Origin of the sequence: Sphingorhabdus profundilacus, from assembly GCF_009769755.1 — a bacterium.
GTDB classification, from domain to species: Bacteria; Pseudomonadota; Alphaproteobacteria; order Sphingomonadales; family Sphingomonadaceae; genus Sphingorhabdus_B; species Sphingorhabdus_B profundilacus.
On sequence record NZ_SDWJ01000002.1, the window covers coordinates 980,418 to 1,036,763 of the forward strand.

Below are 56,346 nucleotides of genomic sequence, written 5' to 3' on the forward strand. Positions count from 1 at the left end.
ATATCGTCGCGCGGGACGCCGCGCGCCATTAACAATTGCGTGACAAGGTCATCGGGTTGAAAACCGGGGTCGCGGGCATCGACATCACCGCTGCGCCATTGCCAGCGTTGCCCGAGTATCGAATGCGTGATGTTGAGAACAGTTGACATGGACCTTCCCTATGCGGGGTTGCCAATGCTAGCAAGACGACATGAAAAGGCTGCTCATCATCTGGCATAGCCAAACCGGCGGATCGAAAGCTTTGGCGCAGGCGGCTGCTGAAGGTGCGGCTGCTTTTGACGCGATAGAGGCAAAATTGCTGTTTGCTGACGCAGCACAACCTGCACAAATGCTTCAATCAGATGCATATCTATTTGTTTTTCCAGAAAATCTGGCGGCCATCAGCGGTGTGATGAAGGCGTTTTTCGACCGGTGTTATTATCCGTGCCTCGGCAAGATTGAGGGGCGGCCTTATGCTATAATTGTGTGCGCCGGTTCCGACGGTAGCAATGCCGCGAGGCAAGCCGAGCGGATCGCAACCGGATGGCGGCTCAAGAAAGTCGCGGACCCGTTGATAGTTTGCACCAACGCGCAAACCGAAGCCGCGATATTAGGCTCCAAGACGATTTCCCCGGATGAGTTACGCAAAGCCGTTGATACCGGCGCACATATTGCGGCCGGAGTCGCCTTGGGAATTTTCTAACCTGGGATATTCCCCCGGCCATGTTCGCTCTTCACCCGGCGGACCGTACCGCTTGAGGCCCGCATCACGATGGTTTCGGTCGTAACACGACCATCTCTGAGTGTTTTCACGCCGTCAAGCAACGATCCGTCAGTCACGCCGGTCGCTGCAAATATGCAATCGCCTTTGGCCAATTCTTCAAGATCATATATCTTGTCCAGATCTTCGATACCCCATTTGCGGGCACGTTTGCGTTCATCATCATTTCGGAACAGCAAGCGACCCTTGAACTGACCACCGACGCAGCGCAGCGCAGCCGCAGCCAGCACACCTTCCGGGGCGCCGCCGGTACCCATATAAATATCGACCGTGGTATCAGGATTTGCGGTTGCGATAACGCCCGCGACATCGCCATCAGGGATCAACATGACACCGCAACCCAGCGCACGCAGTTCGGCGATCAGTTTTTCATGTCGTGGGCGGTCAAGGACGCAGACGATCAGTTCGCTGGGTTGAACGCCTTTTTCATTCGCAACGGCCGTTACATTTTGCGTGACTGTCCGGTCCAGGTTGACAATATCCTTGGAATAGCCGGGGCCAACCGCAATTTTGTCCATATAGACATCGGGTGCATTCAAAAGATTGCCCTCTTCGGCAACCGCCAGCACGGCAAGCGCATTTGGACCGGCCTTTGCAGTAATCGTCGTCCCCTCAAGCGGGTCCAGCGCAATATCGATGCGCGGGCCTTTGCCAATGGCCGATCCAACCTTTTCGCCGATGAAAAGCATCGGCGCCTCGTCCCGTTCGCCTTCGCCGATGACGACAGTACCGTCCATATATAGCCCGTTCAGGGCAGCGCGCATCGCCTCGACGGCTGCAGCGTCGGCGGCCTTTTCATCGCCCCGTCCGATAAGCTTTGCAGCCGCTATCGCCGCTGCTTCTGTTACGCGGACCATTTCGAGGACGAGCACTCGGTCGAGGATTTGGCTTGCTGCCGTCATTGGGTGTTCCTAGCTATTTTAAGTTCACGGTTCGTGTTGAATGCATGTCCAGCGTCGGGCATTGGCAGGTCGGGATTGCATTTTCGTTAAGCACGGCCCCAACAAATGTCGAGCTTGCTTGTCGGCGCGCTGGTAAATTAACTGCATATTGGTTCATTCTTCCAATATGTGCATGACCATCGGTTCGCCCATCAGGCTGTCCGACGTTGAGAGCGTTTCGAGTGTATCATCTATTGCGAGTTCTGGGCCGGCATGCGTTACCATGGCGATCAGAGCGGATCCATCATCGCTGGTTTCTGTCTGGATCAGGCTTTCAATGGATAAGCCTGCATCCCGCATGGCGGCTGTGATTTCAGCTAGCACGCCGACACGGTCAGCAACAATCATACGAACATAGGTTTTTCCGACACGATGGGCGGAGGCCGCACGCGGCAGTTTTTCCAGTTTGGACGAGGGCATTGAGAAAGCGGGGCCAGTTTCCTTGCGGGCAATGTCCACAAGATCGGCGACCACAGCCGATGCCGTAGGCCGGTCGCCTGCGCCTGCCCCTTGGAACAGCAGGCGGCCGGAAAAATTGCCTTCGGCCACGACGGCATTGGTCGCGCCTATAACATGGGCGAGCGGATGTGTAAGCGGAACAAGGCAGGGCTGGACACGCTGGAAAATTTCCGCAGAGCCATTTTCGCCATCAATTTCGGCAAGCCCGATAAGGCGTATGCGATAGCCCAGCGCTTTGGCCTGTGCGATGTCGGCGGCAAGGATTTTCCGGATACCGCGGGCTTCCACGCCGCCAAAATCAATTTGCGACCCAAAACTCAAAGATGCCAGGATCGACAATTTATGGGCCGCATCAATACCATCAATGTCGAAACCGGGGTCAGCCTCGGCAAATCCTTTGGCTTGGGCATCCGACAGCACGTCGGTAAAATCCAGGCCTTCTTTTTCCATTGTTGATAGGATGAAGTTGCAAGTGCCGTTCAATATTCCGTAGACCCGGTCGATCCGGTTTGCTGCGGCCCCATCGCGCAACCCTTGTATCACGGGAATACCGCCTGCCACCGCTGCTTCGAATTTCAGCGCGGCGCTTTTGCTCTCGGCGAGTGCTGCAAGTTCGGCGCCGTGATGCGCGATCATCGCCTTGTTTGCAGTGACCAATGCCCGCCCGTTAGAGAGAGTTTCGCGCGCCAGGGTAAGTGCCGGGCCGTCCGAGCCGCCAACCAGTTCGACGACGACATCAATGTCGCTTGCGGTCGCCAGCTCCCCCATATCGTCCACCCAGCGATAGGGAGACAGATCTACCCCCCGGTTTTTTGAACGGTCGCGGGCTGTCACCGCGACAATTTCAATCGCCCGCCCCGAACGCCTTGCAATGAGCGCGCTGTTCTCCTCAATCAACTGGATAACGCCGGTGCCTACAGTGCCAAGTCCAGCGAGCGCAATACGAAGAGGGGAGGACATAATGGTAATCAGGCTTTCTGCTAAAATGCGAGCATTGCGCGTGCGCTTAGGCGTTTCGAGCAGGAAATACCAGCCCAAGCTTGCCGCAAAGTTAGCAGCGCCTTATAGGCGGCCCATGAATACTTCCCCTATCTTGCTGGTGCTGGCCGGTAAACGCGATGGTAAGCTTGATCCCATGGCCGCTGATGCCGGGGTCAGTCATAAGTGCCGTGTTCCAATTTGTGGCAAGGCATTGCTGCAATGGGTATTGGAAGCAGCGATACCGGCTTTCCCTGACACCAAAATACTTGTTTCGATCCATGATCCCTCGGTGATCACAGATCTTCCGGCCGTTATCGAACTCGAAAAGACAGGTCGCCTGATAATCTGTCAGGCACAGGCAGGGATTGTGGAAAGCGTCGAATATGCCGCCAAACAGGCCGGGGATAGTGCATGGCCGATGGTGATTACGACTGCGGATAATGTGCTGGTAACCTCAGAATTGATGCGCGACGTCCATTCTGACGCCTTGGCAGGTGACGGGGATGCGGTTGTTGTACTGGCAACACGCGAAGCTATTCAGGCAGCGCATCCTGAGGGGCAACGCAGGTTTTATGAATTTTCTGATGCCGCTATTTCCAACTGCAACCTTTTCTGGCTTCGTAATGCGACGGCACTGAAAGCGGCTGAAGCATTTCGGCAGGGAGGGCAGTTTATTAAAACCAAAGGGCGCATTGCAAAATCGTTCGGAATCATCAACCTGATCCGGTTTCGGCTGGGATGGTGGAATCTGGATACAGCGTTCAAGGCGATATCGAGGGCGCTCGGCGCGCGTGTCGTCCCCTATATGACAACCGATGGCGCTTACGCGGTGGATGTCGATAACCCACGTACTTACGCAATTGCAGAGATTCTTTTGAAAGAGCGCAAACTATAGCGTAAGGACCACTTGAATGTCCTTAACGACAATCCCCTTAATTGACGATCTTCACGTCTGCCCGCCAGACTGGAATCCATGCCCGCGAACCCCGGCATTCGCCCATGACGGAAGCGCTTGTTAAACGGAAACTACTTCCGTCCCAAACCCAGCTTTCCGAAGACCCGCAATCGCCAAGACCACGGCCTTTGGCATAGCTGCTGATGGTTTGCTTGGCGGCATCCCAATCTGCATTTACGAGCAGCGGAATTTTGCTATCTGCACTGAAACCGGTCGCGCCAAAATCAAATTTTGCCGGTTCAAATTTCCAGTTGCCCGTCTGATCGCGCCGGCCCACATAAATGCCGGACGAAAAATTATAGGCACCTGCGCCGCAATTCAGCATGACCATGGCTAATGGTCCCTGCCCGCTTTCCCCTAAGCTATACGCAGTATCCTGCGTTGAACCAAAGCGCTCTTCTGCACAGGGGCTGGCCTCAGACAGGGCGACTAGCGAGGTTGCATCGGGCAAAACATCGGTGGGGACCATTTTTCTGATTTGTAAAACAGGATAGTTGGCCATTTTCGCTGCTACCTTCTTGGAGCCCAGGGCGATAACTGCACTTCGCGAACCCGCACGCCCCTGCTCAGCGTCCAGATAACGTAGCGCCGCTGCGACGCCCGATAATGACGCAACACCTAATTTGTTGCCGCTGCCATCTGCAAGCTGGATCAGGGTACCTTTCGCCATTGCACGCGCAATTTTCAGCCCCTCTGCGCCCACGAATCTGATGGATTCGCCGCCAATCGTTATTGAACCATTGTGGATGACCTTACCGTCGATGAGAATGCGATAGCGATTGGTCTTTGCCGTAAAACCGGCGACCTCAATGGTCAAAGGGGCCTGCGTCCCTGCGGCCCGTGTGACAACCACCGATAGCCCGTCATCCCATGGGCCGTCGGGCATCAAGGCAACGGCCTGACAGGCAAAACCATTATCACAACCCACCGTCCAATCTTTGAAGGTTGCGGTTTTTCCGGGCGTCGGGGAAAGGCCCGTTGCTTGGGCAGCGACGGCTGTGACTAGCAATATTGACGTGATAATTGCCCTGAACATGGGGGCAGGCTAGCTCTTTTGCGATGCCTAGGCTAGGGGCTTTCGGTCTCGGTTGAAATGGAGAAAATCATGCGCGCAGTGGGTGTTGTCGGAGCTGGTCAGATGGGGGCAGGTATTGCCCAGGTTAGCGCAGGCGCAGGTTATCATGTCTATCTGTCCGACGTTGACCTTGCGCGGGCAGAGGCAGGCAAGGCCGGTATTGCGAAGGCATTGGAAAGACTGGTCTCCAAGGGGAAAATGACTCAGGATCTGGCTGATGCCTGCCTTTCCCGGATCGAACCAGTGGCAAGCTATGCCCCGATGGCCGAGGCCCAATTGATAATCGAGGCGGCCACCGAGCGCGAGGAGGTCAAGCGCAAGATTTTCGAATCAATTGGCGCAATTCTTGACGAGAACGCTGTTTTGGCGTCGAACACATCGTCGATCCCGATCACCCGGCTCGCCCAATCGTCGCCGGATCCGGCCCGATTTATCGGCGTTCATTTTTTTAATCCCGTTCCGGTAATGGGTCTGATCGAAATCATTCGCGGCCTTGCGACAAGCGACGAAACCGTCGGCGTCGTGCGTCGATATGGCGAAACTTTGGGCAAGCAGCTTGTGTTTGCCAATGATGCGCCCGGTTTTATCGTCAACCGCATTTTGATGCCGATGATAAATGAAGCCTGCTTCGCACTGGGTGAAGGTGTGGCGACGGTCGCTGATATCGATACCGCCTGCCAGCTCGGCCTGAATCATCCGATGGGTCCTTTGACATTGGCCGATTTCATCGGGCTTGATACGTGCCTCGAAATCACCAACGTCCTTTTCAGGACAACCGGCGATCCAAAATTCCGTCCAGCCCCCTTGTTGCAAAAATATGTGGAAGCCGGATGGTATGGCCGCAAGGCGAAGCGGGGCTTTTACGATTATTCAGAGACCATCCCGGTTCCGACCCGCTAGGGTCAGGTCAATGTTTTAAAGGCGGAATCAAGATCAGCGATCAGGTCGTCGCTGTCTTCCAATCCGATTTGCAATCGAATCAATGCGCGATCCTTATCCCAAGGAACTTCGGTACGACATTGTTCCGGGTGCACCGGTAACGCAAGGCTTTCAAACCCTCCCCAGCTGTAACCGATACCGAACAGTTCCAGAGCGTCGACAAAGGCGGCAGCTTTCTCTTTTGTCCCGTTAAGAACGAATGAGAATAGCCCCGATGAGCCGCTAAAATCTCGTTTCCATATTTCATGACCCGGGCATTCGGGCAAGGCTGGGTGCAGAACAATTTCCACTTCAGGCCGGTCGCGCAGCCAATGTGCGATTTTAACGGCCGATTTTTCATGCGCTTTCATTCGCACCGCCAAAGTCCGAAGCCCGCGGCTCGCCAGGTAGGCGTCGTCCGGGGAAACGATCTGGCCCAATTGCTGGGCCGTTTGACGCAGCCTCGACCAGAGCCGTTCATGCGTCGTCACGCTGCCGATCATGACATCGCTGTGGCCAACAATATATTTGGTAGCTGCGATGATTGTCATATCCACACCCTTGTCGAGCGCGGTATAGAAGAAAGGTGTGGCCCATGTATTGTCGAGCAATGTAATCACGCCACGCTTTTTTGCCTCCGCACAAATCGCTGGTACATCTTGTACTTCAAATGTCAGGCTGCCCGGTGTTTCAAGCAATATGGCCTTCGTCTTTTCGCAGAACAGTCCGGCGATATCAGCGGTTAGCGGATTGAAATAGCGGGTTTGAACGCCCATTTTTTTCAAAAACCCGTCGGCGAATGCGCGGCTGGGGTCATACGCATTGTCGGTCATTAAAAGGACATCGCCTGGCCGCAATATGGTAAGCAGCGCACATGAAATCGCGGCTACGCCCGATGGGTATAGCATTGTTCCGGCTGCGCCCGGCTCCATCTGCGTCAATGCATCGGCCAGCGACCATTGGGTCGGCGAGCCCCGGCGACCATAAAAAAAACGACCATCTTCATTGCCGCTTTTCCCCGCTTCGAGGGCAGCGACATCGTCGTAAAGATGCGTACTGGCACGCCAAACCGGCACGTTGACGACAGGACCGGTAAAGGTCTTTTTACGCCCGCCCGTGATGATCTGGGTCGCTTTTTTGCGTGGCTTTTCCGGATTCAAGCCGCACCCGTTTCCTTCGGCGTGTCCTTGTCCAGGCCCCATTCGGACCAGCTACCATCATATAGGGCAACGTCTTTCTTGCCGGTCAACCGGGCGCCAAACAATATCACCGCTGCGGTCATACCTGATCCGCACGTTGTAATCATCGGCTTCTCCAGATCGACGCCTGCCTTGTCATAGGCGGCAATCAGGTCGTCACCCTTTTTCCAGGTGCCGTCACTGTTGAACAGGTCGCCAAAGGGAAGATTGCGACTGCCCGGAATATGGCCAGATGCCATATCGGAACGGGGTTCCGCTTCTTCGCCGGTAAAGCGGCCTGCGCCGCGCGCGTCCACTATAACCGCATTTTTGCTGTGTAAATTGGCCAGCATATCGGCTTTCGATTTCACCGCTGAATCGTCTTTCCAGACCGTGAAATGCCGGTGACGCAGCGAAGGCTTGCCGGTTTCGAGAGCGCGGCCCTCGGCCTTCCATTTTGCAATGCCACCGTCAAGTATCGCAACGTCATGGGCACCAAAAAGGGTCAGCATCCACCAGGCCCGTGTTGCAGATTTGAATGGGCTGTCATCATAAACCACGATCCGGCTGCCATCGCCTAACCCGAGAGATTGCATACGGCTGGCGAATTTTTCCGGGGGTGGAAGGGTATTTGGCAAGGCGCTATTGGAATCCGCCAGCTCTTCCAAATCCATGAATACAGCGGTTGGAATATGCCCGCCTTCATATTCTGCCTGTGCGTTACGACCGGCATCGGGCATAAACCAGGTGGCATCAACTACACGTAAATCGGAGGCACCGATTTCATTTGCCAACCAATCGGTGCTTACCAATACTTCCATCTTCAATGTCCTAGCCCGCTGTTTTTGATTCTTGTGCGGTGCAAGATAAAGCGAATTTGCAATCTAGCCAAGTGTTTCCAGAAACTTCCTGGCCTGCACATTCATGGCTGCCTTGTCGGCCTGTGGCATTCGATCCCAATTTTTATATGGCATGGCCATTCGGGGATTATCGCGCAACCGGGCATCATTGCGTGCGATGAAATCCCAATAAAGGGCATTAAACGGGCAGGCATCGGGACCGATCCGTTGCTTCACATCAAAGCGGCAGGAACGGCAATAGTCGGACATCCGGTTAATATACGCCCCACTGGATGCATAAGGTTTGGACGCTACCATACCGCCATCGGCATATTGGCTCATTCCCAAGCTATTCGGCAATTCGACCCATTCATAAGCATCGGCATATACCGCCAGATACCATTTATGAACTTCCGCCGGGTCGATGCCGGCCAAAAGCGCAAAATTACCGGTAATCATGAGCCGTTGGATATGGTGGGCATAGGCAAATTCGATTGTCTGGCCGATGGTTTCTGACAGGCAATGCATATCGGTTTGGCCGGTCCAGTAAAAATCGGGTAGCGGTCGTTTCGCCCCCAGTTCGTTGCGTGTGACATAGTCTGGCCCAGCCAGCCAATAAATCCCGCGTATATATTCCCGCCAGCCGATAATCTGTCGGATAAATCCTTCAGCTGCATTCAGGGGCGCCCGTCCTTGCCGGTATCGTTCTTCGACTTCGTGGCAAAGTTCCAAGGGGTCGAGCAGGCCTGAATTGATATAAGGGGATAGAATCGAATGCCACAGAAACGGCTCTCCACTAAGCATTGCGTCTTGATAATCGCCGAAATGTGCAAGGGCATGGTCAAGAAAATGCGCTTGCTGTCGAAGAGCCTCGGCGCGTGTGACGGCAAAACCGAACCGTTCCATTCGTCCTATATGATGACCGAAACATCTTTCGACGATATCGATAACGTCGCGCGTTATTGCATCGGGCGGAAATGATAGCGGTTGTGGCATCGCGGCATCGCGCGTGGCAGGTTTACGGTTTTCAGCATCGAAATTCCATTGACCGCCCACGGGCTTGTCCCCATCCATCAATAGCCCGGATTTGCGCCGCATATCGCGATAGAAATATTCCATCCGCAATTGTTTCCGCCCTGTGGCCCAAGATTCAAATTCGGCATGGGATGCAAGAAATCGCGTGTCAGGTAAAATATGTACCGCCATGTCAAAGCGGTCACCCCAGCTGTCGATCATGGCTTTTACGCGCCATTCCCCTGCTTCTGACACGCGGATTTGGTCGGGGGCATGTCGTTCGATGGCGCGCGCCAGCTCGCCAGTAAAGCTTCCGCTATTATCCGGCTGTTCATATGTGATATAATCGACCTGCCACCCTTGTGCGCGCAAATAGGCTGCATGATGCCGCATGGCGGAAAATATATAGGCGATTTTCGATTTGTGATGCGGGACATAATTGGCTTCCTCATCAACCTCGACCATCAACAAAATGCTGTTGGATTTTGAAATTCCCTGGAGCGAGGACATTTGCAGGCTGAGTTGATCGCCCAAAATAGGGATGAGGATTTTCACCCTCCGCCCTTAACCGCAGCATTTCAAATAAGGCGATACGGGTTTTCCGGCGTAGCGGCCAGCTTTGCGGCTTGCGTCATGCACATGGCCGCGCACCAACTGGCTTGATAGCATAGCGTTGAAAAGTGGATTTTTGTGATATGAGCTGTTTGCATCAGGCCGCGAAGCAGATAAATGCGCTTTGATGAACGACCAACCTAAAACCGCTTTTTTAGGTCAGCAAAGTGATTTGCCGGCCTCACCTGCACAGGCGCGGCTCGACTATGTTCCTAACCCCCGGCCCGGCACGCTTTATCTGACGCGCTTTGCCGTGCCGGAATTTACATCGCTTTGCCCCGTGACAGGGCAACCGGATTTTGCCCATCTTGTGATCGATTATGCCCCCAATGCGACGATTGTGGAGTCAAAATCGCTGAAGCTTTTTCTTGGCTCATTTCGCAATCATGCCGCTTTTCATGAAGATTGCACGGTCGGAATAGGGCAGCGACTGTTCGACGAAATGAAGCCCCACTGGCTCAGAATCGGGGGATATTGGTATCCGCGTGGCGGCATACCAATTGATATATTCTGGCAGTCAGATGCACCTCCAAAGACGCTTTGGTTGCCCGATCAGGGGGTCGCGCCTTATCGCGGGCGCGGTTGATTATTTGAACAAGCTGCCCAAAATACCCCGGATGAGCGATTTGCCGAGCGAACCTGCCAACTGACGGCCGACCGAAGTTGCTGCCGATCGCGCGGCCGATTGCACCATTTTCTCGGCCATTCCGGGCTTGGCCGCCTCTCGCGCGGCGATAGCCTGCTGCCGGGCCAACTCTTTCGCCGCCGCCGCATCTGATTTGGCCTGTTCCTTGGCTGCGGCTGCGGCTTGTTTATCCGCTGCTGCCTGCGCCTTTGCTTCATCCGCCGCCGCGGCTGCTTGGGCGCCCTTGGCGGCGAGAATTTCCTCGGCGGATTCCCGATCAATCAGCATGTCATACTTATCGCCAATCGCATCGGTCTGGATCATGATGCCGCGCTCTTGCGGCGTGAGCGGCCCTACGCGGCTGGCTGGCGCTTTTATCAATGTGCGCTGAACGATTGAGGGAGAACCATCTGGTTGAAGCAATGATACCAGCGCCTCACCAATTTTCAGTTCGGTAATAATTTGGGCGACGTCGATATCAGGATTGGGCCTGAATGTTTCGGCGGCTGATTTCACCGCCTGTTGGTCACGGGGTGTAAAGGCGTTCAGCTTGTGCTGAATGCGATTGTTAAGTTGGGCCGCGACTGTGTCCGGAATGTCGACCGGGTTCTGGGTGATGAAGTAAACACCGATGCCTTTCGACCGGATCAGCCGCACGACCTGCTCGATTTTTTCAAGCAACGCCTTGGGCGCGTCGTTAAACAATAAGTGCGCCTCGTCAAAAAAGAACACTAACTTCGGCTTTTCGGGGTCGCCAACTTCGGGGAAATTTTCGAACAATTCCGATAAAAGCCAAAGGAGGAATGTCGAATATAGCTTTGGACTGGCCATGAGTTTGTCTGCGGCCAGTATGTTTACGATGCCCCGGCCAGCATCATCAATTTTAACAAAATCGATCAGTTCCAGCGAAGGTTCGCCAAAGAAATGTTCTCCACCTTGGCTGCGAAGCTGGAGCAGCGACCTCTGGATGCTTCCGACAGACTGTTTGGAAATATTGCCATATTCCAGTGTCAGCTGGTCGGCGCGTTCGCCGCAATGGACCAGCATTGCCTGCAAATCATCCAGGTCGAGCATCAACAGCCCATCCTTGTCTGCGACATGAAAGGCGATCGTCAGCACGCCTTCCTGCACTTCGTTCAAGTCCATCAGGCGTGACAAAAGCAGGGGTCCCATTTCGGAAACAGTCGTCCGGATGGGATGGCCTTGTTCGCCAAACAAATCCCAAAATTGCGTCGGATTGTCTTTATAGGCCCAGCCTTCCTGACCGATTTCGGCCGCTCTGCCTGCGAAAATTTCGTGCGTTTTGCTTTGGGGTGATCCGGCCATCGCCATGCCCGCCAGGTCGCCTTTTACGTCGGCGACAAAAGTAGGGACACCGGCAATGGAAAAGCCTTCAACCAATCCTTGCAAAGTGACAGTTTTGCCGGTGCCCGTCGCACCTGCGATCAAGCCGTGACGATTGGCTCGTTTGAGGTTGAGCAATTCTGGACCATTTGCACTCTTGCCGATAAAAATACCGTCCATATCACCTTCCCGTCATTTTCAATGTCTATTCAGGACAACTACGGACAGCCTCGAAGGTCAAGTAAATCCTGCGATGCTTTGTAAACTCAGTGCGTGGGTCGAAACCCGAAGTCTTTGGAAGCCTTTCGTCGGGAATAGAGAATCGTTCGTCGCAAAATATTACGAAAGTCATATCGCACAGCAACTTAGCCAATTATCGGGTGAATATGTTCTATCAAAATGCAAAATATCTCAGGTTTTTCCGATCAACAGGGGGCGCGGCCATTGCCTGGTTGGCGATCGTGTCCATGCTGACAGCATGTGTGGCTGCCGATCCACTGCCACTTCCCAAACCGAAGACAAATGCCCCCATTTCCAAACCGGCCGCAAAGCCATCACTTGCGTCAATTCCAAAGCCGCCACCGCCTGTCTCACCAAAGCCAGCAGCAGTCCCGCCCATAGGTCTGGAAAATCTGATTCAGGAACAGTGGAAACAATTTCCCGGAAAGACCGGCGTTGCGATCTTGCGTATCGATGGCGGTGAATGGGTCATCGGTCGGCGTCTGGATGAACTGTTTCCACAGCAAAGCGTTTCCAAAACATGGGTTGCATTGACCATTTTGGACCTTGTCGATCAGGGCAAGCTTCGTCTCGATCAGAAAGTCAGGATCACCGCTGATGATATTGCGGTTTTCCACCAGCCAATTCGCGAACGTGTGTTGGCAAAGGGCCCCATAGATGAAAGTGTCCAGAGCCTTTTGGAGCAATCGATTACCGCGAGTGACAATACTGCCAACGACTCTTTGTTGCGTACCGCCGGTGGTCCGCAAGTGGTGAGGTCCTTTATTGCACGGAAAAAACTAGGCGCGATCCGATTTGGCCCCGGTGAACGCGTGATGCAAAGTGAAATTGCCGGACTTCAATGGAAGCAGGAATATTCGGTTGGGCGGCGCTTCTATTCTGCCCGGGAAGAATTGCCATTGGCGCAACGAAAGGCCGCGCTTGATCGCTATTTGGCGGATCCTGTCGATGGCGCGTCGCCCGTAGCCATCGTGCGTGCTCTCGGCAAATTGGCGCGTGGTGAACTTCTCTCGCCGACATCTACCCGGCTACTTCTTGATATCATGTCTCGGACGAGCAGCGGCCCCAATCGCTTGAAGGCGGGTGTTCCTGTGGGTTGGAAATTTGTACATAAGACAGGAACCGGACAGATTCTGTCGCCCATATCCACGGGCTATAATGATATAGGCATTATGACGGCGCCCGACGGAACGCGCTATGCCATGGCGGTCATGATAGGAAGTACAACCGCATCCATCCCGGAACGAATGGCATTCATGCAATTTGTGTCGCGAACCGTGGCTACATATCACCAGCGATAAGGACTGTTTCCGACTTCAGATTACCGTTCCGAATTTACGGTTTGGTTGGGATCGGTTTCATCATCCAGCTCTGTGGCTGCCTTGTCCAGCATTTGCGAGTCTTCGGACGTTAAGCCGTTCGTTTCGGGCTCGGATGCATCCGGACTGCAGGCAGCCGTAAAGACAAGACACATCAATATCAGAAAGCAGCGTGGGGCCATGCTGGTGCCCTCCAGGGTATTTTGGCAACAAAAAGGCCGCCCTGAAAACAGGACGGCCCTTTTTATCAGCTTGCGCTGAAAGTGCGAAATTACTTCGCAGCTTCCTTAGCAGCGTCAGCCATTTCGCCAGCCTTAGAAGCAGCGTCACCGGCCTTGTCGGCCATTTCGCCGGCCTTATCGGCCATTTCGCCAGTCTTGTCGGCCATTTCACCAGCCTTATCGGCCATTTCGCCGGTTGCAGCAGTGGCGTCAGCGCCTTCTACAGCAGTGTCAGCAGTTTCGGTGGTAGCTTCTGCAGTTGCGTCAGCAGCTTCAGTGGTAGCTTCTTCAGCGCCCGAGCATGCAGCCAGGCCGAGCGAAGCGGCGAGAACGAGAGATACAGCAATTTTCTTCATTTGGGAAAACCCCCTAGCAAAACTTATTGAAAACCTGACAGGCGCAATGCACGAATGCAAATGCGACTGCGGTTTGTTCCTCTAGACGCTTCAATTTTTCATGGCAATCGGGTTTTTGCAGCTAATGCGGCCAGTGTCGCTATATTTGGGTTAAACTCTACCTTAATGGTAGAAAACATGGCCAATTTGAGCCAATTGACAGCATATAAAGATTTCTTTATATGCCCCGGTTATGATTGATTTGCTCGACATAATGCGTGCTTTAGCAGACCCGACGCGATTGCGAATCGTGTTTTTGGCGCTGCGACTGGAGCTTTCTGTCGGTGAATTGGTGCAGATTCTGGGGCAAAGCCAGCCCCGCGTTTCCCGTCATATCAGAATATTGGATGAAGCAGGGATTTTAAAGCGCCGCAAGGAAGGAAGTTGGGTTTTCATGCGGCCAGGGCCAGTGTTGAGTGACGGCAAATTGGCCCCGTTGTTCGCAGATGTCGACATCAGCCACGCAAGGGCTTTTCAGCGCGACCTGCAGAAACTGGATGAAGTCAGGGCGGCGCGCACCCAGATGGCGGCAGAATATTTTGCTGTTCATGCCAAAGAATGGGATTCTCTGCGTTCGCTTCATGTTGCGGAGTCAGAAGTCGAGCAGGCTATAAGCAGGATTTTGCGATCCGCCCCCCTGGGGTCTGTTCTGGATGTAGGAACAGGTACCGGACGGATGATGGAATTGTTTGCCGCCGAAGCCCGCCATTTTGTCGCGCTTGACAACAGCTCTGACATGCTGCGGCTTGCCCGCGCCAAACTGGGCACTATGGACGGCGATATTGCCGCAAAAGTTGATGTTCTATTAGGGGATTTCAACCATTTGGCCTTTGATGATGGTATGTTTGACACCATTTTATTCCATCAGGTTTTGCATTATGCCCAGCATCCCGAAGGCGTCTTGGCCGAGGCGGCGCGGGTACTTGCACCTTCGGGCCGGATCGTGATTGTTGATTTTGCCGCACATGACCGCGAAGAATTGCGGACTGTGCATGCCCATGCGCGACTTGGTTTTGCCGATGAGCTGATCGCAGACGCCTTTCGCGATAACGGTATTCGGCTGACGCAACATCTTGCGCTGGATGGTGGCGCGTTGGCGGTCAAATTATGGCTCGGCCAAAAACAAGACATAGCACCTAGAATCGAACATTCAAATTTAAGGATCGTTGCATGATTTTCCCCTTTGCTCAAATGCAGGAAGCTAGCCGGGCATTGGCGGACCCCTTATTTGCGGGACTGTCCGGTGATTGTGAAATCAGTTTCGAATTTTTCCCGCCCAAAACGGAAAAGATGGAAGAACAATTGTGGGAATCGGTGGTTACATTGGCGCCGCTGGCCCCGCGTTTTGTGTCAGTCACTTATGGTGCTGGCGGAACAACCCGCGAAAGGACACACAATACAGTTGCACGCATTGCGAAGGAAACGCGTATACCGGCTGCAGCGCATCTGACATGTGTGGACGCCTCCAAGGCCGAAATTGCCGACGTCGCCAACGCCTATTGGCAGGCAGGCGTGCGCCATATCGTTGCATTGCGGGGCGATGCACCCAATGCCGATGGCAAGTTCATACCTCATCCCGACGGCTATGCCAGTGCCGCGGAATTGGTCGAAGGTTTGCATAAGCTGCATCCGTTTGAAATTTCAGTGAGCGCGTATCCCGAAACCCACCCAGAGGCGGCATCCCCAGCAACCGACATTGATTTTTTGAAACGCAAGCTGGACGCAGGAGCCAGCCGGGCGATCACCCAATTCTTTTTTGAACCAGAAACCTTTTTCCGTTTCCGTGATGCCGTTGCGGCGGCGGGGATCAATGCCGAGATTGTCCCGGGGATCATGCCTGTTTCTAACTTTTCGGCAATTACCCGCATGTCCAATATGACGGGCACCGCGATTCCTGCGTGGATGGCGCATTTATTTGAAGGGCTGGATGACCATCCCCCGGCGCGGCAACTGGTGGCGGCGACCATTGCTGCTGAAATGTGCCGCCGTCTTTATGCAGGCGGGGTGCGTGATTTCCACTTTTACACACTTAACCGCGCGGAATTGTCTTACGCGATTTGTCATCTCCTGGGCAAACGCCCGGTTCCCGCAGTTCAGGAGAAAGCGGCATGAGCGCACGCGCAGAATTTTCCGCCCGCGCGTCAAGGCAGATCATGGTTTTTGACGGTGGCTATGGTACCGCGATTCAGGCTTATAAACTGTCGGAAGCAGATTATCGTGGCGCGCTGGAACTGACCCACGACCAAAAAGGTAATAATGACCTGCTTTCAATTACCCGGCCCGATGTCGTGGAGGCTATTCACATGGCCTATCTGGACGCCGGCGCCGATATGATCGAAACCAATACGTTCAGCGGCACAAAAATCAGCATGGCAGATTATGGCTGCGAACATCTGGTCCGGGAATTAAATCTTGAATCAGCGAAACTCGCGCGGGCCTGTTGCGTTGCGGCTGAAGCGAAAAATGGAATCAGGCGTTTCGTTGCAGGCTCGATCGGTCCGACAAACAAAACCCTTTCGCTCTCTCCCGATGTCAATGATCCTGGCTATCGCGAGATTGATTTTGACTATCTTAAGGATGTCTATCGTGAACAATGTGACGCGCTGATCGAAGGCGGTGTGGACTTTTTGTTGATCGAAACGATATTCGATACCTTGAACGCCAAATGTGCGGCGATGGCGGCGCAAGAGGCCGCTGCGGCTTCGGGGCGCGACGTGCCTTTGATGATTTCTATGACAATCACCGACATGGCAGGCCGCAATCTTTCAGGGCACACGGTAGAGGCATTCTGGGGCGCTATCCGGCATGTCAAGCCGTTGACCGTGGGGCTGAACTGTTCGTTCGGTGCCGATCTATTGCGGCCGCATCTGGCTGCCTTGTCTAAACAGGCTGACACGCTTGTCATGGCCTATCCGAATGCCGGGTTGCCAAACGACCTGGCGGAATATGACGAATTGCCCGAAACTACCGCCCAACTGATCGGGCAATGGCTCGACGACGGATTGGTCAATATCGTGGGTGGATGCTGCGGCACGACGCCGGCGCATATCGCAGCGATTGCCAAAGCTGTCGAAGATCGCGCACCACGTCGAATTCCCCAAGCCGCTATTGTGACCCGACTGGCCGGTCTTGAACCCTTCATCATGTCCGCCTGAGCAAGAAAAGATATTATGACTTCATCCTCTGCCCGCTTCGTCAATATTGGCGAACGCACCAACGTTACCGGTAGCGCCAAGTTCAAAAAGCTCATCCTTGCCGGTGATTATGAAGCCGCCGTCGAGGTGGCGCGTGATCAGGTCGAAAATGGCGCGCAGATTATCGACATCAACATGGATGAAGGTCTGCTTGACGCGCATGAGGCAATGACGACCTTTATCAAACGGATCGCGGCCGAACCCGATATTGCGCGTGTGCCATTGATGATCGACAGTTCGAAATGGAGTGTTATCGAAGCAGGGCTGAAATGTGTTTCGGGTAAGCCCATCGTCAATTCCATATCTATGAAAGAGGGCGAAGAGCAGTTTTTGTATCATGCCCGGCTGTGCATGGCTTATGGCGCAGCAGTCGTCGTGATGGCCTTTGATGAAACGGGTCAGGCCGACACCAAAGAGCGTAAGGTCGAAATCTGCAAGCGTGCCTATGACCTGTTGACCGGCATCGGCTTTCCGCCCGAAGATATCATTTTTGACCCCAACATCTTTGCTGTCGCCACCGGCATTGAAGAACATAATAATTACGGCGTCGATTTTATCGAGGCGCTGAAGGAACTGCGGATCCTTTGCCCCCACGCCCATTATTCGGGCGGACTGTCCAACCTGTCATTTTCGTTCCGGGGTAATGAACCGGTCCGACGGGCAATGCACTCGATATTTTTATACCACGCTATTCCAGCCGGTTTGGACATGGCTATCGTGAACGCCGGGCAGCTTGATATCTACGACGATATTGACCCGGAACTGCGTGTGGCATGTGAAGATGTCATTCTGAATAGCGATCCTGATGCGACCGAGCGGCTCATCACTTTGGCCGAAAAATATCGCGGAACCGACGTGGCACAGGAAAAGGCAGAGGCTGAATGGCGCGGCTGGGAGGTCAAGAAGCGGCTCGAACATGCGCTGGTCAAAGGTATCGACGCCCATATTGTCGACGACACGGAAGAAGCGCGGCTCGCAATAAAAAGCGCGGGCGGACGACCGATCGAGGTTATCGAAGGGCCGTTGATGGACGGCATGAATGTCGTCGGCGACCTGTTCGGATCAGGCAAGATGTTCCTGCCCCAAGTGGTGAAATCTGCCCGGGTCATGAAAAAGGCCGTTGCCCATCTTTTCCCCTATATCGAAGCGGAAAAGGAAGTGGGTGCCAAGGGTAAGGGCAAGATCATCATGGCGACGGTCAAGGGTGACGTGCATGATATTGGCAAGAATATCGTCGGCGTCGTTTTGCAATGCAACGGGTTTGAAATTGTCGATTTGGGCGTCATGGTTCCTTGGTCCGAAATCCTGAAAGCCGCAAACGAGAATGATGCCGACATGATCGGCCTTTCGGGCCTTATCACCCCGTCATTGGACGAAATGGTCACCGTTGCCGAAGAAATGCAGAAGGCCGGGATGACCATGCCGTTGATGATTGGTGGTGCAACCACATCGAAGACCCATACGGCGCTGCGGATCGAGCCGGTGTATTCCGGGCCAGTCATCCATGTCCTTGATGCATCGCGTGCAGTAGGGGTAGCAGGCACATTGGTCAGCGATACGATGGCGGAAAAATTTGTCGCTGATACACGCGAAGAATATGAACATATCCGGGTTGCCCGCGCCGGTAAAACGGCCAAACCGCTCGCCACATTGGAAGAAGCCCGCGCCAACGCGTTTGAATTGGACGAGACGCTGAAGCCATCTGCGCCGCGTCATCCGGGCGTTCATGCCTATGATGACTGGGATTTGGCCGATCTTCGCAAATATATCGACTGGACCCCCTTTTTCCGCGCGTGGGAATTGCATGGCAATTATCCCGATATCTTGACTGACCCGATCGTCGGAGAAAGTGCGACCAACCTGTTCGCTGACGCGCAGGCAATGCTCGACAAGATTGTAAATGAAAAATGGCTGCGGGCCAAAGGGGTGGCGGGCCTGTGGCCATGCACGAGGAAGGGGGATGATATCATCATCCACCTTGATGACGAAAGCCATGTGAAATTGCCATTTCTGCGGCAGCAGGTGGCCAAGCGCGAAGGCCGGGCCAATATGTGCCTTGCCGATTTCATCAGCCCGAATGGTGACTGGATCGGCGGCTTTGCCGTTACCTCCGGGCACGGCATCGGTACGCATCTGGCTGAGTTCAAGGCGCATATCGACGACTATTCCGACATCATGCTGAAGGCGCTGGCCGACCGGCTGGCCGAAGCCTTTGCCGAACGGATGCATGAGCATGTGCGTAAAGATCTGTGGGGATATGCCCCGGATGAACAGTTCACGATGGAAGCCCTCAACCGTGAGGAATATCGCGGCATTCGTCCGGCGCCGGGCTATCCCGCCTGTCCGGACCACAGTCTGAAGCCGATTTTGTTCGACCTGCTTGATGCCACGCATAAGACTGGCATCACGCTGACCGAGAGTTTTGCGATGTTGCCGACCGCTGCGGTAAGCGGATTTTATTTCGGCCATCCACAATCGGAATATTTCGGTGTGGCGCGGATCGGCGAAGACCAGGTGTCTGAATATGCAGCGCGGCGCGGTGTCGATATGGAAACTGCGACCCGCTGGTTGCGGCCCAACCTTAACCAGTAAACCCGCCGCTGTCTCTCAAAGGGACGGCGGCCCCGAATAGCAGTTAATCGGCTGGTTCAACAGCAGACTGTCGGTTATAGGGCGGAGGTAATGCAAAAAACCGCGCTCCTTTTGACAACACTGCTGTTTGCGACACCGGCGACTGCCGAGAATGCGGCGCCTTTCCAAAATGCCGACACCGGCCGGAATTATCGCAGCCTGCAACAGGCTGTAGATTCGATATCCGACGGGGAAGGCAGCATCATCATCGCGCCGGGAACGTATAGGCAATGCGCGATCCAGACCGCCGGCGTGGTCGCATTTCGCGCATCGGTACCCGGGCAAGTGATATTCGATGCGGTGACATGCGAGGGCAAAGCAGCACTCGTCCTGCGCGGTCAAGCCGCCAGCATCGACGGCATCATTTTCCAGAACATGCGCGTGCCCGATGCCAATGGGGCAGGCATCCGGCTGGAAAAAGGTAATCTGACGGTCACCCGTTCCATTTTCCGGAACAGCGAACAGGGCATATTGACCGCCGACGACCGGTCAGGGTCTATTCGCATAGACCGCTCCACCTTCACTGGCCTTGGCCGCTGTGACCGAGGGTTAAGCTGCGCGCACAGCATCTATATTGGCGGTTATGGGTCGCTGACCATCACCAACAGCCGTTTCGAACGCGGCAATGGCGGGCATTATGTCAAAAGCCGCGCAGCACGGATCGCTGTTACCGACAATGCCTTTGATGACACGCGGGGGCGGGAAACAAATTATATGATCGACCTGCCCAATGGCGCGGTTGGCAACATAGCGCGCAACATATTTGTGCAAGGGGCGAGCAAGGAAAATTACAGCGCCTTTATCACGGTGGCCCCCGAAGGCCGCCAGCAATCAAGCGTTGGCCTCTCGATCAGCGCCAATGAAGCGAGCATAGCCCCCGGCGTCGACCGTCAGACCGTGTTTTTGGCCGACTGGTCAGGCGACCGGATCGCGCTAGGCGGGAACCGGCTCGGGCGCGGGCTGAAGCCATTCGAGCGGCGGTAGTTCCGGCGCAAGTTGACACTAAATTGACACCTGAACGCCGCTGCTCTCCCTGCTTTTTCTTGGAACACTGTGCCGCTGCTCCGGCGTCATGCGGTTTGTTTCACGCGAAGAACGCGACGATTTTGAAGAGCGCAGCTCGTGTCATAATCTCTATCCTCGACAAATGGATAGATGAGTTCAAGGGGCTGCGCCGCACTCCATAATGGAACCTTTGCGAACTAACCGGGCATGCAGGCACGATCGAATTTCGAGCCATCTCGACACTGAGAAAGAGCCGCGCCAGTCCATGCGGACCGGCCAATCTACGCTCTCAAATCAAATCCTACATTGCAAGGGGAGGAGGCCGTCTTTAATGCGCCGCGATCCATTCCTTCAATGCCTTGTCGATGCGCGCTTGCCAGCCGGTTCCAGTGGTGCGGAAATGGTCGATAACATCGCGCGAAAGACGAATCGTTGTGCTCACCTTGGTGGGCGCTTTCTGTTCTCCCCGACCGCGTATTGTTGCCGCAAGGTCCGGAAAGGCTTGATCGAATGGAACGGCCTTTGCAAAATCGTCGGCGGTCCATTCGGGATTGTCGCTGACGGCGGCGAGGTCATCCGCTGAGTATTTCTTTTTGCTCATGCCAGTAAACTCCTTTCCCGGCGGTTGGCGGGGCGGACAGATACAATCGAGATGCCCTCTCTGCCCAGCACCACAAAAATGACTACGATCATACCGTCCATTTCGCCGATAGCGGCATAACGCCCGTCCTTGGCTGGACGCACAATCGCTGAAAGGAAGAAATCTTCGTCGATATCGGCAAAATCGATTCCATGCTTGTCGATATTCGCCAGCCGCTTTGGTTCGTCCCAGACGATGATCATATTATTTTGTAGTAACGATTAAATCGGATGTCAAGGCTGTCAATCAGCATTGTATTCCTGTAATTCCTGAGCTTCTGTAGCGACTTTATCTCTATTGATCACATATCTGATTACGCCGACAGTAAATGAAACGCTCAAGGCAGCTATTACAAAAAACGAAAAAATGAATGCGGCCAGTCCGTTACCTCCCCCTCCATAATCCGGTTGGCTAGCGAAATGTTGCCACGTCAAACCTGTCAGAATTGGTGATGAAATGAGAATCGAGAAAACAAACAGTCCCAGTATTCTCTTAGGTACGATAAGCGCTACTGTTACTGGTAGAATTATCACTGCTACTATAAAAATTCCAAGGTAAAGCAATTCCAATCTCCTTGCAAAAGCTCCCTTAGAGGCTAAACTTCAAACACGAAAACATCGTCCGGCTTCGATCTTCGGAGTGCATCAGCCGTAGTGACATGTAACTCACCGCCCCTGTGCCCGCCACCTTCTTACCACGCGCTCCAATATCTCGCTTTCGCCACCGGTTTCCTGCCAAAGTACGCTGAACAGCGGGTCTTCGGATGCCGGGCGCTTTTCTTCCTCGAGATTGTCGAGCGCCACGCGGATGGGAATGCTGACACCTTCACCGCAGATGATGCATTCGCGGTTACGCAGTGCCGGGATGGAATCGAGAAAGCCGCGGGCACCTTCGGGCATGGCGGCGCGGACAAAGGCCTGGTCGCGGTCATTGTTCAGGCGCATCGAGATGATCGTGCCGCATTGCGACAACACACCTTCGGCCAGATCGGACGGACGCTGCGTGATGAGGCCCAGCGACACGCCATATTTACGGCCTTCCTTGGCGATCCGTTCCAAGATCGAGCGCACGGCGCTGGATTTGGATACGCGGTCGGACGGAATGTATCTGTGGGCTTCTTCGCAAACCAGCAATATCGGGCGTTGCGGTTCGTTGCGCGACCAGATGGCATAGTCAAAGACAAGCCGCGACAAAACGGCAACCACGGTCGAGGTAATGTCGGATGGAACGCCCGACACATCGATAATCGAAATCGGCTTGCCGCCCGATGGCAGGCGGAAAATCTTGCCGACAAAATCGGCCATCGTGTCACCCACCAACATACCGGAGAACATGAAATTATAGCGCGGATCGGCCTTTAGCTCTTCAATCTTGCCCTTTAACCGCATGAACGGTGCGCTGTTGGTGGCCTTGTCCAATTTGCCCATTTCGGTCTGGATGATGTTGGTCAGGTCAGATAACAGATAAGGGATTGGTGCGTCGACGGTCAGCTTGCCGATGCTTTCGGCAATCCGGTTCTTGGACCGGGCCTGCAGCAGGCATCGCGCTAAAATATCGCTGTCGATTTGCTTGTCATCGCCGGTGGATGTTACGAAGACTTCGCAATGTTCGGCAAAATTCATCATCCAATAGGGCATCGCAAGGTTGTTCACATCGAACAAAGCGCCATTGGTCTTGAATGCCGCGGAATATTCGCCGTGCGGATCGATCATGACGATATGGCCTTCGGGCGCGATATCGCAAATCTTGTGCAGAATGAGCGCGGCGCTCGTCGACTTACCGGTACCGGTCGACCCTAATAGGGCAAAGTGCTTGCCCAGCATGGCATCGACATAGAGCGCGCCCCTGATGTCCTTGGTCGGGAAAACAGTGCCGATTTCGACATGGGCGCGGGCATCGGCGGCATAGACCTGCTTCATATCTGGGCTAGAAACCGCATAAACCTCGCTTCCTGGAACCGGATAGCGCGTCACACCGCGACGGAAATTGTAAATTTTTCCTGTCAGTTTTTCTTCATCGCCTTCGCCCAGAAAGTCCACGGCCGCCAATATGACACCCTGTTCGCGTTCATGCAGCTTTTGCGTGCGGATACTCGCGAGCAGCCATGTGCTTCCGACACGGATCTTGATCTGGCTACCGACCTGACCAGCCATCGCTATGCTTGGGTCGTGATGGCCCATCAAGTCGCTTAAAACGCCTGCATCCAAAGTGACCTGTGAGCTTGAACCCGCGATTTCCATAACGAAACCAATATGGTGCAATATGGGACCATTGGCTGACTCCGGCGCGGCGGTGCGTGCGGCCGGGGCCATTGCGACGGGTCCGGCACTGGCAACCGACATGCCACCACCGTCCAGTGGTTGCGCCGAAGAAAATGGGTGAGTGCCGCTAATATCCATTGCCGATTTGCCCTTTATGATGGGCCCGACCCTAATGTCAGAAAGTAAAGATATATTTACTATCGGAAGCGGTGATTTGGCGTCATATCCGCTGGAAGATAAAGCCGGCAAACCAGCCAAGCAGCAGCGAGATAAGAACCGCCATGGTGCCGTAAAATAGCGAATAATCCTTGGCCAAAATTGTCACCAATTGTTCAAACCCGGTTTTTCGCACGCGCACTTCGACCTTGTCATCGGCAACAATGACGCGGCCATCACGGATCAGCAAGGTTTCTGCGACATAGGTGCCAACGGGGACACTGGATGGAATTTTCAGGCGGGCCCGGTACAATACTTGATCGGTAATTTCGACCGAGCCTGCCTCTTGCCGGAACAGGCCGTTTCGTTGTTTCAGATCGACAAGGCCATTGCTGAAGCGCCGCTGTTCCTTGGCATCAACTTCGCCGCTGGGGGAAAGTTGCAATTTATCGAGACCAAGTTCGTAAATCGCAGCAGTCTTGCTGTCGACGATGCTGCTTAAGGGACGCGACGAAGCGATTGCATAATAAGCAGGGACTGACCTGAAATCACTGCTGTCAGCATTTATCCAGATACCGGCAATTTGCCGTTTTTCCCGCAAAGTGATCGGTCGCGCAGGGCCACGGAGCACGACCGCAACGTCGACCTGTCCTTCAGGCGCGACGCCGCGCGGATAAATAATGGCTCCAAAAAGCAACAATTCTGCTCCGGTGAAACCGGATTGGATGTTGATCTGTCGTTGCGATACATCAGGGACCAGTTTGGGCACCGCCTGCCCGGCGGCGGCAATCGGTAACATCGCCAAAATCAGAGCCAGCAACCATCTCATAAGGCCTGTACCGTATAGATTTCGTCAGGCCGCCATCCCAGACCCAGCGCCATACGGATGGCAACCAGCAGAACAATCGCGGCAAGCAACAGCCTTAGATATTCCGGCCGCATCCTTTGCGCCAGCCGCGCGCCAATTTGCGCGCCGGTTACGCTTCCAATGAGAAGAAAGACTGCGAGCACAATGTCGACGGCCTTGGTCGTAAGGCTATGCATCATAGTCGACGCCATCGTTACAAAAAGTATCTGAAATAGCGACGTGCCGACAACGACCTGCGCCCCCATTCCAAGGAGGTAAAGCATGGCGGGAACCATGATAAAGCCGCCGCCGACGCCCAGCAACATCGTCATGATGCCGGTGATAAAACCCAGGATCAGGGGTGCGAGGGGCGAAATATATAATCCCGACCGGTAAAAGCGCCATCGCATAGGAAGGCTGGCAACCAGAGGATGATGCCGTCGTTTGGCCGCAGGCAGTGGCCTGCCCGCCCGCACTGCCAGAACGCTCAACAGGCTTTCTTTCGCCATTAACCCGCCAATACTTCCCAGCATCAGGACGTATAATATGTTGATGACGGTATCTATCTGACCCAAGGCTTCCAGAATCTCGAAAATCGCGGCGCCGGCGGCGGTGCCCATCATGCCGCCGACGACCAGTACCGCACCCATCTGAAAGTCGACGCCCCCGCGCTTCATATGTGCAAAAACGCCTGAAACGCTGGCTCCTGTAACCTGTGTGGACGCAGACGCCGCGGCGACAGTTGGCGGAATGCCGTAAAAAATGAGCAGGGGCGTCGTCAGAAATCCTCCACCGACACCAAACATGCCCGACAACATGCCGACCGCACCACCCAACAGGATGATAACAAGGGCATTGACTGACAAATTGGCGATGGGAAGATAGATATCCATAAGCTGATATTTAGGACCCTAACCCGTTTTCGGGACGGGATAAAGACCGCGCCTTAGAAACTGGTGGACAAGGTGACGGCAGGGCCGCTTGCGGGTGCTGCATCACCAGCGATCCTGATCCGCCAATCGGCACTGATACGAAATTGTGCGTCGGCAATTTTGAAGTCACTTTTGATGGTCGGACCTGCATCGATACGGAACAAACCGGTTTGCCCGCCACCCCAAATCCCGATGCCGGGTACGAAAGGGGTGGCACCCAATTTTCGATCTACACGCGCGCTTAGGTCAAAAAAGGGGCCGCCCTGTTTTCCTGATAAAAGCCCTGCCTGAAAATAGCTTTCAAAATTGGATTGCCGAGGCAGTCCAAAGGATTTCCCACCCGCCAGATAGGCTGCAAAAGCGTCGGTTTGGTGGTTCCTAAAGCGGCGTTCAAAGATCAGTGAAACTGGAATCTTGCGGGCGGGCTTCCAACGCAGCCCAGCCGCCAGTTCCCGTTCATCGGGTGTATCATGTGCAATGGCGCCCCTTATTTGCAGTGCAGTTGTTGGTTCAGACTCGCCTGAGCGCGGTCGATGCATCGACAAAGCTGCAACAAATCCGCTCTGGCTGCCGCCATATTGACCGATGGTCGAAACCCCGTTTTTTGGCGATCGCGTCCGGAAGAAGCTGTAGCCATAAAGGGTAAATGGCGAAGGCGGGGTTTTCGATGGCGGCGGCAGGAAAAATTCACGAAAATGGTCTGCCGGGCCGGGCGGAAACTCGGCAATCGACATATCCACAAATTCTCTGTCAAGTCGGCCTTCGCTTTGCACCAATTGGAATTCGTCTTTCGTTAGAATCGGTGCGCTTGACGGTAAAAATGGTCGATCATTTCGAGCCACATTCGTGCTGTGATGTGTCTCGGTCGGCGGCATCAGGCGATGCTGCTTTTGTATCATTCTTGGCCCATGCATGTGCGGGCGGGGTCCGCTCTGGTCCACTGGCGCGATCTGGGCGACCATCGTGATCCTGGCAGCAAGCCAGGTTGCGGACAAAACAGCCAAAAAACCAAATTGTCGTCCGCGCATTTCAGTCGAGGCCGGCGCGTGCGACCGGTACAATACTATGGTCCGTCTTGTCCCATTGCAAAGGCGCGCCGAAACAGTGACGCAAATAGGTTTTGAATGCCCGCCGTGCCGACAGAATAGCGATGAGATTTGCAATCACAACGCGCGGTATCGATAGCAAAGCTTCGGCTGGCCCGTAGATTGAGGCCACAAAAGCCGCTCGGACCCCCAAACGCCAAAACAGAAACATCGCATTTACGAGCAATATATTGGCCAGCATCGGAGGCATTGGCGCGACGGGCAACATATTTGCCGTCGTGAAGCAGAGTTCGACCAGCAAAGATGCAAGGCCCATATAGGCTGTAAGCATTACAAAAGCTGCGAAAATGGATCTGCGGTCGTGCAGGAGCATCCATTTTTGCGCGATGCCGCGTTGCCAGCCCAATCGGTCCCAACCTGCAAAAGCAATGCCGGTTAACCAGCGTCCTTTTTGGCGTATCGCTGCGGGCAGAGTTTCGGGAAAGCAAGATCGAGTTCCCACAAGCCGACCGTTACGACCGGTCCATCGCGCCATGGTCGTGCGCCCGCCTGCTGCACCAATCCGCAAGCCCAATTCATAGTCTTCGGTCAGGCTGCTCTCGTCGAACGGTTTATTACCGGCCTGGGCAGCAATCCGGCCGAGCACGGATCTTTCGATGGCACAGCCGACACCTGCCAAGGGCAGGGCCGCACCTAAAACCTCTCGCACAATCATGGTCTTCCCATGCGATTCAGCAAATTCGTCACAATAATGCCCGCTGACCCATACGGACCCCGGGGTTCTGACAGGTATCACTGGCAGTTGGACCGCAGCAAATGCGCCGATCAGCTGGTCGAAGATGGCAAGCTCTTCGGGATGGACTGCATCTTCGGCATCATGCAGGACAATCGCTTTAACTTTAAACTCCTCAGCGGTCTCTTCCTCGATCATAGCCTTCCACAGTTCGTTCAGGCAGTCTGCTTTTGTGGTAGGTCCATCATGGTGCAGCAATACCGGACGAATATTCGGGGCGTGTTTCGCCACCTGCATTATTGTCGAAAGCGATGCTGGATCATTGGGATAGCAACCAACATATATGCGGTAACGACAAGGGCTGTCCTTCCAACTGTTCAAACAGTTTTCCAGCATGGTCCCGATCACCGCGCTTTCGGCCCATGCCGGTACAAAAACGGCCATGCGTCCGCTGTGATCGTGGACGGGCAATTCTTGTCGCGCGAGAGCACTTGGCGGCCTGAACCGCCGATATACGCAAGTGCCAGCCCATATCAGGTCGATGCAAACATCATCAATTGCGCCCACAAGAAACCAGAACGCGCCGAACAACATCAACTCGTTTCGGGCGGCTTCGAAAATTGCGATTGCCTGTGGGGTCATGATGCCATTATCTTCTAATGTAGCGATCGGGCAGCGCGCCGCTGCGTGGACACAAGCGACTTTTTCCAAAATAAATGAATATTTTTCATTTGCTAAGCAGCTAACTATGCCCCTAAACATTGTCAAGCTATGTAAAAAGACAAAAGCAGGTTAATTGCGCGAATGCGTGTAGCTCGACTTGCAATGGTTGGGGGCGGGCGGCATAGACAAGCCAGATGGCAAGACCTGAGCAACAGAGGGCCGTAAGTTCGGCATTGCGTAGCTTTCTCGCCAGTGAGGCGGCTGGCGGGATGATTTTGATGGCGGCGTCTGCGCTCGCCATGTTTATTGCCAATTCCGTACTCGCCGATCAGTATTTTCACATCATCCATGCCGTGACCGGCCCGGAGCTGACACCCAAACTCGGCCCGATGACCGTCCATCTGTGGATCAATGACGGACTGATGGCGATTTTCTTCCTGCTGGTCGGTCTGGAAATCAAACGTGAATTTGTCGACGGGCATCTGGCAACCTGGGCGGATCGACGACTTCCCATTATCTCTGCCGCAGCCGGTATGATTGTCCCAGCGGCAATCTATCTCGGCTTTGCGGGAAGCGACCCGCAGCTCGTGCGCGGTTGGGCAATCCCGGCGGCGACCGATATCGCCTTCGCCATTGGCGTGCTTGCCCTTTTGGGCAGCCGGGCACCTGCGTCGCTCAAACTGTTTTTGACGACTGTAGCGATTGTCGATGACATGGGCGCAGTGGCGATCATAGCCCTTTTTTATACTGCCGAGCTGAACATGACGGCGCTTATGGCCGCCCTCATTTTGTGGCTGGCCATGCTGGCGTTCAACCGGTTCAAGGTCAATGCGCTATGGCCTTATCTGATCCTCGCGGCTTTGCTGTGGTACGCAACCTTGCTGTCCGGTGTGCACGCCACCATTGCGGGCGTTCTGGCCGCCTTCGCCATACCGTTCCGCCGCACATTGGCCGCACCCGATGCAGAGGATTCCGCCTTGCACCGGCTGGAACATGCGCTGGCGAAACCCGTGGCTTTTGCGATTGTGCCTATATTCGGCTTCGCCAATGCCGGTGTCTCGCTCAATGATGTAACCCTTGCTTCGCTTATGGCGCCCTTGCCTTTGGGCATCGCCCTTGGCCTATTCGTCGGCAAGCAATTGGGCATATTTGGCAGCGTGTGGGTGGCAGTAAAGCTTGGGATTGCCATACGCCCCAAGGATGCAAACTGGAAGCAGGTCTATGGTGTCGCCTTGCTGTGCGGCATCGGTTTCACGATGAGCCTCTTTATCGGCGGCCTCGCTTTTACTGATCCCGCCCAAGGAGATGCGGTTAAAATCGGGGTGCTAATGGGCTCGCTGTTGTCGGCCATCTGCGGCTACGCCCTGTTGCGCTTCGCAGCGCCCAAATTCAGCAAATCCGGAGAATCCGAATGAACTATCGCCACCTTTTCCTGCCGCTGATGCTGGTCATTCCGGCATGTGCCTCCACAAGCACCCAGCCGATAGCGTCACGCGTAGCGACCAGCACTGCCATTGGCGAAATCGCGGATGCCTATATCAAATTGACGCTGGAAGCCGGCACGCATGAGGCGGAATATGTCGATGCCTATTATGGCCCGGCCGCCCTTCAGGATGCGGCGAAGGCTAACCCGCGGCGTCTCGATGTCTTGCTGGCCGACGCGCGTGCGTTGACCGTGAAGATCGATCAGGCTTTGCCGTCCATCAAGAGCGACGCCGAACGTCGCCGGGCTGTTGCGCTGCGTGGAATGCTGGTCGCGGCTGAAACGCGCCTCCAGATGCTGCAAGGAAAGAAGTTCCGGTTCAATGATGAAGCCAAGGGACAATTTGCGACCATTCCCGATCTCAAGCCTCTTGCGTATTATGACGCGCTTTTGGCCAATCTGGAAAAGCTGATCCCGGGGGAAGGAACTCTGGCGTCGCGTGTCGATGTATTCAATGACCGCTACATCATCCCGAAGGACAAGCTACAGCCCGTGTTCAACGCAGCGATTGCCGAATGCAAGCGCCGTACCGCGCAGCGTATCGCGTTGCCCACGGGCGAAACTTTCACAATGGAGTTTGTGACTGGCAAGACATGGTCGGGCTATAATTATTACAAGGGCAATTATAAGAGCCTGATCCAGATCAACACCGACCTGCCCATCCGGATCAGCCGTGCCGTCGACCTTGGCTGCCATGAAGGATATCCCGGCCATCATGTGCTCAATTTGCTGGTGGAAGAACGTCTGGCCCGTGCCAAGGGCTGGCACGAATATGAGGTAAATCCGCTTTACAGCCCGACCAGCGTTTTGTCCGAAGGCAGCGCCAATTACGGGATCGATCTGGCTTTTCCGGGGCCGGAACGTTTGGCGTTTGAACGCGATGTCCTGTATCCGCTCGCCGGTCTTGACCCCATAACGGCCGAAGCCTTTTGGAAGATGCAACAAATGACCGAAGCCCTGTCCGGCGCGCGGCTAACCATCGCCAAAATGTATCTGGATGGAGAGATTGATCGCACCCAAGCCTTGGGCTTCACCCAGAAATATCTGCTGCTCTCGCCCGCCCGGGCCGAACAGTCCGTGGGCTTCACCGACCATTATCGCAGCTATGTTATCAACTATGGCTGGGGTAAGGATCTGGTGCGTAACTATGTCGAGCGGGGAAATCCGGATTCTGCCACACGCTGGCGGCGGATGGAAAAGATCTTGAGCGAACCGACGCAACCTGTGGACTTGCTGCCTTAGGCAAGGTGAAGGCGAAACCCGTCGGTGAGTTCGTCTTCGGATAACTCACCAGCGGCGAGGGCAATGACCGTCCGTATTGCTTCTGTAGTCTCGAATTTAAGTTTATAGCCATTTAGTGCTAAAAACAGACGGGCCAAAACCCATGCGGTTCTTTTGTTTCCGTCCGCAAATGGATGATTGCGAGCGACGTCGAATGCATAAGCCGAAGCCAGCGCTGCCGGATCGTCAACCCCATAAACCCATTGGTTCACTGGTCGGGAAAGTGCCGAATCCAACAGATTTAGGTCCCGAACGCCACTTATTCCGCCATGTTCTGCTATTTGCCTATCGTGGATCGCCAACGCATCACGTGCGTCCAGCCATAACGGCTCGGCCCTTTGTTTGTCCGTCATGCTATTTTACTGCGCGAGTATTCGCAATATATCCCGGTCTTCGCGCATGATATTTTCAGCTAACGTCATCTTCGCCTCAAAGCCAGGGTCGCTCGGCGTTAAATAATATCCATTTGCAGTTTCAGTAAGAAACAGGCTGTCGCCCAAAGACACGCGCAGCTTGGCCAATATTTCCTTTGGCAGTATCATGCCGGCGCTATTTCCCAATTTTATAATTTTCATCGGTTTGTTCATACCGAAGTTATAACAAAAAGTCAGTCGACTGACAACCCGACTTCTTCGACCAACACTGACTGCGAAATCAGGTTGGCGGTTCCGAAGATGGTCATGAAGCTGATATCGGTGGCATCACGTCCGACAGCAATGCGGACCAGATGCTCTTCCGGCGCGAGGCGCGTCGGGTCAATCAGATGCCAGCGCCCCTCCAGATAGACTTCGACGACGGCGTGAAAATCGGGCGGATCTATGCCTAGACCATAGCAGGAAACCATACGCGCAGGCACATCTGCCGCGCGGGCAAAGGCGATGAGCAGATGGGCAAAATCGCGGCAGACACCGCGATGCGAAATGAACGTGTCGGTCGCGGTCGAACCCGAACCGGAAAAGCCCGGTGCATATTCGATGTTCGTATAAATCCAGTCCGCCATCTGCAGGATCCGGTCGCCTTTGCTTTTGCCGTCGAAACGCGTGGTGACGAAATTTTCGTGCCGGTCCGAAGGGCAATAGCGGCTGGGCATCAGATATTGGATATAGGCTGGCGGCAGTTCGGCATGCGGAACCGTATCCAGTCCTTCAATGGCCGTCGGCGCGCGATCAATGGCGACTGTAGCCGTGTAGACAATGTCGATCCGCCCTTCGGCATGCAGCCATGTCCGCCGCCCCAACCCGTCCATACCTTCGATTGTGGTCAGCGGCGAACAATCGCCTTTGACCTTCAGCAGATCAGTCAACAACCGCTGATCTGCCATGGGGATGGCTTCCACGGCGAGAAGAACGTCAGCGGGTTTGGGCAGATGGTAGTTGAGTGTGGCGGTGATATCGAGGGTGGTCATATGCCGCCCTTCGGGTATTTAATGCTGGTATGCAAGCTCCCCAGGGCTGCAACAACTTTACGGAATTTGGAAATGCACGGTGTTCCGATAAAAGGAGGCCAGAGGTTTGCCCTCACTATCAAGCGCCGGATAAAATCGTGCCCTTCGCATCACTGAATTGCAGACGGCATCATCAAATTCCTTGGGTCGCGTTGTCGCCTGAATATGGCATTGGGTCGCGATACCGTCGGCACCTACGCTTAAACGGAATTCGATGATGGCGGGTTGACCTGCAACCAGCATATTTGAAGGATAGTCCGAGGACTTAATCCATTCGCCTGGCGAGTTGGTCGGAATTGCCGGGCGGGTAAGTTTTTTGTGATTTTCGACATCAATACCCCAATGCCCCATGAGATCATCGACACACGCATCGAGCGCAGCAAGCGGTGCTTTCATTGATCCCGTTTCCAATATCACCGATTGGCGTAGAGGCTTTCCAATCTGCAGATATCTTAAGGCTTTTTGACGCTCTTCGCTTATCGGAAGGAGGTCTATCCAGATGTCATTTTTGTCAAGTTTTGCGATCGCGGCTTTTTCTTCGTCCGAGGGCGGTGCGATTCGGATTCGTCCGACAAAATGAAGTGCTGGTAAATCGCCACTGGTCCCGTTGTTGAATGCGACAGTCTGCTCGCTCTCTGAAGGACCGAATGTGACTTCGGCGACGTCCTTCAACAGCGACGTCTTCATCGGTTTGCCTGCGGTGGTTAGCCGGAAGCCTTCACCCGGGCCATAGCGGTCTAGAAAAATGTAAACCGCCGTTTCGACTTCACCAAATCGACGAGCAAGTCGACAACGATCATCGGCATAATCAATTTGCCATGCAGAAGTCGCTTTTAGAGGCAACGGCTCTTTTGCCGAATGAACCATTGATGGCGATAACATCAACGACATGGCCAGTAACGACTGAAATTTCTTTGTCATGGCAGATAGTTAGCAAACCCAAAACTACTCGGCAATACCATCATTGGAATCCGCTTTGTCCATATCGAACTGATTTATCGGTAATTGGGCGACAAAAAAGGGCGGCCATCACTGACCGCCCTTTTTAACTTATCATTTCACAAAAACCTACAGTTTGCCCACCAACTCCGGCACGGCGGTAAACAGGTCGGCAACCAGTCCGATGTCGGCGACCTGGAAGATGGGGGCATCTTCGTCCTTGTTGATCGCGATAATGATCTTGGAGTCCTTCATACCCGCCAGATGCTGGATCGCGCCGGAGATACCGACCGCGATATAGACTTCGGGGGCGACGATCTTGCCGGTTTGACCGACCTGATAGTCGTTGGGAACATAGCCTGCATCGACCGCGGCGCGGCTGGCGCCGACGCCTGCGCCGAGCTTGTCGGCCAGCGGCAGGATGACTTCGCTGAATGTAGCCGAGTCCTTGAGCGCGCGGCCGCCCGACACGATGATCTTGGCAGATGTCAGTTCAGGACGTTCCTGCTTGGCAATTTCGCTGCCGATAAAGCTAGAAATTCCGGCATCGCCTTTGCCCGTTACGGGTTCGATTGTGGCCGAACCGCCGGTAGTCTCCGCCTTGGCAAAGGCTGTACCGCGCACGGTAATGACCTTCCTGGCATCGGACGACTGCACGGTGGCAATCGCGTTACCGGCATAAATCGGACGGGTAAAGGTATCGGCGCTTTCGACCGAGAGGATGTCGCTGATCTGCATCACGTCTAGCAGGGCCGCCACGCGCGGGGCGATGTTCTTGCCATGTGAAGTTGCGGGAAAGACGAAGGCGTCATGATGATCGGCCAAGCTGGCAATCAGCGGCGCGACATTTTCCGCAAGCTGGTTGGCATAAGCCGCGTCGTCGGCGACATGGACTTTGGTGACGCCTGCAATCTTCGCAGCTTCTTGCGCCACTGCGCCGCATCCGGAACCTGCAACCAGCGCATGGACTTCGCCTAGCTTGCCCGCTGCAGTTACAGCAGCCAGCGTTGCGTCCTTTACCGACGCATTGTCATGCTCTACAAAAACGAGGACGCTCATGCTGCTACTCCCATTTCCTTGAGTTTCGCGACCAGCGCGTCGACATCGGCGACCTTGATACCGGCGCTACGCACAGGCGGTTCGGTCACTTTCAATGTCTTCAGGCGCGGGGTGACGTCGACGCCATAATCGGCAGGGGTCTTCTGCGCGAGCGGCTTGGACTTTGCCTTCATGATATTCGGCAGCGACGCATAACGTGGCTCGTTCAGGCGCAGGTCGGTGGTGACAATAGCTGGAGTCTTCAGGCTGACGGTTTCCAGTCCGCCGTCGACTTCGCGGGTTACGCTGACCGTATCGCCGCTGACTTCGACCTTGCTTGCAAAGGTGCCCTGCGGGCGTCCTGTCAACGCAGCCAGCATCTGGCCGGTCTGGTTGCTGTCGTCGTCAATCGCCTGCTTGCCCAAGATAACAAGGCCGGGCTGCTCTTCGTCCATGATCTTGGCGAGGATCTTCGCAACGCCCAAAGGCTCGACATCTTCAGCAACCACCAGAATTGCACGGTCTGCACCCATAGCGAGTGCGGTACGCAGCGTTTCCTGCGCCTTGTCCGGACCTATCGAAACGGCAACAACCTCGGTCGCTACACCCTTTTCACGCAGGCGCAGTGCTTCTTCGACCGCGATTTCGTCAAACGGGTTCATGCTCATTTTCACGTTCGCCAAGTCGACGCCGCTGCCATCGGGCTTTACCCGCGGCTTCACATTATAATCGATGACCCGCTTTACGGGGACGATGATTTTCATAGCTCATCCTTCCTTACCGACTCACATGACGAGTGAATGCCCGTCAAATCTGTTGCGCCTATGATTGACGTTTACGTGAACGTCAAGTGGTCTATTTTTTCTTCATTCAATGCGCGTACTGGCCCTGATCAAGCTGCCTTGCGAACTTCTGCCACGATCTTCTCGGCCGCGTCGCCCAGATCATTGGCCGAAACGATGGGAAGGCCGCTATTGGCAAGTATGTCTTTGCCTTGCTGCACATTGGTGCCTTCGAGGCGGACGACCAGCGGAACCGAGAGGTTCACTTCTTTTGCCGCCGCGACGATGCCGTCGGCAATGATGTCGCATTTCATGATGCCGCCGAAGATATTGACGAGGATGCCCTTTACAGCAGGATCCTTCAAAATGATCTTGAACGCCGCGGTCACTTTTTCCTTGGAAGCGCCGCCACCAACGTCGAGGAAGTTGGCGGGGAATTCGCCGTTCAGCTTGATGATGTCCATCGTCGCCATGGCAAGGCCAGCGCCATTGACCATGCAGCCGATGTTTCCGTCGAGCTTGATATAGGCGAGGTCATATTCGGAAGCTTCGACCTCGGCGGGGTCTTCTTCGGTCAGATCGCGCAGTTCGGCCAAATCCTTGTGGCGAAACATCGCGTTGCCGTCGAACGCTACCTTCGCGTCGAGGACCAGCAGTTCGTCGCCATTGGTGCCTTTGCACACCGCCAGTGGATTGATTTCGATCTGCTCGGCATCGGTGCCGATAAATGCGGCATACAGCCCGGCAAGAACTGTCTGCGCCTGCTTTGCGAGATCGCCAGCAAGGCCCAATGCGGCGGCAACCGAACGGCCATGATGTGGCATGATGCCGGTTGCAGGGTCGATCGTGATGGTGTGGATCTTTTCTGGTGTGTCATGCGCGACATCCTCGATGTTCATCCCGCCTTCGGTCGAAGCGACCACCGCGATGCGGCTGGTGGCACGGTCGACGAGCAGCGCCAGATAGAATTCCTGTTTAATGTCCGCGCCATCGGTGATGTACAGACGGTTGACCTGTTTGCCTGCTTCGCCGGTCTGGATGGTCACCAGAGTATTGCCGAGCATGTCCTTGGCATGGGCCTCCACCTCATCCAGGTTGAACGCCAGACGGACACCGCCCTTGGCATCCGGACCCAGTTCCTTGAACTTGCCTTTGCCGCGTCCGCCCGCATGAATCTGCGATTTGACGACATAGAGGGGCCCCGGAAGTTGCTTGGCGGCGGCGACGGCTTCTTCGACCGACATGGCGGCAATGCCCTTGGGCACCGCGACACCGAATTTCGCCAACAGTTCCTTGGCCTGATATTCATGGATATTCATGGGAGAAAAGCGTCCTTCCAGATGGCAGAGTCGAAGGCTCTAAAGCACAGACAAGCGGTGAATGGAAGGGGTTTGAAGTCAAGATTTGCCGGGTTCACAATCGTCCCGGCTCACCACCTATTTATAGCAACAGGCGGTAGGCCGACAGTTCGGCACGGAGCGATTTGGCGTCCTGAAAATGATAAGCGACAAATCCGTTGGCCCGCGCGCTGACGACATTGGCATGATTGTCATCGATGAACATCGCTTCACCGTGCTGCAGACCAAAGCGTTCCAGCGCGAGCAAATAAATTGCCGGATCAGGTTTCGCGAGTTTTTCGACCCCCGAAACGACGATATCGCCGAACAGGTCAAATATAGGCTGTGTGGGCCGGAACATGTCCCAGAATTCGGCACCGAAATTGGTGATTGCGAACAGTGGCACACCCTGCGCGGCCAGGTCATGCACGATGTCCAGCGACCCGGGGACTGGTCCGGGAATCGTCTCGTTGAACCGCGTGCGATAGGCTTCGATCAATGGGCCATAGTGCGGATATTGCGCCGTCAGTTCGACCGTCATGTCTGCCAAAGGACGGCCGGCATCATGCTGGAAATGCCATTCGGGCGTCACGACATGCGTCAGAAACCAGTCGAGTTCCTCCGAATCGGGGATGAGTTTTGCGAACAAATGCCGCAAATCCCATTCGAACAGGACCCGGCCAACATCAAAAACCACCGTTGAAATCTGCGTCATTTTCGCCATTCCCTAGATTTCGGACACAAAAAAGCCGCCCACGAATCGGATTCGGAGCGGCGTTTTGCTGGAACCATCTGCCTGCGCGGGGCAGGCAGGACCAGTTCAGCCCTGACGCGCCTTGAAGCGACGGTTGGTCTTGTTGATCACATAGACGCGGCCACGACGGCGAATCACGCGGTTATCGCGGTGGCGGCCCTTGAGTGACTTCAAAGAATTGACGATCTTCATCGGAATTAACCCGTTTTTCTGTGCATAAAGCTTTAAATGAAGGCGCGCTCCTATGGGCGACACCGGTCAAAGTCAAGCGTCATTGGGCTATTTTTGCGGATTCATTCGCTATACATCGCTTGCCATCAAGGATGTCCGGCGTAAGGAGTGCATCATGAAGGTACGAAATCGCATTTTACCGCTGCTGTCGCTGTCGTTGCTGTCTGCCTGCGTTGTGCCGACAGGCCCTGTCGAGGTCACGCGCTTCAACCGTGCATCCGAAGGCGTCGTTTATGGCACTGGATCCGTTTCGGTGTTTTTGGCGGGTGAAACCGATGCGGGCCAAAGCCTTGCGGCGTCCCCCTATCTGGCGGCGGTCGCGCGGGAATTGCAGCGCGTCGGTTATTCCGAAAAAAATGCCGATTCCGATATCGTGGCTGAAATCCGCTACGGGGTCGTCACGCTCGAACGCGAACGCCGCTCGCCTGTGTCCGTCGGTGTGGGCGGTTCGACCGGCAGCTTCGGTTCGGGATTGGGCGTCGGCGTCGGCATCAATCTGGGCGGGGGAGCCTCCGCACAGGTCGAAACGACACTTGCGGTGCGGCTCCTGCGGCGCAGCGACAAGCTCGTCATCTGGGAAGGCAAGGCAAGCCAGATCGCGAAAGCCGGTTCGCCTGCAGCCCAGCCGGGCATCGCCGCCGCAAAATTGGCCGAAGCGATGTTTAAGGGCTTCCCCGGTGTGTCCGGTGAGACTATCCGCGTTCCATAATCAAGGAACATCTATGCCCATTACCGACATCAACGCCGCGTTCGACAGCGGCAATATCATCGTTCATTCTATTCAGGAAAACGCCGCCAATCTTTCGATCCGCAAGGACCGGGAATCGGAATTTGCCCAATGGTTCCACTTCCGCGTCGCCTGCACCGCAGGTGAAGAGCTGACGTTGCGGATCACCGGACTGGAAGGTAGTGCCTATCCCGGCGGATGGCCCGACTATCGCGCCTGCGTCTCCGAAGACCGCGACTATTGGGGCCGCGCGGACAGCAGTTATGACAAGGGCGAAGATGGCGGCACGCTGACCATTCGCTACACACCGGCGAGCGCGATTGTCTGGTTCGCCTATTTCGCGCCGTACAGCATGGAACGCCACCATGATCTCATTTCCGAAACCGCGGGATGCGACGGGGTAAGCTATCGCTGCCTTGGCCATAGTCTGGAAGGGCAGCCGATTGACTGCCTTATCATGGGCACAGGATATACCCAAGTCTGGCTTTACGCCCGCCAGCATCCGGGGGAAAGCCAGGCGGAATGGTGGATGGAAGGTGCGCTGGATATGCTGACCGACTTAAGCAACCCGCACACACGGGCGTTGCTAGAAAAATGCACGCTCCACATCGTACCCAATGCCAACCCCGACGGCAGTTGCCGGGGTCATTTGCGGACCAATTATGCAGGCGTGAACCTCAACCGCGAATGGGCGACGCCTAGCCTTGAAAAAAGCCCAGAGGTTTTGGGCATCCGCAATACTATGGATGAAAGTGGCGTGCACTGGGCGATGGATGTCCATGGCGACGAGGCGATTCCTGCCGCCTTTATGGCTGGTTTTGAGGGCATTCCGTCCTGGACCGAAGACCAGGGTGACCGGTATAAAGACTATATCCGCAGACTTGCCGAACGGACCCCCGATTTTCAAACCAAGCTCGGCTATTCTATTGCAGGGCCCGGGAAGGCCAATCTTACCATGTCCACCAATCAGCTCGCGGAACGTTTCGGCAAAAGTCATGGCTGTGTATCGATGACGCTGGAGATGCCTTATAAAGATACCGTCCACGGCAATGATCCTGAACAGGGCTGGTCGCCGGAACGGTGCAAGCTTTTGGCGCGGGAATGTCTGGCAACCCTGGCGGAAATGGTGTGACCAATGGCAATGCGGATCATAAAAGACGACCTGACCGGCCCCGAAATTCGCAGCCTTCTTGAAACCCATTTCGCCGGAATGCTGGCAAATTCGCCTGAAGGCAGTTGTCATTTCCTCGATTTCGACGGGCTTAACGCCCCTGATGTGACCTTTTGGTCCATCTGGGATGAAGATGCGTTGATGGGTTGCGGCGCGCTAAAGGAACTGACGCCGGTGCATGGCGAAATCAAATCGATGCGGACGCATTCCGATCATTTACGCAAGGGGGCCGGTGCTGCGATGTTGACGCACATCATCTCGAAAGCGCGGGAACGTGGGTATCAACGGCTGAGTCTGGAAACAGGTTCGGCCGAGGCATTTGCACCCGCCATCGCCATGTATCAGGCGCATGGCTTTGCATTTTGCCCACCTTTCGGAGACTATGTTGAAGATCCGCACAGCCATTTTATGACCTTAACGCTGTGATCGGCATGATTGTGCGTTGCATCCCCCGACGCTAGACGCAGAACCGAATCAAGATTTAAGGATTATCTATGCCCAAACTCATCCTCATTCGTCACGGCCAGTCGCAATGGAATCTGGAAAATCGTTTTACCGGCTGGTGGGATGTCGACATAACCGAAAAGGGTGCAGCGGAAGCTTGGGCTGCTGGCGAGTTGATGAAGGAAAAGGGCATTGCGCCGGATGTTTCCTTCACGAGCGTACAGTCACGCGCGATCAAAACGCTCAATCTGGCGCTGGAAGCCATGGGTCGGCTCTGGGTTCCGGTAACCAAGAACTGGCAATTGAATGAGCGGCATTATGGCGGCCTGACGGGCCTCGACAAGGCAGAGACTGCCGCCAAGCATGGTGAGGATCAGGTGCATATCTGGCGTCGCAGTTTCGATATTCCGCCGCCTCCACTAGAGGCAGGGTCGCCTTATGATCTATCTTCGGACCCACGCTATGCCGGGATCGCGATTCCCGATACGGAAAGCCTGAAAGACACGATTGCCCGCGTTCTGCCCTATTGGGAAAGCGCCATTGTGCCGGAATTACTGGCCAATAAGACGGTGCTGATTTCAGCGCATGGCAATAGCTTGCGGGCATTGGTCAAGCATCTTTCGGGCATATCGGATGCGGATATCACAGATCTTGAAATTCCAACCGGCAAGCCAATTGTGTATGACCTGGACAGTGCGCTTCATGGGGAACGCTATTATCTGTCAGACTCGTAAGTCGGGCATATAACCAAAATATGCCGGTTCCTTTCGCAATTGCGGTCAGTCCGCTCCCACGCTAAGGGCAGTTGCTTCTTATAGTCGGGGGACGACAGGTGAATGAAGCGGAACCTCTAGTCGGTATCATCATGGGTAGCCGTTCGGACTGGGAAACGATGCGTGAAGCATCGGCCACATTGGACGCCCTTTCCATACAGCATGAATGTAAGGTGGTGTCGGCGCACCGCACACCCGAACGGCTTTATGACTATGCAAAAGCGGCGGCGGGGCGTGGGTTGAAATGTATTATTGCCGGTGCCGGAGGGGCCGCGCATTTGCCGGGCATGGCCGCATCGATGACGCGGCTTCCGGTGCTCGGTGTTCCGGTGCAATCCAAGGCGCTGGACGGGATGGACAGCCTGCTTTCCATTGTACAAATGCCTGCTGGAATACCCGTCGGCACCTTGGCAATCGGCAAGGCGGGCGCGATAAATGCAGCTTTGCTGGCCGCCGCCATGCTGGCAAATCATGACCCGAAACTTGCGGCCCGGCTGGACGCATGGCGGGCCGCACAAACTGCGTCGGTGCCCGAGACGCCCGAATGACGGCACTGCCTCCCGGTTCAACCATTGGCATTTTGGGCGGCGGACAGCTTGGCCGTATGCTCGCTATGGCTGCGGCGCAATTGGGCTATCGCTGCCATATCTTTGCGCCGCCGGGGGACAATGTCGCCTGCGAAGTTGCGGCGATCGCGACGATTGCGGAATATGACGACCTGGCCGCGCTGAGGACTTTTGCCAAAGCCTGTGATGTCGTTACGTTCGAATTTGAAAATGTTCCAGTAGCACCATTGCAATCGATCATGCGCGATGTTCCCATCCACCCGCCGATCAAGGCGCTTGAGGTGGCGCAGGACCGCGTCGAAGAAAAAGAATTTGTTCGTAAATTGGGCGGACAGACCGCCGTTTTCGCCGTCGCGCGATCCGAAATCGAGGTCGAAGATGCTGTCGCCACTGTGGGCACGCCAGCCATATTGAAGACGATCCGCATGGGCTATGATGGCAAGGGCCAGTTGCGGATATCGGCGCAAAGCGAACTGGCCAGCGCATGGCGGCGCACCGGTGGCCAGCCGTTAATTGCCGAAGCTATGGTCCATTTTGACGCAGAGTTTTCGGTGATATTGGTGCGTGGGGCTGATGGAGATATTCGATATTGGGATAGTCCGAGAAACGCGCATGAAGACGGCATATTGGCGACTTCAACCCTTCCGGCGGGGCCATTGATCGAGAGCCAGCAGGGCGCGGCCCGCAAAATGGCGGCGGCGGTTGCCGATGCGTTGGAATATGTCGGCGTGTTTACGGCAGAATTCTTTGCCAGTGGCGAAGGTCCGCTATTCAACGAAATCGCTCCGCGCGTGCACAATAGCGGCCACTGGACGATTGAAGGGGCCGAAACAAGCCAGTTCGAAAACCATATTCGCGCCATTTGCGGTTTACCCTTGGGCAGTACGGCGACAATTGCCGAGCGGGTTGAAATGCAGAACCTGATCGGCAGGGATGGCGAACGCTGGTTGCAGCTTTTGGGCGACCCTGCGGCGAATGTGCACCTCTATGGCAAGGCCGAAGCAAGAGCCGGACGCAAAATTGGTCACGTCACCCGCTTGTATAGATAGTTAAATGTCGGCAAAGCGGGGGATATGAATCACCCCGAAATCATCCTTGTCCTCGCCCGCGCCGCCAATGGAGTCATCGGGAGCGATGGCGGGATGCCCTGGCATATCCCGGCCGACCTGCGTCATTTCAAACAGACGACCAAGGGCCGCCCGATGATTATGGGGCGCAAGACTTTCGACAGTCTGCCCGGGCTTTTGGAAGGTCGTCGCCACATTGTACTCACCCGTGACAAAGCGTGGGAAGAAGAAGGGGCCGAAGTCGCGCATTCGGTTGAAGAAGCGCTAAAGCGCGCCAACGGGCCGCATGTTTGCATCATCGGCGGGGCGCAAATCTATGCCTTGTTTCTGCCGCTGGCCCACCGGATCGAACTGACCGAAATTGCGATGGCGCCAGACGGCGATACGGTGATGCCCGCCTTTGCGGAAATGGATTGGCAAGAGGTTGCCCGCGAACGGCATCCGGCCCAAGGCAATATCCCAGCGCATGATTTTGTAACATTGGTACGCCGGGTCTGAACTTTTCGGGGGGAATGAAATGCGTAAAAGGTTTTGGATTCCGCCGGTTCTAATTGCCGCCGCTGCCATCGGCTTTTTCGGCTTTGCGCCGGGTTTTGTAGAAAAATCGATGAACCAGATCGACGGAAAGCCGCTGATCAAGGTGAGCGACGAGGCCAAGACGCTCCACAAGACACTCACCATCGTTGATTTGCACAGCGATACGTTGATGTGGAACCGCGATCTGAATGACCGCGCATCGCGCGGGCATATGGACGTACCGCGCCTGCAGGATGGCAATGTTGCGCTGCAGTTGTTTTCGTCGGTCAGCAAGACGCCCAAGAACCAGAATTATGACGGCAATGGCGCCGACAGCGATAATATCACCCTGCTGACCATCGCGCAGTTGCAACCGATGAAAACATGGAGTTCGCTTGTCGAGCGTTCGCTATACCACGCGCATAAACGGGATGCGGCGGTTGCCGGTTCGAATGGCCTAGTCATGGCGGTGAACACATCGGCGCAGCTTGATGGTCTGCTGGCGGCACGCGCCAAAGGCCCCCGGCCCGTCGGCGCGATGTTGACGATCGAGGGACTGCAAAATCTGGAGGGCAAGGCCGCCAATCTCGACCGCCTTTATGCTGCCGGTTTCCGCATGGCGGGGCTGACCCATTTTTTCGACAATGAACTGGCCGGATCGATGCATGGCCTGAAAAAAGGCGGACTGACGCCCTTTGGCCGTGACATCGTGCGACGTATGGAAGCCAAGGGCATGATCGTCGACATCGCGCATCTGAGCCACACCGGCGTGGCCGAAGTGCTGGCGATGGCCAGGCGCCCCGTGGTGTCGAGCCATGGCGGCGTGCAGGCGACGTGCAAGGTCAACCGCAATCTGACCGACGATGAAATCCGCGGCGTTGCCAAAACCGGCGGCGTCATCGGCATCGGCTATTGGGATGCCGCCATTTGCGACACATCCCCGCGCGCCGCCGCCAAGGCCATCAAGCATGTGCGCGATCTGGTTGGCATCGCCCATGTCGCCCTAGGGTCGGACTATGACGGGGCGACCACCGTGCGCTTTGACACGTCTCAGCTGGTGCAGGTCACACAGGCCCTGCTGGATGAAGGTTTCACGCCTGAAGAAATCCGGGCGGTAATGGGTGAAAATGCACTGCGCGTCATCAAGGCCGGACTGAAGCCCTTGGCAGAGTCACCCACCACACCATGACCATAAAGCGCCTGTCCGCCCATGATGTCATGCCCGATGCCTTGCGCGGTGCCATAGTGGCGCTGGGCAATTTTGACGGCTTCCATCTGGGCCATCAGGCTGTGGCGGGGGAGGCAATCGCACAGGCCAAGGCCGCAGGAAAGCCCGCCATTATCGCGACATTCGATCCGCACCCCGTGCGGTTCTTTGCCCCCGAAGCGCCATGGTTCCGGTTGACGACCCTTGACCAGCGGCAACGGCTTTTTGAAGTGGCTGGCGCGGACGCGATGCTGGTCTTTGATTTTGACGCGGGCCTCGCCGCGACCACCGCAGAGGATTTCATTGTCGAACTGCTCGTGAAGCGGCTCGGGTTGACGGGCGTGGTGACGGGTGAGGATTTCACCTTTGGCAAAGGGCGTGGCGGCAACATAAAGGTACTGCGCGAACTGGGTGCGGACCACGGCTTGCACGCGACGGCGATGGGACCTGTGATGGACGAGGAAGGCATCATTTCCTCCAGCCGCATTCGCGATGCCCTGCGGGCTGGCGACTGCGCCACGGCGACCCGCCTGCTGACCCGACCCTTTGCCGTCGAAGGCGTGGTACAGCATGGCGATAAAAATGGCCGCCTGCTCGGTTTTCCGACCGCCAATATCGACATGGCGCATTATCTGCGCCCGCGTTACGGCATCTACGCGGTCAAGGGCCGCTTGCCCGACGGCCGCGTGCTGCACGGTGCCGCCAATCTCGGCGTCCGTCCCAGCTTCGATCCGCCCAAGGAATTGCTGGAACCGCATTTCTTCGATTTTGCGGAAGACTTGTACGGGCAAACCATCGAAGTCGAGTTTCACGCCTTTATCCGGCCCGAAGCAAAGTTCGACAGCATGGACGCGCTGATGGCGCAGATGCAGGCGGATTGTGATCAGGCACGCGCAATATTGGGCAGTTGATAATCTTTGTGTTCTTTGTGCCTTCGTGTGAGATAATTTTTGCTCACACAAAGACACAAAGACTCAAAGAAGAAGGATAAAGGGATTTTAAGGTGAAACTATCCCGTACCAAAAAGCGTATATTGGGGGTTGTTGCCCTAATCCTCGTCGGGCTGTCTTTGTTGAACGCGAGCTGGCTGGCACCGACGCCCGTCGGTAAGCCAAAGTTGATCGCCCATCGCGGCGTCTATCATCTCTATGACAAGCGCGCCGCCTTTGGCCGCGACACCTGCACCGCCCGCTTCATCAACCCGCCCGATCATGAGGTGTTCGAAAACACCGTGCCGTCGATCCAGATGGCGGCGGGATTGGGCGGCGATCTGGTCGAAATTGACGTCGCGCCGACTAAAGATGGCAAAATGGTGCTGTTCCATGACTGGACCGTGGATTGCCGCACCAATGGCAAGGGCGAGACGCGCGATCTGACACTTGCCGAACTCAAGGCGCTCGACATCGGCTATGGCTACACGGCCGATGACGGCAAGACATTCCCCCTACGCGGCAAGGGTGTAGGACAGATTCCGACCGTCGAGGAAGCGCTTGCCGCGCTGCCGTCGCGTCCCTTGCTGTTCAATTTCAAATCCAAGGATGCAGGCGAAGCCGACCAGCTTTTCGCCATCTTGAAGGCCTCGGGCCGGGATTATGAAAAGCTGGGCGATGCCTTTTATGGTGCAACCGGCCCCGTCACCCGCATCCGCCAATTGGCGCCGAAAAACTGGGCGTTCGACCTGAAGGGCGAGGCGCAGAAATGCACGAAGGATTATGTCGCCTATGGCTGGACGGGCATCATTCCGGAAAGCTGCCACAATGGGGTGCTCGTCATTCCGATCAATTACCAATGGATCATGTGGGGCTGGCCCAACCGCCTGATCGCCCGCATGGAATCGGTGGGTGCAAGGGTCATCGTGATGGGGCCGTTCGAAAGCGGGAAGTCCAACGCAGGCCTGACCGATGTGCACCAGCTCGGCAAGATTGCCGGAACCTTTAACGGCTATATCTGGATCGAGGATATTTGGGGCATTGGCCCTGCGTTAAAGAAGTGAAATCGGACCCTGAAACAAGTTCAGGGTGACGAAAGGCAATTTGTTGCGCTAAGGGCGCTTTCAATATGACTGAACCAGTAGATTATCGCGATACCGTCTTCCTGCCGAAGACCGATTTCCCCATGAAGGCTGGCCTTCCGCAGAAGGAACCGGTCATCCTTGCCCGTTGGCAGGAGCAGCGCCTCTATGAAGAGCTACGCAACCGCCGTCGTGGACGCGAAAAGTTCATCCTGCATGATGGCCCGCCTTATGCGAATGGCGACATGCACATCGGCCATGCGCTGAACCATATCCTGAAAGATACGGTCGTTCGGACGCAGACATTGCTCGGCAAGGATGCGCCCTATGTTCCCGGCTGGGATTGCCACGGCCTGCCCATCGAATGGAAGGTCGAGGAGCAATATCGCAAGAAAAAGCTGAACAAGGATGATGTCGATCCCGTCGAGTTCCGCGCCGAATGCCGGGCCTATGCGCAACATTGGGTCGATACGCAGCGCGAGCAGCTGAAACGGCTGGGCATTAATGGCGATTGGGATAATCCCTATCTGACCATGGATTTCCAGGCCGAGGCGACCATCGTTTCGGAACTGTTGAAGTTCGCCGAAAGCGGTCAGCTTTATCGGGGTGCGAAACCAGTGATGTGGTCGCCGGTCGAAAAAACCGCCTTGGCCGAGGCCGAGGTGGAATATGAGGATATTGTCTCGACTCAGATTGATGTGGCGTTCGAGATTGTCGAAAGCCCTATCCCCGAATTGGTCGGCGCGCATGCGGTGATCTGGACGACGACGCCGTGGACGATTCCGGTGAACCAAGCTTTGGCTTATGGACCGGATGTTGAGTATCGCCTTACCCAAATCAGCGGATTGGCGGGCCATCCCCATCCGGAACACACCGGAAAGTCCGTTCTCGTCGCCGTTGAACTAATTGCTCAACTAGAACAGCGTTGGGCTTGCTCGCTACAGCCATTGATCGGCCATGTATCAAGGACGTTCAAAGGCTCCGACCTAGCCGGAACCATCGTTCGCCACCCGATGAACCATCTCGGCGGTTTCTTTGCCAAGCCGCGTCCGATGCTCGCCGGCGATTTTGTCACGACCGACAGTGGCACCGGGCTTGTCCATATGTCGCCCGATCACGGTGAAGACGACTTCGATCTTTGCAAGGCGAACGGTATCGATCCGGTTTTCGCGGTCGAGGGCGACGGCAAATATCGCGCCGACTGGCTCTGGCTGGGCGGCGAGGGCAGCGTCATCAATCCCAAATTCAACGCACCCGATGGCCCGATCTGCACCGCGCTGCGCGAAGCGGGCGGCTTGCTCGCGGCTTCGGCGGATTACAAGCACAGCTATCCGCATAGCTGGCGGTCAAAGGCCAAGGTCATCTACCGCTGCACGCCGCAATGGTTCGTGCCGATGGACAAGCAACTCCCCTCCCGCTTGCGGGAGGGGCCGGGGGAGGGTGAGTCTGACTCTGCTCTGGCCGCGACACACCCCCCCAGTGCGGCCTTTGGCTCTGTCCGGGGGGCAGAGCTGCCGCACTCCGTCCCCGCAAGCGGGGTGGGAACCACCCTGCGCGACACCGCCACCGAGGCCATCGCGGCCACGCGTTTCATCCCCGAAAAAGGCCGCAACCGGCTGTCGTCGATGGTCGAAGGTCGCCCCGACTGGGTGCTGAGCCGCCAGCGCGCCTGGGGCGTTCCGATCACCTTGTTTGTCGACCGCAAGTCCGGGCAGTATCTGAACGACCCTGCCGTCAACGCGCGGATTGTCGCCGGTGTGCGGGAATCGGGTGTGGATGCCTGGAGCGAGGATCGGGCGCAGGAATATCTGGGCAGCGATTATGCTCTCGCGGATTATGAACGCGTGACCGACATTCTCGACGTCTGGTTCGATTCGGGCTGCACCCATGTGTTTACGCTGGAAAGCGGGCGCTGGCCCGACCTGCAATGGCCTGCCGACCTCTATCTGGAGGGAAGCGACCAGCATCGCGGCTGGTTCCAGTCCTCACTGCTGCAAAGCTGCGGCACGCGCGGGCGTGCGCCATATAATGCGGTGCTGACGCACGGCTTTACGATGGACCAAAAGGGCATGAAAATGTCCAAGTCGCTCGGCAACACAATCAACCCGCTCGACCTGATGCGCGACAGCGGCGCGGATATCTTGCGGCTGTGGGCGCTGACCGTGGACTTCACCGAGGACCACCGGATCGGCAAGGAAATCCTGCAGGGCGTGTCCGACCAGTATCGCAAATTGCGTAACACCTTCCGCTATCTGCTCGGCGCGCTCGAAGGGTTTTCGGATGCTGAAAAGGTCGCCGTTTCGGACATGCCGGAACTGGAGCGCTACATTTTGAACCAGTTGTTCCATTTGGATTGCAACATTAGAACTGCGATCGGGCAATTTGATTTTAATGGTTATGTCCGGGATTTAACGAATTTTTGTAATGAAGACCTGAGCCGCTACTTTTTTGACGTCCGTAAAGATTGCCTTTATTGCGACGACCCTGCGGACCTGAAACGCCGCAGCTATCGAACAGTACTCGATACATTGTTTCACGCGCTGGTGCGTTATGCTTCACCGGTGCTTGTGTTTACTTCAGAAGAAGCTTGGCAATCTCGTTTTCCAGATGAAGAAAGTGTGCACCTTCAGGAATTGCCATTGGCTTCTTATGGCTTACATGATCCCGAGATCAGCCAGTTCTTCCAGTTTTACAATTTGGCTAGACAGGACATTCTTGAGGCGATTGAGCCACTGCGCCGGGAAAAAATCGTCGGTTCAAGTCTTGAGGCAGTAGTTTCCTATTCTGGAGCAGCACTGGCGCAAGAGTTGAATCATATTGAGCCATTGAATGCAGAATTGCTTGCCGAACTCGCCATGGTTGAACGTGTCGATTTCAATAACGATGCAATTACACCGGGTTTGATTGTCGTCACCAAAACCACAAACCACAAATGCGGTCGCTGCTGGCGGCATTTGCCCGAAGTTACCGAGGATGGCGCGCTGTGCGGGCGGTGCGAGGATGTGGTCAATGGCTGACAATCTTCTTCGCGCCTTCGCGTCTTCGCGCGAACAATATATATTTGGTTCGCGCAAAGACGCGAAGACACGAAGATTTCCCATTCGCCGTCATCCTGAACTTGTTTCAGGATCTTACTTTCAACGGAGCAGCATTCAGACCCTGAAACAAGTTCAGGGTGACGATGCGGGGTTTGAGGGTGACGGCTTAAGGTTCGCGCGTTAAGGGACGATCATGAATCCAAACCCCAAATTTCGCCTGCAGGGCATCATGCTTGCCAGTCTGGTCTTCATCGCTGACCAGATTGTCAAATATATCATGCTAGGCCCGTTGCAGCTGCAAAGCAGGGGGGTGATCCATATCATTTCCTTTTTCGACCTGCGCTATGCGGAAAACCGCGGCGTATCGATGAGCTTTCTGACCGCCGACAGCGATGCGGAGCGGTGGGCGCTGGTGGCTTTGACATTGGCGATAGCAGGTGGCGTTGCGGTGTGGATGTGGCGTGAAAAGCAGCGCGGCGACATGCTGGCACTATCGCTTGTTTTAGGCGGCGCGCTGGGCAATATTGTGGATCGGGTGCGTTATGGCTATGTCGTTGATTATGCAGACTTGCATTTCGGTAATTTCCGGCCTTTTTATATATTCAATATGGCCGATGCCGCGATCACCATCGGTGTGCTGATATTGCTTGCCCGCGCCTTCCTGATGCGCGAAAGGGAAACCGTTCAGGAACCGGCAAGCAGCGCGGAAATAGTGGAGAGATTATGAAGCGGAAACCTATCCTGATTTTAGCGAGCTTCGCTTTCGCCACTTTGGCAGGTTGCGGGTCCACTGGAATATTGGACCGGCAGCGGCCCGACGAATTCGCAGTGACGCGGTCAAAGCCAATCGAAGTACCCGCCAAATTCACATTGCCAGCGCCCACGCCCAATGCACCCCGGCCGCAGGATGGCGATACCAAGGAACAGGTCATCGATGCCATATTTGGTGACACTGCACCTGCGCCACGGCCGTAATCCGTGCCAGTGAGGATATTGAAAATGAAAAAGAAACTGCTTCTGGCCACCTGCTTTTCAGCGATCATTTCCCTGTCCGGCTGTGCCTCGATGGATAAAGCAGGTGTTGAGTTATGGAATTGGGACATTCGCGGTAATCAGCCTGTGGTTGCCGAAACCGGTCGGGCGGCACCCTTGGTCGTGCCCCCTGATTTTGCACTTGAACCAACTCAGGCGATTGCAGCGCGGCCCCAGGAATCGGGTCAGGAACAGGTTTTGGAGGCCATGTTTGGTGGCTCGGCCCAGCGTTCGGCTGCGGAAAGAGCAATTTCGACCACATCTGGGGCTGCAGAAATGGGGATCCGTTCGTCGGTCGGTGATCCGCAGACAATGACGGTGAACAAAGGCACGATTACGCGCGATATCATCGCTGCCCCTGAAGGGGACGGACAAAATGCACAGGCCGTTATTCCGCGCTGACTTTTACGCGGATTTTATGCTCTAACGCCGGCTTCCTCCACTCCTGCGCTATTGTGGCGTAGCGCTTTAAGGACGGTTTCGACAATTTGGGGCGCGTTAAGGCCTGCCTCATCATATTGTTTTTGCGGATTATCATGTTCCTGAAAAATATCGGGCAGGCGCATCGTCCGGATCTTCAATCCCGTGTCCATGAGGCCCAGATCGCTGGCCAATGTCAGCACATGTGCGCCAAGGCCGCCAATCGAGGCTTCTTCGACCGTGATGATAACGTCATGGGTCGCGATTAAATGCCGGATCAGATTTTCGTCGAGCGGCTTGACAAAACGCAGGTCGGCAACCGTGGTGCTAAGACCCTTGGCGTCGAGCGTATCGGCAGCCTTTAACGCTTCGGCAAGGCGTGTGCCCAAAGAAAGAATGGCGACTTTTTTTCCTTCGCGCACGATCCGGCCTTTGCCGATATCGAGGCGCTCTGGCACCGCAGGTAACGCAACGCCCGTGCCATTGCCGCGTGGATAGCGGAATGCGATAGGCCCGCTGTCATGGCAGGCCGCAGTATAGGTCATATGAACCAGTTCTGCTTCGTCGGACGGTGACATCACCACCATATTGGGCAGCGTCGCCAGATAGGCGAGATCGAACGCGCCTGCATGGGTACTGCCGTCCGCACCGACCAGACCGGCGCGGTCAATTGCAAAGCGCACGGGCAAATTTTGGATCGCGACATCATGAACGACCTGATCATAGGCGCGTTGGAGAAAGGTCGAGTAAATCGCGCAGAAAGGCCGCATGCCTTGGGCTGCAAGGCCAGCGGCAAAGGTAACGCCGTGCTGTTCGGCGATCCCTACGTCAAAGCTGCGGTCCGGATGGGCTAATGCGAATTTGTCAACTCCCGTACCCGAGGGCATGGCAGCGGTAATCGCGCAGATTGTGGGGTCGCTATCGGCCAGCTTGGCCAGCGTTTCGCCAAAAACATTCTGATATGCCGGCGGGCCGCCACCCGGTCCCTTGTCCTGTTTACCGGTGATGACATCAAATTTGACGACACCATGATATTTGTCGTCAGCAGCTTCGGCCGGGGCATATCCTTTGCCCTTTTGCGTTACCACATGAACGAGCACGGGGCCCTCAGCATTGTCACGAACATTTTCAAGAACGGGGATCAACTGTTCAAGATTATGGCCATCAATCGGCCCGACATAATAGAAGCCCAGCTCTTCAAACAAGGTGCCGCCCATGGCCATGCCGCGCGCATATTCCTCCGCCTTTGCAGCGGCATTGTGGATTCGGCGCGATAGCCTTTTGGCAAGTTTGCTCGCCAGACTGCGGAGGCCCAGATATTCGCTGGAGGATACAAGACGCGACAAATATGCGGACAGGCCACCAACCGGCGGTGCGATCGACATGTCGTTATCGTTGAGAATGACGACCAACCGGTTGCCCGCGGCCTGCGCGTTGTTCATCGCTTCATAGGCCATGCCCGCGCTCATCGCTCCGTCACCGATAACCGCGATTGCCTTGCCGGGTTTGCCCGCCATCTTGTTGGCTACCGCAAAGCCGAGCGCGGCAGAAATTGAAGTCGAGCTGTGCGCGGCGCCGAACGGGTCATATTCGCTTTCGGTCCGCTTGGTGAACCCCGATAGCCCGCCGCCCGTCCGCAATGTGCGAATTCTATCGCGGCGGCCTGTCAATATCTTGTGCGGATAGCATTGGTGGCCGACATCCCAGATCAGCCTGTCATCCGGTGTGTTGAACACATAGTGGATGGCGGTCGTCAGTTCGACCACGCCCAACCCTGCACCAAGATGCCCGCCCGTCACTGAAACGGCAGAGATGGTTTCGGCACGAAGTTCGTCGGCGAGTTGGCGAAGCTGCGATACCTGAAGCTCGCGAAGATCGGCGGGTATCTTTACCGTGTCGAGCAACGGCGTGTCTGGAACATGGGTCATAGAATATCGTGATAGCGGGTAAATTTTACCGTGTCAGTCACAATCAGCGCATTTCCCGCGCACCTCGATTACGGGTCGGACCTGTGCAAAACCCGCACCTTCGGCCGCGGCCCTGACATTATTGGTCAGCTTATCATCATCAATATGCGTTGCTGTCCCGCAATTATCGCAGATCAGGAAAATGCAGTCGTGCAAGCAACCGGGATGGGAATTTGCAAGATAGGCGTTGGCGCTTTCGACACGGCGGGCAAGGTTGGTCGCGACAAATAAATCCAAAATACGGTAAACACTGTTCGGTGCCACGCGCTTGCCACGCTTTTGGGATACAAGATCGGCAATGTCATAGGCCGAGGCCGGCTTTTCGAATGTCGCCAGCACGTCAAAAATGTCGGCACGCATGTCTGTCCATTGCTCGCCCGCGCCGATAAGCGCGTTCTGGGCGGCTGCGGCGAGGGAAGCGCCCTCATGTTCGTGATGATGATGTATTGCCATGAACTGAATTTAGGCGGTCACTGAGCCATAAGCAAGCTCTGGCTTGAGCCAGAGCCGGGCTGCGAGCTCGCCCACACTGCCGCCGATATCTGTGCGTTCACAACATGTGGGTCAATCGGGCGTAAACACAAGCTTCGGTCCACTATCTGTCATGGCATCGGCGGCCTGGGCAAAGGGCACAATCTTGTGTGTGATATGTTCCGGATGCAATTTACCGCAGGCCATGCACCCAAGAACGTCCGGAAGCCAGTTTCGTGCGCTGGCGCGGCTGGTATGAAATGTCAGCCCCCTATAATAGGCTTGCATCAACGGCACCGGGGTTGTCGAACCGAAATGCATGGCAACGCTTGTTAAAATGGCATTCGGTCGGCACGAGCGCATCGCAAAGGCAAGCGCATCTGGTGAACCTGCTGCCTCAACAACAATTTCAAAAAGCTCATCCGGCTCGCGCCCTTGCCCTAGATTCAAAGGTTCGGCGGCGGCCCCCATCTGCTTGGCAAGTTCACAATTGGCCCTGTTGTCGTCCAGATATAGAACGCGGCCTGCCCCCAAAGCAACTGCGGCGCCTGCTGCATATAATCCAACGCTTTGGGCCAGTCCGCCGACGATCAGGACGGTGGCTGCGGGATATTGTGCAAGCTGGGGGGCAACTGCACGCCAACCATCAGGAATATTGTCGGCAGCGCTCGCCGCTGTAAGCGGGTCTATCCCGTGCGGAAGCGGAACCAGCATGAAGTCTGCAAAAGGCACGCGGATCGCGTCGGACAGTGCACCGCCATATTCGACACGCCCGCCGCCAAGTCCAAAGGAAGAATAGGCAGGAACAGCCTCGCATGAAGCGGTAAAGCCGCGTCGGCACGATGTGCAGGATCCGCAACTGATCTGGAATGGGACAACAACATGTTGTCCCGGCGTCACATTCGCGCGGCTTCCCGCGTCGATTACTTCGCCGACCATTTCATGGCCAAAGGCGAACGGACCCGGGAAGGGTACAGCACCGGTCGCGATGTAAAGATCAAGGTCGCACCGTGCGACAGCCAACGGACGGACAATTGCGTCGGTCTCGCTCTGGATTTTCGGCGCAGGAACGTCATGCCATTCAAAACAATTTGGCCGGATAAAGGTCAATTGGCGCATAATCGAGTGTCTCCCTTCGTGGTGGCCAAGGCAGGAGACAGGCTGCAAGTACGGAGCCAACGCGTAAAACACAGCATAGACAAACTTCCCTTCTGCGCGCCAATGTTCAGCATTGCGGTAAATAATCAAATGCGCGATATTGCAAAACAGATGGCTATTTTCGCAAAGCATGCTTGATCCCCGTGATCTGGATGATCTGATCGCCATTTGGCGTTCAGGGTCATTAAGTGCAGCCGCAAAAAGGCGCGGGGTTGCGATTTCGACGGTATCGCGAAGGGTGGAATCGCTGGAAATCGCCCTGAGACTTCGGCTGATCGACCGTCAGGCAAAAGGTACAAGGCTGACCGCCTTTGGTGAACAAATTGCAATGGCGGCAGAGCCTGTTTCGGATCAGCTTGCGCGGGTCAGTCGACTTGCGGATAATTTGCGGAGTGAAAGCGGCACACTTCCTGTAACATTATCTGCGACGGAATTTGTCATTTCAGATATTCTAGCACCCGCCTTGCCTTCGTTATTCGCACAGAGTGCACATTTCCCGGTGCATCTGCAATCGCGCAGCGATGTTGTCAGTCTTGCCGCGCGGGATGCGGACATAGCGATACGCATGTCGCGGCCCGATGGGGCCAGCCTCATCATTCGCAAATTGCCCGCTCTTCAGCTCGGTTTATTTGCCTCATGCGACTATCTTGATAATAGGCCAGTCGCGCAGATCGATGTGATGCGTGAACGGCTTATGATTTATGATGATAGCTATGGGCGTTTGCCGGAACTTGCATGGATTGACGAACTCGGTTTGCGCCCTGCCGTTGCGATGCGGACGGGAAGCACAAGGGCGCTGATGTCCGCTGCGCTTTCGGGCGCTGGTATCGCCTTGTTACCTATTGCCATTGCACAACGCGAAGGCGGATTGATCCAAATTCCGACAAGGCATGTACCCCCGGCCCGAACACCCTGGCTAATTGTCCATAGGGATCTGCGTCGTCAGCCAAGCATTCGGGCAGTTCATAATTGGGTGCTGTCCACCTTCACCACACTTGTTGGCGCCTCGACGACTATATTTATGAGTTCAAGGCCCAGGATGGGGTATTGAAGGTCCTGGCCTGAGTACACGGCCTGTGCTGTTGAACTTAATTCGACGCGCGATGATTAAGGTCGTGGCCGAGTGCCAGAATGGCAACGCCCATGACCGTCCATAATATCTCGGTCGTGCCGTGGGGAATGGTGAGGGCACCAGCCATCATGCCGATGCCCAACGCGCCAATTGCAGCGGGCATGACAAAACCATGGTCCCACAAACCCTTGCCCAATGCGAGCATGCCGAAAATGATCGCCAGAAATAGACCGACCTCATGGATGACAGGATCAAGAAGCAGGCCACCAGCCGAAGCGAGAAATACGAGCAGAACGGACGTCGCCAGACAGTGGATCAGACAAAGCCCCGCGATGCTCAAGCCGAGCCCGTCCCAACGCCATTTTGTCCATACCTGTGTCATAGCCCGGCCTAATGGCATGATTCGCTGCACGTTACAACATATCATTTGCCGGTTGCGGCGAAATTTATACCGTTTCATTTTCGCAACTGGGATGGCTTAGAAAGCAACAGGGCGGGTGATAACCGCTCTTGCCAGCGATGCCTTGTCCGCGCATATCGCCCGTCATGCCTATACCCGTTGACGCAGATCCGATTAAACTAAACTCGACAGCAAGACCCGAAGCTTTGGTCAAATGGCTTTTGGCCGTTGCGGTGCTGGTGTTTGCGATGGTGGTGGTTGGCGGCATCACGCGGCTGACTGAATCCGGACTTTCAATTACCGAATGGAAGCCGATTGCCGGAACGCTACCGCCCCTGAATGAAGCGGCTTGGGTGTCTGAGTTTGAGAAATACAAGAAGATTCCCGAATATACCGAAATCAGCGGTCCAGCCGGTATGACGCTGGCGCAATTCAAGTTCATTTACTTTTGGGAATGGATTCATCGGTTATTGGGCCGCATCATCGGCCTTGCATTCGCGCTCCCCCTTGCCTGGTTTTGGCTAAAACAGGCCATTCCTGCGGGGTATAAACCCCGCTTGCTGGCACTTCTGGCGCTCGGTGGATTGCAAGGGACAATTGGCTGGTGGATGGTCTCTTCGGGCCTTTCGGCACGCACGGACGTCAGCCATTACCGTTTGGCGACGCATCTTTTGACGGCGCTGTTCATTCTTGGCGGACTGGTCTGGACGGCGCTGGATTTAAAGGCATATGCAAAGGATTCGGCAGCATCAGCGGCAAAGCTTACCGGATTTTCCGTGTCGATCATCGGTATTTTGTTCGTTCAGTTGCTATTTGGCGCATGGGTGGCAGGTCTAAATGCCGGTTATGTTTCAAATAGTTGGCCGTTGATGAATGACCAATTTATACCGGCTGGAATTGATACGGCAAAGGGCGTGTCTTATGCCCTTGTGAACGATCCCTTCTTAACCCATTTTGTGCACCGTTGGTGGGCATGGGTCGTGGTAATAGCCTTGATCATGCTTGCACGCAGAACCAAAGCGGCCGGGGTGCG

Annotated in this window: 59 protein-coding genes (2 of these 59 running past the window's edge); 29 read left to right on the plus strand and 30 right to left on the minus strand. The window is 55.4% G+C overall.

The features are described 5' to 3' along the window. A protein-coding gene (recJ, locus tag EUU23_RS12450; RefSeq protein WP_160354398.1) for a single-stranded-DNA-specific exonuclease RecJ crosses the window boundary here: on the minus strand, positions 1 to 149 show its start. 1,618 nt of this gene lie to the left of the window's left edge; only the first 149 of its 1,767 coding nucleotides appear in the window; the start codon lies at positions 147 to 149; the stop codon falls past the left edge of the window. A 41-nt stretch (positions 150 to 190) separates the two neighbouring features. Between recJ and EUU23_RS12455 the strand changes: the two genes are divergently transcribed. Next, complete coding sequence (locus tag EUU23_RS12455; protein ID WP_160354399.1) at positions 191 to 682, plus strand: flavodoxin family protein; 492 nt, start codon at positions 191 to 193, stop codon at positions 680 to 682. On the opposite strand, the gene glpX is transcribed toward EUU23_RS12455, so the two are convergent. Both glpX and EUU23_RS12465 read right to left on the minus strand, forming a co-directional pair. After that, a complete protein-coding gene (glpX, locus tag EUU23_RS12460; protein WP_160354400.1) occupies positions 679 to 1,662 on the minus strand; it encodes a class II fructose-bisphosphatase in 984 nt (327 codons plus the stop codon). The two genes, EUU23_RS12455 and glpX, sit on opposite strands and share 4 nt — an antisense overlap. Before the next feature lie 153 nt (positions 1,663 to 1,815). Beyond that, on the minus strand, positions 1,816 to 3,120 hold the full coding sequence (locus tag EUU23_RS12465; protein ID WP_160354401.1) for a homoserine dehydrogenase: 1,305 nt from the start codon (positions 3,118 to 3,120) through the stop codon (positions 1,816 to 1,818). A gap of 115 nt (positions 3,121 to 3,235) precedes the next feature. On the opposite strand from EUU23_RS12465, the gene EUU23_RS12470 reads away from it, so the two are divergent. Beyond that, positions 3,236 to 4,036: an NTP transferase domain-containing protein gene (locus EUU23_RS12470; RefSeq protein WP_160354402.1), complete on the plus strand. Its 801-nt coding sequence runs from the start codon at positions 3,236 to 3,238 to the stop codon at positions 4,034 to 4,036. A 37-nt stretch (positions 4,037 to 4,073) separates the two neighbouring features. Here EUU23_RS12470 and EUU23_RS12475 read toward each other — a convergent pair whose 3' ends face one another. Next, positions 4,074 to 5,132, minus strand: coding sequence for a DUF1176 domain-containing protein (locus EUU23_RS12475; RefSeq protein ID WP_160354403.1), 1,059 nt, complete (start codon positions 5,130 to 5,132; stop codon positions 4,074 to 4,076). 69 nt (positions 5,133 to 5,201) lie between these two features. On the opposite strand from EUU23_RS12475, the gene EUU23_RS12480 reads away from it, so the two are divergent. Next, positions 5,202 to 6,071, plus strand: a complete 870-nt coding sequence (locus EUU23_RS12480) for a 3-hydroxyacyl-CoA dehydrogenase NAD-binding domain-containing protein (RefSeq protein WP_160354404.1) — start codon at positions 5,202 to 5,204, stop codon at positions 6,069 to 6,071. A 2-nt stretch (positions 6,072 to 6,073) separates the two neighbouring features. Here the strand turns inward: EUU23_RS12480 and metC are convergent, their stop codons facing one another. The 3 genes from metC to EUU23_RS12495 all read right to left on the minus strand — a co-directional run bounded on the left by metC (position 6,074) and on the right by EUU23_RS12495 (position 9,675). Further along, positions 6,074 to 7,291, minus strand: a complete 1,218-nt coding sequence (gene metC / locus EUU23_RS12485) for a cystathionine beta-lyase (RefSeq protein WP_160354405.1) — start codon at positions 7,289 to 7,291, stop codon at positions 6,074 to 6,076. Then, positions 7,246 to 8,088 (minus strand): 3-mercaptopyruvate sulfurtransferase, encoded by an 843-nt coding sequence (sseA, locus tag EUU23_RS12490; protein WP_160354406.1) that lies wholly within the window; start codon positions 8,086 to 8,088, stop codon positions 7,246 to 7,248. Before sseA ends, metC begins: the two co-directional genes overlap by 46 nt. A gap of 63 nt (positions 8,089 to 8,151) precedes the next feature. Then, positions 8,152 to 9,675 carry a cryptochrome/photolyase family protein gene (locus tag EUU23_RS12495; RefSeq protein ID WP_160354407.1) on the minus strand — a complete coding sequence of 508 codons (1,524 nt, stop codon included), beginning with the start codon at positions 9,673 to 9,675 and terminating at the stop codon, positions 8,152 to 8,154. A gap of 184 nt (positions 9,676 to 9,859) precedes the next feature. On the opposite strand from EUU23_RS12495, the gene queF reads away from it, so the two are divergent. Continuing rightward, complete coding sequence (queF, locus tag EUU23_RS12500; protein ID WP_160354408.1) at positions 9,860 to 10,318, plus strand: preQ(1) synthase; 459 nt, start codon at positions 9,860 to 9,862, stop codon at positions 10,316 to 10,318. On the opposite strand, the gene EUU23_RS12505 is transcribed toward queF, so the two are convergent. Continuing rightward, positions 10,319 to 11,881, minus strand: a complete 1,563-nt coding sequence (locus EUU23_RS12505) for a helicase HerA-like domain-containing protein (protein WP_160354409.1) — start codon at positions 11,879 to 11,881, stop codon at positions 10,319 to 10,321. Between the two features lie 206 nt (positions 11,882 to 12,087). On the opposite strand from EUU23_RS12505, the gene EUU23_RS12510 reads away from it, so the two are divergent. Beyond that, positions 12,088 to 13,242: a serine hydrolase gene (locus tag EUU23_RS12510; protein WP_160354410.1), complete on the plus strand. Its 1,155-nt coding sequence runs from the start codon at positions 12,088 to 12,090 to the stop codon at positions 13,240 to 13,242. Between the two features lie 289 nt (positions 13,243 to 13,531). Here EUU23_RS12510 and EUU23_RS12515 read toward each other — a convergent pair whose 3' ends face one another. Continuing rightward, on the minus strand, positions 13,532 to 13,837 hold the full coding sequence (locus tag EUU23_RS12515) for a hypothetical protein (RefSeq protein WP_160354411.1): 306 nt from the start codon (positions 13,835 to 13,837) through the stop codon (positions 13,532 to 13,534). A gap of 232 nt (positions 13,838 to 14,069) precedes the next feature. Here EUU23_RS12515 and EUU23_RS12520 point away from each other — a divergent pair, with 232 nt between their 5' ends. The 5 genes from EUU23_RS12520 to EUU23_RS12540 all read left to right on the plus strand — a co-directional run bounded on the left by EUU23_RS12520 (position 14,070) and on the right by EUU23_RS12540 (position 20,685). Further along, positions 14,070 to 15,050: an ArsR/SmtB family transcription factor gene (locus EUU23_RS12520; protein WP_160354412.1), complete on the plus strand. Its 981-nt coding sequence runs from the start codon at positions 14,070 to 14,072 to the stop codon at positions 15,048 to 15,050. Continuing rightward, entirely contained in the window at positions 15,047 to 15,988 is a 942-nt protein-coding gene (metF, locus tag EUU23_RS12525) for a methylenetetrahydrofolate reductase (RefSeq protein ID WP_425505115.1), read from the plus strand. Before EUU23_RS12520 ends, metF begins: the two co-directional genes overlap by 4 nt. Continuing rightward, positions 15,985 to 17,031, plus strand: coding sequence for a homocysteine S-methyltransferase family protein (locus tag EUU23_RS12530; protein WP_160354413.1), 1,047 nt, complete (start codon positions 15,985 to 15,987; stop codon positions 17,029 to 17,031). The genes metF and EUU23_RS12530 overlap by 4 nt, the downstream gene beginning before the upstream one ends. A gap of 15 nt (positions 17,032 to 17,046) precedes the next feature. Then, the gene (gene metH, locus EUU23_RS12535) at positions 17,047 to 19,662 is read left to right on the plus strand and encodes a methionine synthase (protein ID WP_160354414.1); all 2,616 of its coding nucleotides are present in this window, start codon (positions 17,047 to 17,049) and stop codon (positions 19,660 to 19,662) included. 90 nt (positions 19,663 to 19,752) lie between these two features. Next, positions 19,753 to 20,685 carry a right-handed parallel beta-helix repeat-containing protein gene (locus tag EUU23_RS12540; RefSeq protein WP_160354415.1) on the plus strand — a complete coding sequence of 311 codons (933 nt, stop codon included), beginning with the start codon at positions 19,753 to 19,755 and terminating at the stop codon, positions 20,683 to 20,685. A gap of 349 nt (positions 20,686 to 21,034) precedes the next feature. Here the strand turns inward: EUU23_RS12540 and EUU23_RS12545 are convergent, their stop codons facing one another. From EUU23_RS12545 to EUU23_RS12580, 8 genes are all read right to left on the minus strand, one after another. After that, complete coding sequence (locus tag EUU23_RS12545; RefSeq protein WP_160354416.1) at positions 21,035 to 21,307, minus strand: BrnA antitoxin family protein; 273 nt, start codon at positions 21,305 to 21,307, stop codon at positions 21,035 to 21,037. After that, the gene (locus tag EUU23_RS12550; RefSeq protein WP_160354417.1) at positions 21,304 to 21,549 is read right to left on the minus strand and encodes a BrnT family toxin; all 246 of its coding nucleotides are present in this window, start codon (positions 21,547 to 21,549) and stop codon (positions 21,304 to 21,306) included. The genes EUU23_RS12545 and EUU23_RS12550 overlap by 4 nt, the downstream gene beginning before the upstream one ends. Before the next feature lie 39 nt (positions 21,550 to 21,588). Beyond that, entirely contained in the window at positions 21,589 to 21,915 is a 327-nt protein-coding gene (locus tag EUU23_RS12555; protein WP_160354418.1) for a hypothetical protein, read from the minus strand. Positions 21,916 to 22,011: 96 nt separating this feature from the next. Then, positions 22,012 to 23,658 (minus strand): ATP-binding protein, encoded by a 1,647-nt coding sequence (locus tag EUU23_RS12560; protein ID WP_160354750.1) that lies wholly within the window; start codon positions 23,656 to 23,658, stop codon positions 22,012 to 22,014. Positions 23,659 to 23,827: 169 nt separating this feature from the next. Beyond that, positions 23,828 to 24,592 carry a TIGR02186 family protein gene (locus tag EUU23_RS12565; protein WP_160354419.1) on the minus strand — a complete coding sequence of 255 codons (765 nt, stop codon included), beginning with the start codon at positions 24,590 to 24,592 and terminating at the stop codon, positions 23,828 to 23,830. Continuing rightward, a complete protein-coding gene (locus EUU23_RS12570; RefSeq protein WP_160354420.1) occupies positions 24,589 to 25,503 on the minus strand; it encodes a sulfite exporter TauE/SafE family protein in 915 nt (304 codons plus the stop codon). The genes EUU23_RS12565 and EUU23_RS12570 overlap by 4 nt, the downstream gene beginning before the upstream one ends. A gap of 53 nt (positions 25,504 to 25,556) precedes the next feature. After that, positions 25,557 to 26,537 (minus strand): hypothetical protein, encoded by a 981-nt coding sequence (locus tag EUU23_RS12575; protein ID WP_160354421.1) that lies wholly within the window; start codon positions 26,535 to 26,537, stop codon positions 25,557 to 25,559. Between the two features lie 34 nt (positions 26,538 to 26,571). Beyond that, entirely contained in the window at positions 26,572 to 27,963 is a 1,392-nt protein-coding gene (locus EUU23_RS12580) for a glycosyl transferase family protein (protein WP_160354422.1), read from the minus strand. Between EUU23_RS12580 and EUU23_RS12585 the strand changes: the two genes are divergently transcribed. From EUU23_RS12585 to EUU23_RS12595, 3 genes are all read left to right on the plus strand, one after another. Then, positions 27,962 to 28,117 carry a hypothetical protein gene (locus EUU23_RS12585; RefSeq protein WP_160354423.1) on the plus strand — a complete coding sequence of 52 codons (156 nt, stop codon included), beginning with the start codon at positions 27,962 to 27,964 and terminating at the stop codon, positions 28,115 to 28,117. The genes EUU23_RS12580 and EUU23_RS12585 overlap by 2 nt on opposite strands. A 61-nt stretch (positions 28,118 to 28,178) precedes the next feature. Further along, positions 28,179 to 29,399 (plus strand): Na+/H+ antiporter NhaA, encoded by a 1,221-nt coding sequence (gene nhaA, locus EUU23_RS12590; RefSeq protein ID WP_160354424.1) that lies wholly within the window; start codon positions 28,179 to 28,181, stop codon positions 29,397 to 29,399. Then, positions 29,396 to 30,709, plus strand: coding sequence for a hypothetical protein (locus EUU23_RS12595; protein ID WP_218939605.1), 1,314 nt, complete (start codon positions 29,396 to 29,398; stop codon positions 30,707 to 30,709). The genes nhaA and EUU23_RS12595 overlap by 4 nt, the downstream gene beginning before the upstream one ends. Here the strand turns inward: EUU23_RS12595 and EUU23_RS12600 are convergent. The 9 genes from EUU23_RS12600 to ykgO all read right to left on the minus strand — a co-directional run bounded on the left by EUU23_RS12600 (position 30,706) and on the right by ykgO (position 37,234). After that, positions 30,706 to 31,101: a type II toxin-antitoxin system death-on-curing family toxin gene (locus EUU23_RS12600; protein WP_160354425.1), complete on the minus strand. Its 396-nt coding sequence runs from the start codon at positions 31,099 to 31,101 to the stop codon at positions 30,706 to 30,708. The genes EUU23_RS12595 and EUU23_RS12600 overlap by 4 nt on opposite strands. Before the next feature lie 6 nt (positions 31,102 to 31,107). Then, entirely contained in the window at positions 31,108 to 31,323 is a 216-nt protein-coding gene (locus EUU23_RS12605) for an AbrB/MazE/SpoVT family DNA-binding domain-containing protein (RefSeq protein ID WP_425505116.1), read from the minus strand. Between the two features lie 32 nt (positions 31,324 to 31,355). After that, entirely contained in the window at positions 31,356 to 32,153 is a 798-nt protein-coding gene (locus EUU23_RS12610) for a transglutaminase-like domain-containing protein (protein WP_160354427.1), read from the minus strand. 57 nt (positions 32,154 to 32,210) lie between these two features. After that, positions 32,211 to 33,113 carry an energy transducer TonB gene (locus EUU23_RS12615; RefSeq protein ID WP_160354428.1) on the minus strand — a complete coding sequence of 301 codons (903 nt, stop codon included), beginning with the start codon at positions 33,111 to 33,113 and terminating at the stop codon, positions 32,211 to 32,213. Between the two features lie 147 nt (positions 33,114 to 33,260). Beyond that, complete coding sequence (locus EUU23_RS12620) at positions 33,261 to 34,190, minus strand: electron transfer flavoprotein subunit alpha/FixB family protein (protein ID WP_160354429.1); 930 nt, start codon at positions 34,188 to 34,190, stop codon at positions 33,261 to 33,263. Further along, the gene (locus tag EUU23_RS12625; RefSeq protein ID WP_160354430.1) at positions 34,187 to 34,933 is read right to left on the minus strand and encodes an electron transfer flavoprotein subunit beta/FixA family protein; all 747 of its coding nucleotides are present in this window, start codon (positions 34,931 to 34,933) and stop codon (positions 34,187 to 34,189) included. Before EUU23_RS12625 ends, EUU23_RS12620 begins: the two co-directional genes overlap by 4 nt. 128 nt (positions 34,934 to 35,061) lie before the next feature. Continuing rightward, positions 35,062 to 36,270: an ADP-forming succinate--CoA ligase subunit beta gene (gene sucC, locus EUU23_RS12630; RefSeq protein WP_160354431.1), complete on the minus strand. Its 1,209-nt coding sequence runs from the start codon at positions 36,268 to 36,270 to the stop codon at positions 35,062 to 35,064. A gap of 121 nt (positions 36,271 to 36,391) precedes the next feature. Further along, entirely contained in the window at positions 36,392 to 37,003 is a 612-nt protein-coding gene (locus EUU23_RS12635; protein WP_160354432.1) for an HAD family hydrolase, read from the minus strand. 105 nt (positions 37,004 to 37,108) lie between these two features. Beyond that, positions 37,109 to 37,234 (minus strand): type B 50S ribosomal protein L36, encoded by a 126-nt coding sequence (gene ykgO, locus EUU23_RS12640; RefSeq protein ID WP_033920696.1) that lies wholly within the window; start codon positions 37,232 to 37,234, stop codon positions 37,109 to 37,111. A gap of 52 nt (positions 37,235 to 37,286) precedes the next feature. On the opposite strand from ykgO, the gene EUU23_RS12645 reads away from it, so the two are divergent. The 14 genes from EUU23_RS12645 to EUU23_RS12710 all read left to right on the plus strand — a co-directional run bounded on the left by EUU23_RS12645 (position 37,287) and on the right by EUU23_RS12710 (position 50,227). Further along, positions 37,287 to 37,982 carry a DUF4136 domain-containing protein gene (locus EUU23_RS12645; RefSeq protein ID WP_246156451.1) on the plus strand — a complete coding sequence of 232 codons (696 nt, stop codon included), beginning with the start codon at positions 37,287 to 37,289 and terminating at the stop codon, positions 37,980 to 37,982. Positions 37,983 to 37,995: 13 nt separating this feature from the next. Further along, a complete protein-coding gene (locus tag EUU23_RS12650) occupies positions 37,996 to 39,132 on the plus strand; it encodes a M14 family metallopeptidase (RefSeq protein ID WP_160354433.1) in 1,137 nt (378 codons plus the stop codon). Positions 39,133 to 39,135: 3 nt separating this feature from the next. Further along, complete coding sequence (locus tag EUU23_RS12655; RefSeq protein WP_218939606.1) at positions 39,136 to 39,597, plus strand: GNAT family N-acetyltransferase; 462 nt, start codon at positions 39,136 to 39,138, stop codon at positions 39,595 to 39,597. Between the two features lie 68 nt (positions 39,598 to 39,665). Next, entirely contained in the window at positions 39,666 to 40,349 is a 684-nt protein-coding gene (gene gpmA / locus EUU23_RS12660) for a 2,3-diphosphoglycerate-dependent phosphoglycerate mutase (protein ID WP_160354434.1), read from the plus strand. 131 nt (positions 40,350 to 40,480) lie between these two features. Then, on the plus strand, positions 40,481 to 40,936 hold the full coding sequence (gene purE / locus EUU23_RS12665; RefSeq protein WP_160354754.1) for a 5-(carboxyamino)imidazole ribonucleotide mutase: 456 nt from the start codon (positions 40,481 to 40,483) through the stop codon (positions 40,934 to 40,936). Further along, complete coding sequence (locus EUU23_RS12670) at positions 40,933 to 42,003, plus strand: 5-(carboxyamino)imidazole ribonucleotide synthase (RefSeq protein WP_160354435.1); 1,071 nt, start codon at positions 40,933 to 40,935, stop codon at positions 42,001 to 42,003. Before purE ends, EUU23_RS12670 begins: the two co-directional genes overlap by 4 nt. A gap of 24 nt (positions 42,004 to 42,027) precedes the next feature. Next, the gene (locus EUU23_RS12675; protein ID WP_160354436.1) at positions 42,028 to 42,519 is read left to right on the plus strand and encodes a dihydrofolate reductase; all 492 of its coding nucleotides are present in this window, start codon (positions 42,028 to 42,030) and stop codon (positions 42,517 to 42,519) included. A 19-nt stretch (positions 42,520 to 42,538) separates the two neighbouring features. Next, on the plus strand, positions 42,539 to 43,726 hold the full coding sequence (locus EUU23_RS12680) for a dipeptidase (protein WP_160354437.1): 1,188 nt from the start codon (positions 42,539 to 42,541) through the stop codon (positions 43,724 to 43,726). Further along, a complete protein-coding gene (locus EUU23_RS12685) occupies positions 43,723 to 44,655 on the plus strand; it encodes a bifunctional riboflavin kinase/FAD synthetase (protein ID WP_160354438.1) in 933 nt (310 codons plus the stop codon). The genes EUU23_RS12680 and EUU23_RS12685 overlap by 4 nt, the downstream gene beginning before the upstream one ends. Positions 44,656 to 44,747: 92 nt before the next feature. After that, positions 44,748 to 45,737, plus strand: a complete 990-nt coding sequence (locus tag EUU23_RS12690) for a glycerophosphodiester phosphodiesterase family protein (RefSeq protein WP_160354439.1) — start codon at positions 44,748 to 44,750, stop codon at positions 45,735 to 45,737. 65 nt (positions 45,738 to 45,802) lie between these two features. Further along, positions 45,803 to 48,772: an isoleucine--tRNA ligase gene (gene ileS, locus EUU23_RS12695; protein WP_160354440.1), complete on the plus strand. Its 2,970-nt coding sequence runs from the start codon at positions 45,803 to 45,805 to the stop codon at positions 48,770 to 48,772. Positions 48,773 to 48,986: 214 nt separating this feature from the next. Continuing rightward, on the plus strand, positions 48,987 to 49,520 hold the full coding sequence (gene lspA / locus EUU23_RS12700) for a signal peptidase II (protein WP_160354441.1): 534 nt from the start codon (positions 48,987 to 48,989) through the stop codon (positions 49,518 to 49,520). Continuing rightward, complete coding sequence (locus EUU23_RS12705) at positions 49,517 to 49,768, plus strand: DUF3035 domain-containing protein (RefSeq protein ID WP_160354442.1); 252 nt, start codon at positions 49,517 to 49,519, stop codon at positions 49,766 to 49,768. Before lspA ends, EUU23_RS12705 begins: the two co-directional genes overlap by 4 nt. A gap of 24 nt (positions 49,769 to 49,792) precedes the next feature. Continuing rightward, positions 49,793 to 50,227, plus strand: coding sequence for a DUF3035 domain-containing protein (locus EUU23_RS12710; protein WP_160354443.1), 435 nt, complete (start codon positions 49,793 to 49,795; stop codon positions 50,225 to 50,227). A 14-nt stretch (positions 50,228 to 50,241) separates the two neighbouring features. Here the strand turns inward: EUU23_RS12710 and dxs are convergent, their stop codons facing one another. The 3 genes from dxs to EUU23_RS12725 form a co-directional block, all read right to left on the minus strand. Next, on the minus strand, positions 50,242 to 52,173 hold the full coding sequence (dxs, locus tag EUU23_RS12715; RefSeq protein WP_160354444.1) for a 1-deoxy-D-xylulose-5-phosphate synthase: 1,932 nt from the start codon (positions 52,171 to 52,173) through the stop codon (positions 50,242 to 50,244). Positions 52,174 to 52,206: 33 nt separating this feature from the next. Beyond that, positions 52,207 to 52,665: a Fur family transcriptional regulator gene (locus EUU23_RS12720; RefSeq protein WP_160354445.1), complete on the minus strand. Its 459-nt coding sequence runs from the start codon at positions 52,663 to 52,665 to the stop codon at positions 52,207 to 52,209. A 111-nt stretch (positions 52,666 to 52,776) separates the two neighbouring features. Continuing rightward, positions 52,777 to 53,802 (minus strand): alcohol dehydrogenase catalytic domain-containing protein, encoded by a 1,026-nt coding sequence (locus EUU23_RS12725; RefSeq protein WP_160354446.1) that lies wholly within the window; start codon positions 53,800 to 53,802, stop codon positions 52,777 to 52,779. Positions 53,803 to 53,971: 169 nt separating this feature from the next. On the opposite strand from EUU23_RS12725, the gene EUU23_RS12730 reads away from it, so the two are divergent. After that, entirely contained in the window at positions 53,972 to 54,892 is a 921-nt protein-coding gene (locus EUU23_RS12730; RefSeq protein WP_160354447.1) for a LysR family transcriptional regulator, read from the plus strand. Between the two features lie 37 nt (positions 54,893 to 54,929). Here the strand turns inward: EUU23_RS12730 and EUU23_RS12735 are convergent, their stop codons facing one another. Further along, positions 54,930 to 55,295 (minus strand): MerC domain-containing protein, encoded by a 366-nt coding sequence (locus EUU23_RS12735; protein ID WP_246156452.1) that lies wholly within the window; start codon positions 55,293 to 55,295, stop codon positions 54,930 to 54,932. 164 nt (positions 55,296 to 55,459) lie between these two features. Between EUU23_RS12735 and EUU23_RS12740 the strand changes: the two genes are divergently transcribed. Further along, positions 55,460 to 56,346: the 5' portion of a COX15/CtaA family protein gene (locus tag EUU23_RS12740; RefSeq protein ID WP_160354449.1), read on the plus strand. Its footprint extends 175 nt past the window's final position; the window shows 887 of its 1,062 coding nt (coding positions 1-887); it begins with the start codon at positions 55,460 to 55,462; the stop codon falls past the right edge of the window.

Coding starts and splice junctions, on each gene's coding strand:
- EUU23_RS12455 (WP_160354399.1), top strand. CDS start 191: ATGAAAAGGCTGCTCATCATCTGGCATAGCCAAACCGGCGGATCGAAA.
- glpX (WP_160354400.1), bottom strand. CDS start 1,662: ATGACGGCAGCAAGCCAAATCCTCGACCGAGTGCTCGTCCTCGAAATG.
- EUU23_RS12465 (WP_160354401.1), bottom strand. CDS start 3,120: ATGTCCTCCCCTCTTCGTATTGCGCTCGCTGGACTTGGCACTGTAGGC.
- EUU23_RS12470 (WP_160354402.1), top strand. CDS start 3,236: ATGAATACTTCCCCTATCTTGCTGGTGCTGGCCGGTAAACGCGATGGT.
- EUU23_RS12475 (WP_160354403.1), bottom strand. CDS start 5,132: ATGTTCAGGGCAATTATCACGTCAATATTGCTAGTCACAGCCGTCGCT.
- EUU23_RS12480 (WP_160354404.1), top strand. CDS start 5,202: ATGCGCGCAGTGGGTGTTGTCGGAGCTGGTCAGATGGGGGCAGGTATT.
- metC (WP_160354405.1), bottom strand. CDS start 7,291: ATGGGGCCTGGACAAGGACACGCCGAAGGAAACGGGTGCGGCTTGAAT.
- sseA (WP_160354406.1), bottom strand. CDS start 8,088: ATGGAAGTATTGGTAAGCACCGATTGGTTGGCAAATGAAATCGGTGCC.
- queF (WP_160354408.1), top strand. CDS start 9,860: ATGAACGACCAACCTAAAACCGCTTTTTTAGGTCAGCAAAGTGATTTG.
- EUU23_RS12505 (WP_160354409.1), bottom strand. CDS start 11,881: ATGGACGGTATTTTTATCGGCAAGAGTGCAAATGGTCCAGAATTGCTC.
- EUU23_RS12510 (WP_160354410.1), top strand. CDS start 12,088: ATGTTCTATCAAAATGCAAAATATCTCAGGTTTTTCCGATCAACAGGG.
- EUU23_RS12515 (WP_160354411.1), bottom strand. CDS start 13,837: ATGAAGAAAATTGCTGTATCTCTCGTTCTCGCCGCTTCGCTCGGCCTG.
- EUU23_RS12520 (WP_160354412.1), top strand. CDS start 14,070: ATGATTGATTTGCTCGACATAATGCGTGCTTTAGCAGACCCGACGCGA.
- metF (WP_425505115.1), top strand. CDS start 15,047: ATGATTTTCCCCTTTGCTCAAATGCAGGAAGCTAGCCGGGCATTGGCG.
- EUU23_RS12530 (WP_160354413.1), top strand. CDS start 15,985: ATGAGCGCACGCGCAGAATTTTCCGCCCGCGCGTCAAGGCAGATCATG.
- metH (WP_160354414.1), top strand. CDS start 17,047: ATGACTTCATCCTCTGCCCGCTTCGTCAATATTGGCGAACGCACCAAC.
- EUU23_RS12540 (WP_160354415.1), top strand. CDS start 19,753: ATGCAAAAAACCGCGCTCCTTTTGACAACACTGCTGTTTGCGACACCG.
- EUU23_RS12545 (WP_160354416.1), bottom strand. CDS start 21,307: ATGAGCAAAAAGAAATACTCAGCGGATGACCTCGCCGCCGTCAGCGAC.
- EUU23_RS12550 (WP_160354417.1), bottom strand. CDS start 21,549: ATGATCATCGTCTGGGACGAACCAAAGCGGCTGGCGAATATCGACAAG.
- EUU23_RS12560 (WP_160354750.1), bottom strand. CDS start 23,658: ATGGCCCCGGCCGCACGCACCGCCGCGCCGGAGTCAGCCAATGGTCCC.
- EUU23_RS12565 (WP_160354419.1), bottom strand. CDS start 24,592: ATGAGATGGTTGCTGGCTCTGATTTTGGCGATGTTACCGATTGCCGCC.
- EUU23_RS12570 (WP_160354420.1), bottom strand. CDS start 25,503: ATGGATATCTATCTTCCCATCGCCAATTTGTCAGTCAATGCCCTTGTT.
- EUU23_RS12585 (WP_160354423.1), top strand. CDS start 27,962: ATGATGCCATTATCTTCTAATGTAGCGATCGGGCAGCGCGCCGCTGCG.
- EUU23_RS12580 (WP_160354422.1), bottom strand. CDS start 27,963: ATGACCCCACAGGCAATCGCAATTTTCGAAGCCGCCCGAAACGAGTTG.
- nhaA (WP_160354424.1), top strand. CDS start 28,179: ATGGCAAGACCTGAGCAACAGAGGGCCGTAAGTTCGGCATTGCGTAGC.
- EUU23_RS12595 (WP_218939605.1), top strand. CDS start 29,396: ATGAACTATCGCCACCTTTTCCTGCCGCTGATGCTGGTCATTCCGGCA.
- EUU23_RS12600 (WP_160354425.1), bottom strand. CDS start 31,101: ATGACGGACAAACAAAGGGCCGAGCCGTTATGGCTGGACGCACGTGAT.
- EUU23_RS12605 (WP_425505116.1), bottom strand. CDS start 31,323: ATGAAAATTATAAAATTGGGAAATAGCGCCGGCATGATACTGCCAAAG.
- EUU23_RS12610 (WP_160354427.1), bottom strand. CDS start 32,153: ATGACCACCCTCGATATCACCGCCACACTCAACTACCATCTGCCCAAA.
- EUU23_RS12615 (WP_160354428.1), bottom strand. CDS start 33,113: ATGACAAAGAAATTTCAGTCGTTACTGGCCATGTCGTTGATGTTATCG.
- EUU23_RS12620 (WP_160354429.1), bottom strand. CDS start 34,190: ATGAGCGTCCTCGTTTTTGTAGAGCATGACAATGCGTCGGTAAAGGAC.
- EUU23_RS12625 (WP_160354430.1), bottom strand. CDS start 34,933: ATGAAAATCATCGTCCCCGTAAAGCGGGTCATCGATTATAATGTGAAG.
- sucC (WP_160354431.1), bottom strand. CDS start 36,270: ATGAATATCCATGAATATCAGGCCAAGGAACTGTTGGCGAAATTCGGT.
- EUU23_RS12635 (WP_160354432.1), bottom strand. CDS start 37,003: ATGACGCAGATTTCAACGGTGGTTTTTGATGTTGGCCGGGTCCTGTTC.
- ykgO (WP_033920696.1), bottom strand. CDS start 37,234: ATGAAGATCGTCAATTCTTTGAAGTCACTCAAGGGCCGCCACCGCGAT.
- EUU23_RS12645 (WP_246156451.1), top strand. CDS start 37,287: ATGGGCGACACCGGTCAAAGTCAAGCGTCATTGGGCTATTTTTGCGGA.
- EUU23_RS12650 (WP_160354433.1), top strand. CDS start 37,996: ATGCCCATTACCGACATCAACGCCGCGTTCGACAGCGGCAATATCATC.
- EUU23_RS12655 (WP_218939606.1), top strand. CDS start 39,136: ATGGCAATGCGGATCATAAAAGACGACCTGACCGGCCCCGAAATTCGC.
- gpmA (WP_160354434.1), top strand. CDS start 39,666: ATGCCCAAACTCATCCTCATTCGTCACGGCCAGTCGCAATGGAATCTG.
- purE (WP_160354754.1), top strand. CDS start 40,481: ATGGGTAGCCGTTCGGACTGGGAAACGATGCGTGAAGCATCGGCCACA.
- EUU23_RS12670 (WP_160354435.1), top strand. CDS start 40,933: ATGACGGCACTGCCTCCCGGTTCAACCATTGGCATTTTGGGCGGCGGA.
- EUU23_RS12675 (WP_160354436.1), top strand. CDS start 42,028: ATGAATCACCCCGAAATCATCCTTGTCCTCGCCCGCGCCGCCAATGGA.
- EUU23_RS12680 (WP_160354437.1), top strand. CDS start 42,539: ATGCGTAAAAGGTTTTGGATTCCGCCGGTTCTAATTGCCGCCGCTGCC.
- EUU23_RS12685 (WP_160354438.1), top strand. CDS start 43,723: ATGACCATAAAGCGCCTGTCCGCCCATGATGTCATGCCCGATGCCTTG.
- ileS (WP_160354440.1), top strand. CDS start 45,803: ATGACTGAACCAGTAGATTATCGCGATACCGTCTTCCTGCCGAAGACC.
- lspA (WP_160354441.1), top strand. CDS start 48,987: ATGAATCCAAACCCCAAATTTCGCCTGCAGGGCATCATGCTTGCCAGT.
- EUU23_RS12705 (WP_160354442.1), top strand. CDS start 49,517: ATGAAGCGGAAACCTATCCTGATTTTAGCGAGCTTCGCTTTCGCCACT.
- EUU23_RS12710 (WP_160354443.1), top strand. CDS start 49,793: ATGAAAAAGAAACTGCTTCTGGCCACCTGCTTTTCAGCGATCATTTCC.
- dxs (WP_160354444.1), bottom strand. CDS start 52,173: ATGACCCATGTTCCAGACACGCCGTTGCTCGACACGGTAAAGATACCC.
- EUU23_RS12720 (WP_160354445.1), bottom strand. CDS start 52,665: ATGGCAATACATCATCATCACGAACATGAGGGCGCTTCCCTCGCCGCA.
- EUU23_RS12725 (WP_160354446.1), bottom strand. CDS start 53,802: ATGCGCCAATTGACCTTTATCCGGCCAAATTGTTTTGAATGGCATGAC.
- EUU23_RS12730 (WP_160354447.1), top strand. CDS start 53,972: ATGCTTGATCCCCGTGATCTGGATGATCTGATCGCCATTTGGCGTTCA.
- EUU23_RS12735 (WP_246156452.1), bottom strand. CDS start 55,295: ATGACACAGGTATGGACAAAATGGCGTTGGGACGGGCTCGGCTTGAGC.